We start from the raw sequence: 57671 nt of genomic DNA, 5'->3' as shown, positions 1-57671 counted from the left end.
GGTAGTCACCACCCTTTACAGTATCATAGAACAGACGGTATACTGAGTCGCCGTCATTCTGATAATTCTTTGCTGCGTTGATACCTCCCTGTGCGGCGATAGAGTGTGCGCGGCGGGGAGAATCCTGAATGCAGAAGTTCAATACGTTGAAGCCCATCTCACCAAGCGATGCGGCAGCACTTGCACCAGCAAGTCCGGTACCAACAACGATGACATCAAGCTTCAACTTGTTCTTGGGGTTCACCAGGCGCTGGTGAGCCTTATAGTTAGACCATTTCTCGGCCACGGGGCCTTCAGGTATTCTGGAATTTAATGTCTTAGCCATAATGTTATTTCTCTATTTGATTTCAAACAATAAATTAAGGATTATGCAGCGCAACAGCAGCAGCAAAGGCTCGGGGCGCAGCCAAAGAAGAACGCGAGAACTACCACGAGGAAGCAAACCATCAGGATAGTAACGTATGCTATGCCGATGACCTTCCAGCGGCAGAACCAAACCTTACCATTCCAACCGAGTGTTTGCATGGCGCTCCAGAAACCATGAGAAAGGTGGAACCAGATTGCAACGAGCCAGATGACATACAGCACCACAAAGACAGGGTTGCCGAATGTCTCTTTCATAAGACCAAAGCCATCAGAGGGTGAAAGAACAGTCTCCATGCCTACAAGCTCTGCAAACATCATGTTGTACCAGAAGTTGAACAGGTGAAGAAGCAGACCAAGCACAACGATGATACCCAGGACAAGCATGTTCTGAGATGCCCACTCTACCTTTGCAGGACGGTCGGTAACAGCGTAGCGCTCTGAACCACGAGCACGACGGTTCTGTGCTGTAAGAATGAATGCATAGACGATGTGACAAACTGCCAAAGCCGCAAGACCAAGGGTAGCTGCAACAGCATACCAGTTAGCACCAAGCAGTTCGCAAATCGTGTTATAAGCCTCTCCGGAAAAGAGTGCCGCAACGTTCATACAACAGTGGAACGTCATGAATAGAATAAGTGCGATACCAGTTACGGACATCACCACTTTTCTACCAATTGATGAATTGATTAACCACATAAATGATTGATTTTTAATTATTTAAATGTTAGAAAAATTAAATTTCCTCAAACAAACCACTTCAACATGTATCAGACTGACAGCCCAGTCCTCCCTTTTTGTAGGTAGAAGGAGCCTCTTTCTGACTGCAAAAATAATAAATAATGATGATAAATCAAAAAGTTTTTTAGAAAAATCCAATTTTATTTCCTACATTTGCAAACAAAATCAAAACATACAAAATTGTTGCCGCCAACAGAAGCGGCAACCAACAAAAACAAACAAATATGGTTTTCAACTATGATGTCATAGTAATCGGAGGAGGACACGCCGGATGCGAGGCTGCCACAGCTGCTGCCAACATGGGGGCAAAGACTTGCCTGATAACCATGGACATGAACAAAATCGGACAGATGAGCTGCAACCCCGCCATCGGAGGAATAGCAAAAGGACAAATAGTAAGAGAGATTGACGCTCTCGGCGGACAAATGGCTATGGTGACAGACAACACGGCCATACAGTTCAGGATGCTCAACAGAGGAAAAGGACCTGCCGTATGGTCACCAAGAGCGCAATGCGACCGAGGAAAGTTTATATGGGAATGGCGAAGGGTTCTTGACAACACGCCCAACCTTGACATATGGCAAGACCAAGTATGCGAGATTATTGTCAGCAACAACGAGACTGTTGGGGCGAAGACAGTATGGGGAGTAACCTTCTATGCCAAGGCAACAATACTGACCGCCGGAACTTTCCTCAACGGATTGCTGCATGTAGGCAAGCAACAGCTACCAGGAGGACGATGCGCCGAACCCGCCGTGGAGAGACTCACGGAAAGCATAACCAAGTGGGGTATCAGGTCGGCAAGAATGAAAACAGGCACACCTGTGAGAATAGACAAGCGGAGCGTACACTTCGAGGACATGGAGGTTCAGCCTGGCGAGAACGACTTCCACAAGTTCAGCTACATGGGACGTGAGAGGAAACTGCAGCAGCTTCCATGCTGGACATGCTATACCAACAAGGAGGTCCACGACACCCTGAAAGAAAGGATTGCTGACTCACCTCTATACAACGGACAGATACAAAGCATCGGTCCACGGTACTGCCCGTCCATCGAGACAAAACTCGTAACCTTCCCCGACAAGGAGCAGCACCCACTGTTTCTTGAACCTGAGGGCGAGGACACAAACGAGATGTACCTAAACGGTTTCTCCTCAAGTATGCCTATGGACGTTCAGATTGAGGCCTTAAGGAAGATACCGGCTCTTAGGGACGTAAAAGCCTACCGACCCGGGTACGCTATAGAATACGACTTCTTTGATCCTACACAACTAAACCACTCGCTCGAATCGAAGATTTTGAAAGGTTTGTTCTTCGCCGGACAGGTTAATGGAACAACAGGCTACGAGGAGGCAGGAGGCCAGGGAACGGTTGCTGGCATCAATGCCGCTATCTCGTGCGGTGGCGGCAGTCCGTTTGTCATGAACAGGGACGAGAGCTACATAGGCGTGCTAATCGATGACTTGGTAACAAAAGGTGTGGATGAGCCATACAGGATGTTCACTTCGAGAGCGGAATACAGGATATTGCTCCGTCAGGATGATGCTGACGCAAGACTTACGGAGAAGGCATATAATATTGGTATAGCAAAAAGGGACCGTATGGACTGGTGGATGGAAAAGAAGGCTGCTATCGGAAGATTGGAGAGTTTCTGCTACAACACATCGGTAAAACCTGTGGAAATAAATCCTGCATTGGAAGCCATCGGCACTACCCCACTCCGCATGGGTTGCAAGATTGCCGACCTCTTGGCACGTCCGCAAGTAAGCATGGACACTCTAAAGGAAATCATCCCGGCACTGAAGGAAGAAATCAATAAGGCCGACAACCGTAAGGAGGAAATAGCCGAAGCTACCGAGATAAGAATTAAATACAAGGGATATATAGAACGAGAGAAAGTTGTGGCCGACAAAATGCACCGTCTTGAGAACATAAAGATTCGTGGACATTTCGACTATTCAAAGCTCCACGAAATTTCAACCGAAGGGAGACAGAAGCTGGAGAAAATCAACCCCGAGACCCTTGCTCAAGCAAGCAGAATACCGGGAGTAAGCCCGAGCGACATCAATGTCCTGCTCGTACTCATGGGTAGATAAAGCAACAGGCCGGAACACTTCACTTCACGCTCCGTCACACAACGTTACACAACACACAACTCTTGTTTCACGTGAAACAAGAAACAACATAAAACATTGAAAACAAATAAATTAATAATTAAAGTATCACTTAAAAAATGAACAATCAGCTATTAGTGGACAACCTGCGCTGTATACAGGATTGGCCAATCAAGGGAGTTAACTTCAGGGATGTGACAACACTATTCAAGAACGCCGAATGCCTGAAGGTGATAACCGAAGAGATGTACAACATGTACAAGGATAAAGGTGTGACAAAAATTGTTGGCATAGAGAGCCGCGGATTTGTCATGTCAAGTGCAATAGCGCTAAAACTAAACGCAGGTATCGTTCTATGCCGCAAACCGGGAAAGCTGCCTTGTGAGACCGTACAGGAAAGCTACGCCAAGGAATACGGCATAGACACAATAGAAATACATAAGGACGCCATAAACGAAGAAGACGTGGTCCTACTTCACGACGATTTGCTCGCAACAGGCGGAACCATGAAGGCCGCATGCGATCTCGTACGTAAGTTTAACCCAAAGAAAATTTATTGTAACTTCATCATTGAACTGAATGAGGAGTTCCCGAATAGCAGAGACATATTCGACAAGGACGTTGAGATTACCTCATTATTAAAATTCTAAATTCAAAGCACAAGCGTAAGGATGTCGTTCCACGTGGAACAGCATCCTTAATAAATATTATTTGAAGACCTTAATTAATAATGAAGAGAGAGGAAGAGAACAAAAGGTTGGAACGGCTAAAGAACATAGTTCTGAATATGCCGGACAAGCCAGGAAGCTACCAATTTTACGACATAAACAACGAAATCATTTACGTAGGAAAGGCCAAGAGCCTGAAGAAGCGTGTATCAAGCTACTTCCACAAAGAGGTAGACAGATACAAAACACGTGTGCTGGTATCGAAGATTGAGAACATTACATATACGGTCGTAAACAGCGAAGAGGATGCCCTACTGCTCGAAAACTCTCTCATAAAGAAGTACAATCCCCGATACAACATATTACTAAAAGACGGAAAGACATATCCAAGTATTTGCATAACAAACGAAGAGTTTCCAAGGGTCTTCAAGACAAGAACGATAAACAAAAAGACAGGCACATTCTTTGGTCCGTACAGCAACATTGGCAGCATGTATACGGTTTTGGAACTTATAGCGAAAATCTTCAAGCCAAGGAAATGCAACATGCCGATGACCACGGAAGGCATAACTTCGGGAAAATACAAGCCATGCCTGGAATACCATATACACAACTGCTACGGACCTTGTATCGGAAAGATATCTATGGAAGAGTACAGGGAAAATACCAGGCAAGTGAAAGAGATTCTGAATGGCAACACCAGAGAGCTTGGTATGTGGCTATACAACGAGATGCTGAAGAAGGCAGAAGAAATGAAATTCGAAGAAGCTGAGGAACTCAAGAGAAAATATGTAATGCTTGAGAATTTCATGGCAAAAAGCGAGGTTGTCAGTTACACCATAAAGGATATTGACGTGTTCTCTATAGTCACCGAAGAGAACGACAATATGGTATTCATAAACTACATGCACGTTAAGAACGGAACCATAAACCAGAGTTTCACATTCGAATACCGGCGTAAGCTCTATGAGACCGAAGAGGAGCTTCTGCTGACCGCTATACAGGAGATAAGAGAGCGTTTTGACAGCCATGCCAAAGAGATAATAGTGCCGTTCGAGATAGACTGGAAAATGAAGGATGCAGACTTCTTCGTTCCTCAGCGAGGCGATAAAAAACATCTGTTAGAACTATCTGTAATGAACGGAAAGCAATACCGTTTTGACCGTCTTAAGCAGGCTGAGAAACTCAATCCTGAACAGAAATCTGTAAGACTAATGAAGCTGCTCCAGACGCTATTGGGATTGGAAAAAATGCCATACCATATAGAATGTTTTGACAACTCTAACATATCAGGAACCGATGCCGTAGCTGGCTGTGTGGTTTTCAAAGGTATGAAACCGAGCAAGAAAGACTACCGTAAATACATAATAAAGACGGTAGTTGGACCTGACGACTACGCATCCATGCAGGAGGTTGTCAGACGAAGATATACAAGAATGCGTGAAGAGGGTACAACTCTGCCAGACCTAATCATTACAGACGGCGGAAAGGGCCAAATGAGCTGTGTAAAAGAAGTTATATGGGACGAAATGAAGCTCAGCATACCAATAGCCGGTCTTGCAAAAGATAATCGCCACAGAACAAACGAATTGCTGTTTGGGTGGCCTCCTAAAACAATAGGAATAGATGTGAAGAGTGAGTTATTTAAGGTACTGACAAACATTCAGGACGAGGTTCACAGATATGCCATAACATTCCATAGAGACAAGCGTAGCAAGAGTGCACTGCATAGCGAGCTGGATGACATCAAAGGAATTGGCGAGAAGACCAAGGAACAGTTATTCCGCCACTTCAAAACAATAAAAAGGCTGAAGGAGGCTTCGTTAGAGGAAGTGGCTACTGTCATAGGACAGGCGAAGGCAAAGATATTAAAAGAGAATTTGTAAGCATATAGAGTTGTTCCTTTTAAATCCGAAGAACAAACCTTAATTTTGTATATAACTAATTAATACTCTGGTAGTTATACAATATAAAGGATATTGTAATACATTAAAAAAAACAATTGTAACAGGAACAAACAACTATTAATTATTATCTAAAAAGCCGTGTTTTGACTTGTTACGAAAATTCAATGGATTCCTAAATAAAAGGGCATTCACAAGTATACGTTTGCAAGGATAGTCACAATGTTTTGCATTGACGGTCATGAAATATATTATCCTAAATGAAGGCGCCTTTTCCAGCAAACGTTTGCATAGGCAGATGCAAAGCTTTGCGTGGGCGGATGCAAAGCTTTGCGTGGGCGATTGCAAAGCTTTGCGTGGGCGATTGCAAAGCTTTGCGTTGGCGATTGCAAAGCTTTGCGTGGGCGATTGCAAAGCTTTGCGTTTAAGATGGACAAAACTGGCAGAAAAGCGTCCGTCCTATTCGAGATAAGATAAAAGGGGAGAAAAGATTAACCATATAGGTCACTGTGGCTTCCCGGGAAGTTTCTGCAGTACTCAAGATTCACATATTTTTTGTGAACACAAAGTCTAAATGGAAAGGAAGAGAACATAAAATAAAAAAAAGGTTTCCTAGTCTCACGACCCGGAAACCATTATAAATTTTTGCAAATTAATAACGAAGTCATAATACTCTCACGAGCGGAATGATTCAACTCAAACTAATACTCAAGTGCTATAATTGCCGTTATCCACTCTTGGCGGCAATTGTATGTGTTATACGATTTTCGATAAAAGGGCTATTTGATACTCCAAAAAGGAAATATCTTAGCTTAACAGGTGCAAAGATAGAGAATAAAGCGGAAACTGCAAAGAAAAAAGGCAAAAAAAATTTGTATATATATAAAAAAAAGGTAACTTTGCAATAAAAAGGTACATGAGAACGGTAATTCAAAGGGTAAAACATGCCTCTGTGACAATAAACGACAATGTAAAATCAATTATAGGCGAAGGCTACCTGATTTTGCTCGGTGTTTGCGAGGAAGACAGCGAGGAAGACGTAGACTGGTTAGTAAAGAAGATTATAGGTCTTCGTGTGTTCGATGACGAGAACGGAGTAATGAACCGTTCAATAATGGACATCGGAGGTGAAATATTGGTCGTTAGCCAATTTACCTTATACGCAAGCTACAAGAAAGGCAACAGGCCATCATGGCTAAGAGCCGCCAGGCATGAGATATCTGTTCCGCTATACGAGTGCTTTTGCCGCAAACTGAGTGAAGCTCTCGGAAAGGAAGTTGGCACGGGAGAGTTTGGAGCATACATGCAAGTGGAACTGCTAAACGACGGACCTGTGACAATATGTATGGATACAAAAAATAAGGAATAGCAGAAATTAAATGACAATATGACAATAAGTGACGCTCAGAAATTGGTCGACGATTGGATAAAGACCTATGGGGTGAGGTACTTCTCCGAACTGACCAACATGGCCTGTCTGACAGAAGAGGTAGGAGAGCTCGCAAGGGTTATGGCCAGACAATATGGCGACCAGAGTTTCAAGGAGGGAGAGAAGGCAAATATCGGCGAAGAAATGGCAGATATTTTGTGGGTTCTGCTCTGTTTGGCCAACCAAACAGGGGTAGATCTTACTGAAGAGCTACAAAAAAGCATAGAAAAGAAAACTAAAAGAGATAAAAACAGACATCGAGAAAACCAAAAACTTAAATAAAGAACTAACAAAATGGAAGAGACAAAAAGCAAATACGACGAGGCTTTGGAGAAATACAACACCAGCCTCAACGACAGGGAAGTACGTGAAGCCGTTCAGAAGATTATTGCTGAGAAGGTTCACGAGAACGACACAGCCGATGTAAAGAAATTCCTATTTGGCAGCATAGAGTTGACTACCCTGAAGACTACTGACTCTGACGTTAGCGTGATGGCTTTTACCGAGAAGGTCAACCAGTTCGACCAGCAGTACCCAGACATCCCGCACGTGGCAACCATCTGCGTGTATCCATGCTTCGCTGAGGTTGTGAAGGAAACTCTGGAAGTGGAAGGTGTAAACATAGCCTGCGTTTCAGGCTCTTTTCCTTCTTCACAGGCCCTGCTTGAAGTAAAGACCATTGAGACGGCTCTGGCCATAAAGGACGGCGCAGACGAGATTGACATGGTGATGCCTGTAGGAAAATTCCTGCAAGGCGACTACGAGGGCGTTAGTGACGAGATACAGGAAATGAAGGCCGTCTGTGGCGACCACGCCTTGAAGGTCATCCTTGAAACAGGCGACCTTGTTACAGCAAGCAACATCAAGAAAGCCTCCATTCTTGCCATGTACGCCGGTGCGGACTATATAAAAACCTCTACTGGCAAGGAAAAAATCTCTGCTACCCCAGAGGCTGCATACGTTATGTGCCAGGCTATTAAGGAATACTACGATGAAACGGGCATACAGATAGGTTTTAAGCCAGCTGGAGGCATCAATACCGTCATGGATGCAATTACCTACTACACCATCGTAAAAGAGGTTCTGGGCGAAAAATGGCTTACCAACAAATGGCTGCGCCTTGGAACAAGCAGATTGGCAAACCTGCTGCTGAGTGAGATTGAGGGAAATGAGGTAAAATTCTTCTGAGGAAAAACAGGTCTGAGTGGCTGACATGAAGCCATTGACATAATTATATAGCCGTATCAAATCCATCTAAAGGGAAATGATACGGCTATAATATTGTCGTAAATAGCTATAAGTCAGCTAAAGATTCCTTTCAATCATAAAGTCAAGATAAGCCTGAAGAGCCTGCCTGACATCTTGTTTTTCCACGTATTTATCGATAAATTCTTGGGCTTGAGCATAGAATTCCCTCATTCGGCTGACCGCATACTCAATTCCCCCATGTTCCTTGGCGTAGGCAACAAGGGTAGCTATCTCGTCGGGTGTAACTGTCTGATCCTTGACCTTATATGCCAACTGTCTAATTACAGGGTCATCCGAATTTTTGACCGCATAGATTACAGGCAAGGTGAGCTTACCCTCTGCCATATCGTTTCCTGTGGGCTTTCCGATTTCGGTCGACTCGTAATAATCGAATATATCATCCCTTATCTGGAAAATCATACCTATATTAGAGCCAAACCGCTTTGCCTCCTCAACAACCTCGGGCGATGCTCCAACAGATAGTGTTCCTATGCCTGCGCAAGCCTCGAAAAGGGCAGCTGTCTTCTGACGTATAACATCATAATAAACCTGCTCGGAAATAACCTGGTTGGAAATATTTGTCAATTGCAAAATCTCACCATTTGACAAGGTCTGCCCCAAGCGTGCCAGATATGCCACAATATCCTTGGAGCCTGTCATGGCGACATTCAGTAGTGCGGTGGACAGAATATAGTCACCAACAAGCACGGCAACCTTATTATCGTAGGTGGCATTTACACTCGCCTGGCCGCGACGCTGACTGCTCTCATCCACAACGTCGTCGTGAACGAGACTTGCTGTATGAAGCAGCTCCAATCCGATGGCCGAACGGAGCGTAACATCGGTGACATCGCCAAAATTCTTTGCTATCAGCAATATCAGCATCGGACGCATCCGCTTCCCTCCCCTATTCTTGATATGCTCAAGAGCCTGGGACAAGAGACCGTTGGCATGGCTGAGCGTAGAATTGAACATACAGATGAAGTCATCAAGCTCGGTCGTTATAGGCTGGCGTATTTGTTTAATATAATCCATAAACTGAAATTTGATACAAAATTAGTGAAAAATCGGGAATTGTGGCAATTTTTTAGTAATTTTACGGCAAATATAAAGATTTTATGGATAAATTATTTCTTTTAGATGCCTACGCCCTCATCTATAGGGCCTATTACGCATTCATCCGCACGCCACGCATCAACTCCAAGGGGCTGAACACGTCGGCCATTCTTGGCTTTTGCAATACACTGAACGAAATCATCAACAAAGAACACCCTACGCATATCGGAGTAGCTTTCGACCATGGGAAGACATTCCGCCACGAAGCTTTTCCTGAATACAAGGCACAACGGGAAGAAACTCCCGAGGACATAAAACTCTCTGTACCTATTATAAAGGAACTGCTCGCCGCATTCAACATCCCCATATTCCAATGTGACGGCTTCGAGGCCGACGACGTTATTGGCACCCTCGCCACCAAAGCTGGAGCGATGGGGATAGAAACTTATATGCTCACACCAGACAAGGACTACGGCCAACTGGTCACGGAGAACGTGTTCATCTACCGGCCACGACATGGCGGAGGGTACGACATTATCGGCGCAGGACAGATAGAAGAGAAATACGGCATAAAGAGTCCCGCACAAGTAATAGACCTGCTGGCCTTGATGGGCGACAAGGCCGACAACTTTCCCGGATGCCCAGGTGTCGGTGAGAAGACAGCCGTAAAGCTTATCAACGACTTTAACTCCGTAGAGGAACTAATCAGCAGGTCTGAAGAGGTGAAAGGCAAACTAAGGGAAAAAATCGAGGCAGCTGCAGACGACATCCGAATGTCGAAGTTCCTCGCTACTATCCGAACGGACGTTCCCATAGAACTCAACCTCGACAGTCTGAGACTCGTAGAGCCTGACAAGGAAAAACTAAGCTCGCTGTTTGCAGAACTGGAGTTCAAGACACTTGCAGACAAGTTTCTTAATAAAGGTGAAAAGAAACAAAAAACAGATAACATCCAACTTTCTCTCTTTGAAGAATTTCCGACCAGCGGGAAGGATGAAAGCGAAAATTCAATTCTCGCAAGCCTAAAAAACAGCCCACACGACTACAAACTCGTTGATACACAAGAGAAACTAACGGAGTTATATGACTTTTTACGGACAAAAGAAATTTTAAGTTTAGACACAGAAACAACTTCAACGTCTGCTGTTGATGCAGAATTAGTTGGTCTGAGCTTCTCGGTCGAGGAAAATAAGGCTTTTTATGTTCCTATCCCAAGCAATCGTGAAGATGCGTTAAAAATCCTATCTTTTCTTAAACCACTCTACGAAAACCCAGCCACCCTCAAGGTCGGTCAGAACATCAAGTACGACTACGAGGTTCTGATGAACTATGGCATAAGGCTACAAGGCAGGATGTTCGACACGATGCTCGCACACTACATCATCCAACCAGAGCTTCGACACAACATGGACTACATGGCCGAAGTGTACCTGAAATACCAGACCATACACATCGAGGAGCTGATAGGTCCCAAAGGCAAAGGCCAGAAGTCCATGCGCGACCTTGACCCAAGCGAGGTGTATGAGTATGCCGCCGAGGATGCGGACATTACACTACGGCTCAAAAACGTGCTCGAACCAAAACTGAAAGAGATTGGCGGCGAGCATCTGTTCTGGGATATCGAGATGCCGCTGGTACCAGTATTGGCAGACATGGAAATGAACGGAGTGTGCTTAGACACCAAGGCGCTTGCCGACACGGCCAAAGTGTTCAACGAGAGAATGAGCACCCTGGAAGCCCGCATCTACGAGCAGGCAGGAGAGCAGTTCAATATCTCCTCGCCCAAGCAGGTTGGAGATATCCTTTTCGGCAAGATGCAGATAATGGATAAACCCAAGAAGACAAAGACCGGACAGTATGTCACCAATGAGGAAGTGCTGCAATCCCTGCGCTCGAAAGCTCCAATAATAGACGACATCCTGGCTTACCGTGGTTTGAAGAAGCTGCTTGGCACTTACGTAGAGGCATTACCAAAGCTGGTAAACAAACGGACTGGCCGCATCCACACATCGTTCAATCAGGCTGTTACGGCTACTGGACGTCTATCGTCGAGCGACCCAAACCTTCAGAACATACCCGTTAGGGATGACGACGGGAAGGAAATCAGGAAATGCTTCATTCCCGAGCCCGGATGCCTCTTCTTCTCTGCCGACTACAGCCAGATAGAGCTTCGCATAATGGCCCACCTGTCTGAAGACCAGAACATGATGGAGGCTTTCCGCAGCGGACACGACATTCACACGGCCACTGCAGCAAAGATTTATCATGAGGAACTGGCCGACGTGACACCAGCACAGAGAAAGAAAGCCAAGCAGGCCAACTTCGGCATCATCTATGGAATAACGACTTTCGGACTCGCACAACGCATGGGAATAGACAACAAGGAGGCCAGACAGCTCATAGACGACTATTTCCGTACCTTCCCAAAAGTTGGCGAATATATGGAGACGGCCAAGCGCATGGCCCGAGCAAAGGGATATGCCGAGACCCTCTTCAAGCGCAGACGTTATCTTCAGGACATAAACTCAAAGAACGCAACCGTGCGCGGATTTGCTGAGCGCAACGCCATCAACGCACCCATACAAGGCTCTGAAGCCGACATCATTAAGGTTGCCATGATACGCATACACAAGAGGTTTGCCGACGAGGGCATCCGCTCGAAGATGATACTACAGGTTCACGACGAGCTCAACTTCTCCGTCTACCCTGAGGAAAAGGAACAGGTGGAGAAGATTGTAAGGGAGGAAATGGAGAAGGCATACATCCTGAACGTACCCTTGGTGGCAGATGCCGGATGGGGAAGCAACTGGCTTGAGGCACACTGACAAACAGCAGGCATGGGAGGCCGGCCCCGATTGGGCTCGCTGCCCATGCATCAAGCATCAGGCAAATGTATGATTGCAATTTACGCAAAAAAATATTGTAGACTCAGTTATAATTAGTACCTTTGCAACAGAGTATGCGTATTTACGCAGAAACCACGTTATAACAAAAACAGAAAAACTATATAAAGACATGTCATTAAAATGTGGTATTGTGGGACTGCCCAACGTGGGCAAGTCCACACTTTTCAACTGTCTGTCGAGCGCAAAGGCTCAGGCAGCCAATTTCCCTTTCTGCACAATAGAGCCAAACCTTGGTGTGATAACAGTTCCCGACGAGCGACTTACCAAGCTCGCCGAGATTGTCCATCCGGGCAGAATAGTTCCCGCAACCTGCGAGATTGTCGACATAGCAGGCCTTGTAAAAGGTGCTTCGAAAGGCGAGGGATTGGGCAACAAGTTCCTTGGCAACATCCGCGAGTGCGATGCCATCATACATGTTGTACGTTGCTTCGAGGACGACAACATCGTTCGCGAGGGAGGTGCGCCCGTAGACCCGCTTGAGGACAAGAGCATCATAGACACGGAGCTGCAGCTCAAAGACCTTGAGACGGTGGAGGCACAGCTTGCCAAGAACCAGAAGATAGCCGCCATCGGCAACAACAAGGACGCCAAGGTGCTGGTAACGGTACTGGAGGCATACAAGGAAGTGCTTGAGCAGGGTAAGAACGCACGTTCGGTAACATTCGAGAGCAAGGAAGAGCAGCAGGCCGCACACGACCTGTTCCTGCTGACCACCAAGCCTGTACTGTATGTTGCCAACGTCGACGAGGCAAGCGCCAAGTCGGGCAACGACTTCTCACGAAAGGTAGAGGCCATAGCAGCCGAGGAGGGTGCCGAGTGCATGGTAATAGCCGCCAAGACCGAGGAGGACATAGCCTCGCTTGAGACCTACGAGGACAAACAGATGTTCCTGGAGGAGCTTGGGCTTGAGGAGAGTGGCGTCAACCGCCTCATCAAGAAGGCATACGCCCTGCTGAACCTTGAGACCTTCATCACAGCCGGCGAGATGGAGGTGAAGGCATGGACATATCACAAGGGATGGAAGGCGCCACAATGTGCCGGAGTAATACATACCGACTTCGAGAAAGGCTTCATCCGCGCAGAGGTCATCAAGTACGACGACTATATACAATACGGCTCTGAGGCTGCTGTCCGCGAGGCGGGCAAGCTCGGCATCGAGGGCAAGGAGTACGTTGTTCAGGATGGCGACATCATGCACTTCAGGTTTAATGTTTGATGACAGTATAATATTTTAATGTATAATTTCCGCTGACTACATGGAGCTACTGTCATACATATTCTGGAATCCCGACGACACCCTGCTGCGCATAGGCAGCTTTGGCATAAGGTATTACTCCCTGTGCTGGCTGGCAGGGCTTGCCGGAGCCTACTTCATGGTAAAATGGCTGTACCGTGACCAGCAGATTAAGGAGTCGCTCTTCGAGCCGCTGTTCCTATACTGCTTCGTAAGCATCCTCGTTGGTGCACGCCTCGGCCATTGCCTGTTCTACGACCCTGCCTACTACCTCTCGTCATGGGACCATTTCGTGGAGATGCTCATTCCTATGCGTCACCTTGCCGACGGCTCATGGAAGTTCACGGGGTATGAGGGACTGGCAAGCCACGGTGGTACCCTCGGCCTTATCATCGGCCTGTGGCTATATTGCCGCAACCTGAAGATGAACATCTGGACGGTTCTTGACAACATAGCCATAGCAACCCCCATTACCGCCTGTTTCATACGCCTGGGCAACCTCATGAACTCCGAGATTATAGGCAAGGTGACAGACGTGCCCTGGGCGTTCATCTTCACGAAGGTTGACCAATATCCTCGCCATCCTGGCCAGCTCTATGAGGCCATAGCCTACGCCCTGTTCTTCTTCGTGGGCTGGTTCTTATACAAGAAAGCCAAGACGCGCGTTGGCACGGGACTCTTCTTCGGGCTTTGCCTTACGCTAATATTCACTTTCCGCTTCTTTGTGGAGTTCACAAAGGACATACAAGTAGACTTCGAGGCCGGCATGCCTCTCGACATGGGACAGCTGCTCAGCATACCATTCGTCATACTTGGTGTAGCATGCATGAAAGGCGGAAAATGGATGGGCAGGCTGGGAGCAAAACAGTAATAAATCAAAAAACCAAGTTTATTATCAAAAAATAAAGGCAAAGATAATTGGATGATACAAATAATTCAATTATCTTTGCCACAAGATATATTGTCTACGGACAAAACACTACTTAAATAATCAAAAAAAAGAATACAATCAAACAACAAATTTGACCTAATCAACGAGATACAAGCATCACGCTAGATATACAAATTATCATAAACATATAAAAAACCTAAAACAATTCGAACATGAACAAGACGTTTACTTTAGCAGCACTCGGCCTGCTATTGGCCGTTAGTGCAAACGCTCAGAAGGTCCGCAAGACTTGGGACTTCAGAGAAGGCTTTAGCTCTGCAACTGTAGCCAACCTGTATGCCGACATGGAACAAAACGGTACGGCTGCACATTGGCGCGACTGGGAGAAAGATGCTACCCAATCAGGAAAATTCGGTTCCACATTCTGGTGTGCCGACAATGGTTCTACCGTCAATGCAGACAATGAAGCCGTAACTATTGTCAACGGTGAAGAAGTACCTATTCCGGAATTATCAGGATTGGACATGAAAGGCATCAAAGCCAAAGGTCTTATTCTTGCTACCGGCTATCCCCAGGCAGAAAACGAAGGTTCTCCCAACGGTATGTATCCAGCCTACGGAGGCTTCATCTGGCTCAACGGCAAGGGACTGACATTCAAAATCAAGCAGGTGCTGAAAGGCACAACTCTGCGCATAGGTGTTGAGTCACACAAGAACACAGAGGCCCGTGGTATCAACGTTGTTGTTGACGGAGTAACCCTGACCGCTACCGAGGGTAACCAGACACCAAAATTCTTCAACGAGGTGGTTTACGACATACCTGATGATACCCCCGACGTTGACGACTACACAGCAGTAACCATCAAGTCAACCAACGGCTGCCACATCTATTATATGATTGCAGGCGAGGGTGATGACCCCAACGACAGCAAGACAAAGATTGGCTACCTATATGGCGGTAGCGCAGATGCTGACAACGCTCTCACTCTCATTTCTGCCAACGAGGCATATCAAGTGACAGCCATTGATGTTACCGGCGATATTAGTGAAGTTACGGCCGACTCTCTGCAAGGCTTCGATGTTACAATTGCAAGCTCTACCATAGCCGCCGACAACAGCATCGTTGGCGTTCTCAAAGAGGCTATGCCATGGACACCCGTGCTCAACCTCAACCCCAGCCTGTACGCAGCTTGGGGCGAGCAGTATGGTGAGGCTGTACAGGCTGGCAGCTTCGGCAAGACCAACGTTCCAAATAACGACCTCTTCGACAACATCACCCTCATACCAAATACGGAAGCAGGACTGGAAGAAGGTTATTCTGGTATAGTATTGACCAATGGCACACCGGTAACAGGTGTAAATCTCGGCTCATATTTCGCTGACGATGACATTATTATTACCGACACGGAAAAAGACATTGTTATCTCACACGCCCACAACATCTATCACAACGGTTACCTGTACCTGCCATTGACACAGGAAGCACTCGCAGATGCTTACCAGGAGGCTGACGCCACCACTACCCTGCTTAACAACGCCATCAGCATGGTAGCAGACTCGAAGAGTGAGATTACAAAAGTTCCAACTCCTACTTTCAGCCTGGAATATAAGAATCTCAATACCAACGTAACCATCAAGTGCGCAAACACCAGCGCAAAGATCTACTACACCACCGACGGTACTGACCCAACAACAGAGAGCACTCTGTATGAAGGCCCATTCAACCTTACCGCCGAGACAACTGTCAAGGCTGCTGCCATAGCAGAGGGCTACAATCTCAGCGATGCTGCCGAGATACTCGTAGAAATGAAGAACCAGGCCGCAGCACCTGTCATCACATCCGAGTTGCTCGATGGCAAGACCGTCGTTACCATCAGCTGCGAGACTCCCGACGCTACCATCTGGTATAACTATTCTGCAAGCACAGACAGCACAAGCTGCTCCAAGTACACAGAACCCCTCACCTTCACCGACAGCAAGACCATCTCTGCATTCGCCATCAGCGAGGCATATGTCCAGAGTGAGCTGGCAACAGAGGACATCCTTATCCGTAATGCCCAACTGCGCATAGACGAAGTTGCACACATGGACGCCAACCCAACAGAATACAACGGTGGCTCTACATCTACAAAGTACTACTTCACATGGGGTAAGGACAAGTCTGCATATTCTTACTACGACGAATCGTCAGCTGAAGTCGTAACAGGTTCTGACGGTCAGGACTCTATCGTATATACTAAACTGAACCCAGAGGAGACCGTAGACTTCGGTAACGGTTGGAAGATAGTATCCCGCGGTCACGTTATGATATGGGAGAATATCAAGCCCGGCAAGGTTATCGGCGTAGGCACAGCATACAATCCCGCAACTGTTGACGACCTTGACACACTTGTCACAAACTACTACATCAACATTGGCGAATGGAACACCAACAATCCACGCAATGGCGTCATCGCCACAACCACAAAGCATGCTGGTCCATTCGACGTAGTTTCATTCATCTCCAACGGTAACAGCGGCGGCTCACCATTAATCGTTTTCGAGGTTTCCAAGGACAGCGTAGAGTGGGAGCAGATTGGCGACACCTGCGTGCTCGCAACCCAGCGTCTGTACAAGAAGTTCACCCGCAGCTATGAGGGCAGCGACGAGGTATACGTGCGCACACGCATCGCTGACGGCAACTCTAAGGCAGGCTTCTACGACATCTACATCATGAACCACGGCGAGAAGTCAGCAGCACGCGAGAACCAGCTTGCTACAGGTATCGAGGATATCAACAGCGAGGCTGCCGGACAGAAGGCTGTTCCTGCTGGCATCTACAGCATCAACGGTACACGCATCCAGAAGATGCAGCGTGGCATCAACATCGTCAAGATGGCCGACGGAAGCGTAAGGAAAGTACTCGTTAAATAAGACAAGACCATAATTATCCAATAACCAACACGGGCTGCAAGCATCGACTTGCAGCCCGTGTTAGTTACAGCGCACGTAGGTAAAATAAGCAACACACGTAGGTGAGATAGGCTACTCAAGCAGGTGAGACCGGTCACTCACCCGGGTGTATTTTGCCCTCTACCTGCCTGTCAGTATCTTCTTAATGTCATTAAGCTTGTTCAGCGCCTCAACGGGAGTGAGGTTATTGATGTCGGCGTGCAGTATCTCGTCCCTTATCTGGCTCAGCACGGGGTCGTCAAGCTGGAAGAAACTCAGCTGTACGCCCTCTCTTGTTTGGGCAATATTTCCCGTCGACGGCTTGCCAACGCTTCCCACCTGGGAGTTGTCGGCCTCAAGCTGCTGCAATATAACGTTCGCACGCTTGACGATACTTCTCGGCATACCGGCAATCTCGGCAACATGTATACCGAACGAGTGCTCAGACCCTCCCCTGACAAGCGTTCGCAGGAAGATAACCTTACCATCGACCTCCTTCACACTCACATTGTAGTTCTTTATCCTTGGGAAGTTCTTCTCCATCTCGTTAAGCTCATGATAGTGCGTGGCAAAGAGTGTCCTGGCCCGGGCTCTCGGTTGCTCGTGAAGATACTCTACTATGGCCCAGGCTATGGATATGCCGTCATAAGTAGACGTTCCGCGTCCCAGCTCATCGAACAGCACCAGCGAGCGGGGTGTGGCATTATTTAGAATGTCAGATGCCTCGGTCATCTCCACCATAAACGTAGATTCTCCGAGCGAGATATTGTCTGACGCTCCCACTCGTGTGAATATTTTGTCCACCAAGCCTATTCTCGCGCTCTCTGCGGGCACGAAGCACCCCATCTGCGCCATCAGTACCACGAGAGCCGTTTGACGCAACAGAGCGGACTTTCCTGCCATGTTTGGTCCTGTTATGATTATTATCTGCTGTTTCTCGCTGTCGAGCAATATGTCGTTGGGCACATACCTCTCCCCTACTGGCAATTGCATCTCGATGACGGGATGTCGTGCCTGCTTGAGGTCTATTACGTCCGACGAGTCAACCACCGGTCTGACATACCTGTGTTCCTCAGATGTCTTTGCAAAGCCCAGCAAAACGTCGAGATGAGCCACCACGTTGGCGTCAATCTGTATCTGCGGCATGAACTCCTGAATGTCTACCACAAGCTCGTTGAAGAGTTTTGTCTCAAGTGCCACTATCTTCTCGTCAGCACCGAGTATTTTCTCCTCGTATTCCTTCAGTTCCTGAGTGATATACCTCTCGGCCTGAGCCAAGGTCTGCTTTCTCACCCACTCTGCCGGTACCTTGTCCTTATACGTATTCCTAACCTCCAGATAGTAGCCGAAGACGTTGTTGTAGCCCACTTTTAGCGATGCTATTCCCGTAGCCTCGCTCTCTCGCTGCTGTATCTCGAGCAGATATCCTCTGCCGTTATGCGATATCTCCCTCAGCTCGTCCAGCTCCTTGCAGTAGCCTGTAGCTATGACATCACCCTTAGCGACAAGCTGCGGAGGGTCTGGCTGTATCTCCCTTTCTATCCTCTCCCTGATGCTCTCGCACAGGTTCAGTTGCTCACCCATCATGTTCAGTCCCTTGCTGTCGGCTTCCAAACAGGCCCTCTTTATAGGAGCCAAAGCTTCAAGGGCCGTCTTCAGCTGCACCACCTCCCTTGGTGACACCCTTCCCACGGCAATCTTCGAGATGATGCGCTCCAGGTCGCCTATGCGATGTAGTTGCTCATCTATCACCTCTCTTATATCTGGCTCGCGGTAGAAATGCTCAACCATGTCGAGCCTTTGTCTTATCGGAGACTCATCCTTGAGCGGAAACACAACCCATCGGCGAAGCAGTCGGCCTCCCATAGGCGTTACTGTCCTGTCGATGACATTGAGCAGACTCGCCCCATCATCCTGCATGGGCTGGAGCAATTCAAGCGAGCGTATGGTGAACTTATCGAGCCGGACATACTTGTCCTCTTCTATTCTTGATAGCGATGTTATATGCGAGATACTTGTGTGTTGCGTAATCTCCAGATATTGCATGATGGCTCCTGCTGCCACTATGCCGCTGTGCAGATGGTCGACACCGAAGCCCTTGAGCGACTTCGTTCCAAAATGCTTTAGCAGTTTCTGCCTTGCGTTCTGCTCCGTGAACACCCACTCGTCCATCTCAAAGACACAAAACTTGTTGCCGAAGTAGCGTTCGAAATCCTGCTTGCGTCCCCTTGTGTACAGCACCTCCTTTGGCGAGAAGTTGCCAAGCAGCTTCTCTATGTAGTCGTAGGTGCCCTGCCCTGTCAGGAACTCGCCTGTAGAGATGTCGAGGAAACTCACTCCGCATGCGCCCTTACCAAAATGCACAGCCGCAAGGAAATTGTTCTCCTTGTAGTTGAGGACGTTGTCGGACATGGCGACACCTGGCGTCACAAGCTCCGTGATGCCTCTCTTGACAAGTTTCTTGGTAAGCTTCGGGTCCTCAAGCTGGTCACAGATGGCCACTCGCTTGCCTGCCCTAATAAGTTTCGGCAGATAGGTATCGAGGGCATGATAGGGAAATCCTGCCATGGGAGTGTCCTTCTGTCCGTTGCCGTTGCTCCTTCTCGTGAGCGTTATGCCAAGAATGCCCGATGCCTCGATAGCATCGTCGCAATAAGTCTCGTAAAAGTCCCCACACCTGAACAGCAGCAGGGCATCTGGATGTTTGGACTTTAAGTTAAGGAACTGCTGCATCATCGGCGTCAGTCCCTTCTCTGTCTTTGCCATATTATCTGAAGATAAGTTTCCTAATTTTCGAACGTAGCGGCAAAGTTACGAATTTAAAATGATATTTACAAATATTCCATCAAAATGTCCCATACGGCAATGATATGGCACAGACTACCGAGCAGAACGAAAAAGTGGAAGACGGTATGCATGAACCGCTTCTTATTCAGGCTGTAGAAGACAGCTCCCGTGATATAGGCTATCCCCTCCCCTATTATCCACATAACGGCAGCTGGCGATACGCTGTCGACAAGTGGCTTGAAGGCCACCAGCACGCTCATTCCCATGCCTACGAAGCATAGTGTCTCGAGATTGCTGTGGTCCTTTAGCTTTACGAAGCTCATCACCGTTCCCACAATGGCCGCCGTCCATACAAATATAAACAACGCCCATCCCCAATACCCCTGATCGCGCAGGGCAATCAGGGTTATCGGCGAGTAGCTGCCAGCAATATTCCAGTATATTGCCGCATGATCCCATTTGCGCAACCTTTCCTTCCACTTGCTCCAGGCAGACAACGCATGGTAAACTGTAGATGCGAGATACGACATGAGCATGCCGAAGAGGTAGAGTATTATGCCCGCCGTTGCCCATCCGTTCTCGCCCTGCACACACCACACAAGGAAGACGATACCCACTATTGCGCCCATGGCTATGCCTCCGGCGTGCGACCATGAGTTCCAGAGTTCTTCCTTATGGTTGAAATGTATCTTCATGTCCTGTTAGTCGGATATTAAAAAGCCTCACTGCAATCCTATTTCTTGCTCGCCGCCAAGACAAAGTCGAGCTGCTTCTTCTCCACATTGGCTGATGCCACCTTAATCCTTATCTTGTCACCAAGCTGGTATTTGTGGTGACGGCGGCGGCCAACAAGACAGAAGTTGCGCTCGTCGAAGTCGTAGTAGTCGTCATCAAGGTCGCGCATGGGCACCATGCCCTCACAATGGTTCTCGTCAATCTCGGCATATATGCCGTAGCTTGTTATTCCGCTGATATGCGCGTCGTAAGTCTCGCCTATCTTGTCGGCCATGAACTCAACCATCTTGTACTTTATCGAGTCACGCTCTGCGTTCTGTGCTATCTGCTCCATGTCAGAGCTATGCTTGCACAGTTCCTCGTAATGCTTCTCGTTGGCCGAGCGTCCACCAGCCTGATACTTGGTCAGAAGCCTGTGAACCATGGTGTCGGGATAGCGTCTGATGGGTGAGGTGAAATGGGTATAATAGTCGAAGGCGAGACCGAAGTGTCCGATGTTGTGTACGGAATATTTAGCCTTCATCATAGCCCTTAGTGCCACCCTCTGTATAACCTTCTGCTCTGGCTTGCCGTCGGAGTCGTCCATAAGCTTGTTAAGGCTCTTGGCCATAGCCCCGCGTGTACCCTCTGTCTTCACCTTATAGCCAAACTTTACGATAAACTGCCTGAGCGTCTCCAGCTTCTGTGGGTCAGGATTGTCGTGTATACGATATGGCAATGTCTTTGCCTTCTTGCCCTTGGCAACCTTGCCTATGCTCTCGGCAACGGTACGGTTGGCAAGCAGCATGAACTCCTCGATGAGCTTGTTGGCATCTTTCGAACGCTTGTAGTAGCAGCGTATGGGCTTTCCCTTTTCGTCGACATCAAAGTGCAGTTCCTCTGAATCAAACTTCACCGCACCATTCCTGAACCTTGCCGCCCTGAGCTTCTTGGCCAGCTCGTCAAGCTTGATGAGCAAGGCTGCATTCTCTCCACGGTACGGCTTGTCGGGAGTAGCGGGTGGAGCGGGCTGCCCAGTGCCGTCAACGACTCCGTTGTCCTCAAGTATCTGCTGCACCTCCTCATAGGCATACCTTCTGTCACTCTTTATTACGGTATGCCTTATGCGGTAGTTCTTGACATTGGCATCATCGTCAAGGTCAAAAATCGCACTGTAGCACAGCTTCTCCTCGTCGGGACGCAACGAGCATACAAAGTTGCAAAGGTGTTCTGGCAACATAGGAATAGTACGGTCGACGAGATATACCGACGTGGCCCTCTTTACGGCCTCCTTGTCGATGATGCTTCCCTCGGTAACGTAATGCGACACGTCGGCAATATGCACGCCAACCTCCCACAGTCCGCTGTCGAGTTTCCTTATTGAAAGCGCATCATCGAAGTCCTTGGCATCACGCGGGTCAATAGTGCATGTGAAAACATCCCTAAAGTCCTCTCGCTCGGCAAGGTCCTCGGGAGTAATCTCTCCGGTAATCTTGGCTGCGGCATCCTCTACGGCCTTCGGATATTTGTACGGCAGTCCGTACTGAGCAAGGATGGTGTTCATCTCTACATCGTTGTCACCACTCTGTCCGAGCACGTCTATAACCTCTCCAACAGGACTCTTCCGTTCCTCGTCAGGCCATTGTACAATTCTTACCAGAGCCTTGTCGTCTGTCTTTCCCCCCTTAATCTTTTTCTTGGGGATGATTATATTGTGCGAGAACACATCGTTCTGCGGTACGAGATATGCTATATCGCTGTCTACCATCAATCTTCCGACAAATGTGTCCTTGGCTCTCTCAAGAACCTCTATTACCTGCGCTTCCTTGATATGGTTGGTGCGGCGGGCCATGAAGCTTACCCTCACCTTGTCGCCATTGAGCGCACCCATGGAGTTGCGCTCAGCCACAAAGATGGGCTTGCCACCATCTGCCGGTAAGAAGGAGTTCTTGCCGTTGAGCTTCCTCACGAACGTTCCCTCCTGCACCTGCCCATTGGTATTGAGCTTGTATGAGTTATCGGATGTCTTGACTAGATAATCGTCCCAAGCCATCTCCTCCATAGTATCCATGGCAAGCATCTTTAGCGGATGCGTAACCAGTTTAAGTGCCTTGAATATATCTTTAAAGGATAGTGACTTACCCGGCTGTGACGAGAACAACTCCGACAATTTCTCCACTATTTGCTTCTTGCCCATGCGCTTGGCCATTCTTTTAGCTTTTCCCATGATTTATAGATATTAGTTGAATACAAAGTAACGAAATAAAACTGATAAATTGTTATTTCGTTTGGAATATTTTGCAATTAAACGGGATTTTATTACCTTTGTAACATTTATATTACCATCGCATTTCATTTTGATGAAGATATTAGTTACAGGTGCCAGTGGTTTCATTGGCAGCTTCATAGTAAAGGAAGCTATCGACAGAGGTATGGAAGTGTGGGCAGCAGTACGAAAGAGCAGCAGCCGCGAATACCTCTCAGACAAGAGAATAAACTTTATCGAGCTTGACCTGAGCTCGGAGGACAGACTGCGAGAACAACTCACAGGGCACGTGTTTGATTATGTCGTTCATGCAGCGGGAGTTACCAAATGCAGCAACCCTGCCGATTTCCGGAAGGTCAACACCGAGGGTACACGCCATCTTGTCAACACCATCATCAACATGGGCATACCAATAAAGAGAATGGTATTCATAAGTTCGTTAAGCGTCTTCGGAGCCATCAGGGAGAAGATGCCGTATGCGGAGATAAGCAATCAGGACACACCACAGCCAAACACAGAATACGGACGCAGCAAGCTTGAGGCGGAGAAATACATAGACAGCCTGGAGTCATTCCCTTGTGTGACGCTCAGACCGACTGGTGTCTATGGCCCAAGGGAGAAAGACTACTTCCTCATGGCACAGAGCATAAGCCGGCACATGGACTTCGCCGTGGGCTACAAGCGCCAGGACATAACGTTCGTGTATGTCATGGATGTGGTGCAGGCGGTATTCCTCGCACTGGAGAAGGGACGCGACGGACACAAATATTTCCTTTCCGACGGCAATGTATACCACTCTACCGATTTCAGCAACTACATACACGAAGAGCTGGGCAAGCCATGGTGGATACGCATAACAGCACCCATCTGGGTTCTGAAGGCCGTTACAACCATAGCAGAGCGAATAAGCAAGGCAACAGGCAAGGTGTCGGCCCTCAACCGCGACAAGTTCAACATTCTTAAGCAACGCAACTGGCGGTGCGACATAAAGCCTGCCATTACCGAACTGGGCTATCGTCCGCAATACGACCTGCAGCGTGGCACACACGAGACCATCAAATGGTATAAGGAAAACAAATGGCTATGATTAGGACTAAAGACATAACCGGCCTGTTCAGTCTGGAAAAGAAACCGCACAAGGGACTGTTCGCCATAGAGTGGGTAATAGTAGCATATACCATGCTCACCATGCTCACCGTACTATTCATATCTACCAAACTGCAGCATCCCGACGCCATGATATGGGGAAGGCTTCGCGTGCTGGCATGCACACTTGCCGTATGGCTTGTGTACAGGCTGCTTCCATGCAAGGCCACAAGACTGGTAAGAGTGATTGTGCAGCTCATACTCCTCGGATGGTGGTATCCAGACACATTCGAGATAAACAGGGTGTTCCCCAACCTCGACCATATATTTGCGACAGCCGAGCAGAGCGTCTTCGGGTGTCAGCCTGCACTACTGTTCCATCAGTCCATGCCTCAATACTGGTTCAGCGAGCTTATGGACCTTGGCTATGCCAGCTATTATCCCCTTATAGTTCTGGTTACGCTGTATTATTTCTTCTACCGCTACGGTGAGTTCGAGCGTGCATCGTTCGTCATACTAGCATCCTTCTTCGCATATTACGTGATATTCATCTACCTGCCTGTTACAGGCCCGCAATACTACTATCATGCAGTAGGACTTGAAGACATAGCAAAAGGCATATTCCCAAACCTCAACGACTATTTCAGCACTCATGCAGAGAGAATGATAAGCCCTGGCTGGACAGACGGTCCGTTCTATCATCTTGTGGAGCAGGCACACGATGCCGGAGAGCGCCCAACAGCAGCATTCCCAAGCTCGCACGTTGGCATAACCACCGTGCTCATGCTGCTTGCGTGGCACAGCGGGAACCGCAAGATGTTCTTCTTCATGTTGCCGTTTTTCCTGCTCATGTGTCTCGCCACGGTTTACATCATGGCGCATTATGCCATTGATGCCATTGCCGGACTGTTCACTGGTGTGGCATTCTACTTCCTCTTCATGCATCTGTCTGCCAACATGCTCACAGGGAAGGCACGGCGATAGGCAATGGAGAAGCTATAAGCATGGTTGTTTGGAGGATTGAACAAAAATAACTAACTTTGCACCGCTATTAATACGAGTTTGAGTGATGAAGAAATTATTTATTGAGACATACGGATGTCAGATGAACGTAGCCGACTCGGAGGTCGTTGCCTCCATAATGAAGATGGCCGGTTACGACATCTGCGAGAACGAGGACGAGGCCGACGCCATCTTCCTCAACACATGCTCCATACGCGAGAATGCCGAGAACAGGGTCTACAACCGCCTCGACATTCTGCATGCCATGGCACGCAAGAAGACGTCGCCAACCATTATCGGCGTACTCGGATGTATGGCCGAGAGGGTAAAGGACGACCTCATTGCCAACCATCATGCCAACCTGGTATGCGGACCAGACTCTTACCTGAACCTCCCCGACATGATAGCCCAATGTGAGAACGGCAACAACGCCGTAGACATAAAGCTGTCGCTGACCGAGACATATCGTGACGTAGTGCCACAACGACTTGGAGGCAATCATGTTGGCGGCTTCGTAACCATTATGAGGGGATGCAACAATTTCTGCCACTACTGCATCGTTCCCTACACAAGAGGAAGGGAGCGAAGCCGTGACGTGGAGAGCATACTGGCTGAGGTCAGAGACCTGCACGCCAAAGGCTTCAAGGAGGTGACGCTTCTCGGACAGAATGTCAACTCATACGGACTGCTTCCCAACGGCTCAAGACCAGAGAATGGAACATCATTCGCACAACTCCTGAGGACTGTTGCACACGAGGTTCCTGACATGAGGGTAAGATTTACAACGTCAAACCCCGAGGACATGACCGAGGACATTCTTCACGCCATAGCCGAAGAGCCCAATATCTGCAAGCACATACACTTCCCCGCACAGAGTGGAAGCGACAAGATACTCAGGCTGATGAACCGCAAATACACACGACAGGAATACCTCGACAAGGTAGAGGCCATCAGGAGGATTATCCCAGGCTGCGGACTAACTACGGATATATTCGTGGGTTATCACGACGAGACACCCGAGGACCATCAGCAGACCCTTGACCTCGTCAGGGAGGTTGGCTTCGACTCCGCATTCATGTTCAAGTATTCCGAGCGTCCTGGAACGTATGCGGCAAAGCATCTGCCCGACAACGTGCCGGAGGAAACAAAGATTGAACGCCTCAACGAACTCATACAGCTACAGACACAGATTAGCGCAGAGCGCAACAAGCAGGACGAGGGCAAGGAGTTCGACATACTCATAGAGTCGTATGCAAAGCGTAGCCGTGAGCAACTAATGGGACGTACAGAGCAGAACAAGGCCGTCATCATAGCACGTGGAAGCCACAAGCCTGGAGACATCGTAAAGGTACGTATCACCAGCTCTACATCAGCTACACTATTCGCAGAGGAGGTATAGGCCATGAAAGAGTTCCTACAGGTTCTGCGGAGGTTTGTACCGCCATACAAGAAATATCTTGCCTTGAGCGTGGCATTCAACATTCTGTCGGCCATTCTCAACATCTTCTCGTTTGCAGCCCTCATACCAATACTTAACATACTGTTCAACACAGGTGATGCCGAAACAGCAACGCAATATATTGCCTGGGGCAGTGCATCGGCACGCGAGGTGGTTACAAACAATGCCAACTTCTTCGTGCAGCAGCTCATCGGCGAGATGGGTGCCACCACTACCCTACTCGTCATCGGACTGTTCCTGGCTTTCATGACATTCCTCAAGACCTCAGCCTACTTCCTGTCGTCAGCAACAATAATACCTGTCAGGACTGGTGTGGTACGTGATATACGCAACCAACTGTACCGCAAGATAACCTCACTGCCACTCGGATTTTTCTCAGAAGAGCGCAAGGGCGACATAATAGCACGAATGAGCGGTGATGTTCAGGAAATCGAGAACAGCATAATGTCGAGCCTCGACATGCTGTTCAAGAACCCTATCCTTATCATCGCCTACTTCTCGACACTCATCATCATATCGTGGCAGCTCACACTCTTCACCATCATCTTTGTACCCATCTTCGGATGGTTTATGGGATTTGTAGGACGAAAGCTCAAAGCCCGCAGCATCACGGCACAGAGCCTGTGGAGCGACACCATGAGCCAGGTTGAGGAGACACTCGGCGGCCTGCGCATCATAAAGGCTTTCTGCGCTGAGGAAAAGATGAACTCACGCTTCGACCGCATCAACAGCGAATACCGCAACCATATAAAACGGGTGAACATACGGCAGCAGATGGCACACCCAATGAGCGAGTTCCTCGGCACGGTAATGATTGTTATTGTATTGTGGTTCGGTGGTGTACTTGTACTCAACAACCAGACAATAGAGGCTCCGACATTCATCTATTATCTCATCATCCTCTACTCTATCATACAGCCACTGAAAGACTTCTCCAAGGCTGGGTACAACATTCCCAAGGGGCTTGCCTCCATGGAGCGTGTCGACAAGATTCTCCTTGCAGAGAACGACATCAGGGAACCTGCGAAGCCTGTACACATAAGCAGCTTCGAACACCAGATTGAGTTCCGCCACGTAAGTTTCAAGTACGACCAGCAATGGGTGCTCAAGGATATAAATATAGTTATTCCAAAAGGAAAGACAATAGCACTCGTAGGACAGAGTGGCTCAGGCAAGTCCACTCTCGTTGACCTCATACCACGATACTATGACGTGCAGGAGGGCGAGGTACTCATAGATGGAGTCAACGTCAAGGACCTTGGCATACACGACCTCCGACTGCTTATAGGCAATGTCAACCAGGAGGCGATACTCTTCAACGACTCTTTCTTCAACAATATATCTTTCGGGGTAGAGAACGCCACAATGAAACAGGTAGAAGAGGCTGCACGCATAGCCAACGCACACGACTTCATAATGCAGACGGAAGAAGGGTATAATACCAACATTGGAGACCGCGGCGGACGACTTTCCGGAGGACAAAGACAGAGGGTCAGCATAGCACGCGCCATACTGAAGAACCCGCCTATATTGATACTTGACGAGGCTACATCGGCTCTTGATACAGAAAGCGAGAGACTTGTCCAGGATGCTCTCGAACGCCTTATGAAGACACGCACAACTGTTGCCATAGCACACCGCCTGTCGACTATAAAGAACGCCGATGAGATATACGTACTGCACGAAGGACACATAGTGGAACAAGGCAGTCATGATAAGCTGATGTCTGCCAACGGATATTACAGGAAACTGCATGACATGCAGCAATAGGAACTTTATCAACAGTTGTAAAACATAAGGTTTGGAGATACGGAAAACAATTAAAGAACAAGATATGAAAAAAATCATCAATGATATACTATATGGCATTACGTATGCACTGTTTTACAGTCTGTCATTACTGCCATTACGCATCTCATATTGTATATCCGACTTCTTTTACCTTATAGTATATAAAGTTGTAGGTTACAGGAAAAAAGTGGTTAGGCGCAATCTATCTACATCATTCCCAAATAAAACAGACAAAGAGTTAAAAGAAATAGAGGTAAAATTCTACCATTGGGTGTGCGACTATGTCGTTGAGTCTGTGAAACTATTAAGTATAAGCGAAAGCGAACTGCGTAGAAGGTTCACAATAACAAACAACGATGAGATTGTCGAATGCTTCCGTAATGGGCAATCTGTTGGTGCCATTTTAGGCCATTATTGCAATTGGGAATGGCTGTCATGTGTTGGTCTTGACCTACCAGAAAGAAGTAAAGTGGGACTGGTGTATCACCCAATATACAATAATGTCGTTGACAGACTATGGAGAAAGATACGTTCATGTCTGCCCAATGGTGTACCTGTACCTAAGAAGGACATTCTCAGATACCTCGTAGCATACAAGCGTGATGGTATCAACTCTATATTCGGATATATAGCCGACCAATCTCCAAAATGGGAGAACATACACCTTTGGCTCTCTTTTCTCAATCATGACACACCGGTATTCACAGGCTCTGAACGGCTTATGAGGAAAATGAATAACGCTGTATATTACGTGGAGATGTCACGACCAAAAAGAGGTTATTATACGTGTACATATCACCTCATAACTAAAGAGCCTCAGTCAATGCCTGAGCACGAGATTACAAAACGATTCTTTGCTATGCTTGAAGAGACTATACGCAAAGAACCAGCATACTACCTATGGACCCACAACAGATGGAAACGCACAAAGAAAGAGTTTGACAAACATTTTGATGTCGTTAATGGCAAGGTGATACCAAAAAGTTAACTAATTATGAATTACGAGTTCCTAATTCCTAATTCTTAATCGCAGCGAAGCGAGAATAATTTGTAATTCATAATTCAAAACTCATAATTCTTAATTGCAGCAAAGTGAGAATACAATTCAACATTCGTAATTCAAAACTTACATAGCCAAATTGCCGAACGAAACTCAGCCAAATTGCCGAACGAAACTCAGCCAAATTGCCGAACAGATATAAAATAGCCAAAAGAAAACTTGTGGTTCTCAATTATTTATGCTATTTTTGCAGCATAAATCAAAAAATATGATAAACAGGTATAAGAAACGCATTGTAGACACCTTGCTCAACAGGAAGCTTGAAGGCATAGGAGCCGTACTGATAGAAGGACCTAAATGGTGCGGCAAGACAACCTGTGCAGAGCAGAAAGCAAAGAGCATCGTTTATATGAACGACCCCAAGAAGAGCAGCATGTATATGCAACTGGCAAAGATGAGTCCGCAAACCCTTCTTGAAGGCGAGACACCGAAACTGATAGACGAATGGCAACTTGCTCCAAGCCTGTGGGACACCATACGCTTTGAAGTAGACCACCGTGACGGCGAAGGGTTCTTTATTCTTACAGGATCTGCCGTACCTGCAAAGACCGATGATATATGGCATACAGGCACAGGACGCTTCGCAAGAATAAAAATGCGCACCATGAGTCTGTGGGAGTCGGAAGACTCAACCGGCATTATCAGTCTTGGAGCTTTGTTCAATGGTAACGCACAGACTGCCATTACGGATGAGAAGAGCCTTGAAGACATGGCGTTTCTCGTGTGCCGTGGTGGTTGGCCAAAGGCTACCATGCAAAAGAAGGATGTTGCACTCGAAAGGGTCTTCGACTACTATGATGCCGTTGTCAATGCAGACATAAGCAGAGTTGACAATGTGGAGAGAGATGCGGAACGTACAAAAAGGCTTATGCGCTCATACGCACGGTTCCAAGGTTCACAGACTTCCATCAGCAAGATAAAGGACGATGTGAAAGCCAACGATGCCATGACCGTCAACGATGACACTATAGGGGCATACATCAAGGCTCTGGAGAAGATATTCGTCATAGAGGATATGCCTGCATGGAATCCGAACCTGCGCTCCAAGACGGCCATACGGACATCAGACACAAGATACTTCGTTGACCCTTCAATAGCTGTAGCGGCATTGGGATTAGGCCCCAAAGACCTGATAAACGACCTTAATACATTCGGACTCCTTTTCGAGACCATGTGCGTGAGAGACCTGAGAGTATATGCCGACGCACTGGGCGGCACGGTTTATCATTACCGTGACAAGAACGGACTGGAATGCGATGCAGTCGTTCATCTTCGCAACGGATCATACGGACTTATTGAAATAAAGCTCGGGGGTGACAGCCTCATAGAAGAAGGTGCTTCCACCCTCAAGGAATTGGCTGGCAAGATAGACACGACAAAGATGAAGACACCTTCATTCTTAATGGTAATGACAGGCTTGGGAGACTATGCCTACCAACGTGATGACGGGGTATGGGTAGTACCTGTAGGAAGCCTGAAAGATTAAAGCTTGTCAACAAAGAAACATGAACAATGAAAAGAAAAATCACAATAAAGAAGGAATACAATAACATCAGGAGCTTCATAAAGTTGCTGCCTGGAGTTATGGATACCGAGGGCACATATATCTATGGTGGCAGGCGAAACCTCATAAAGAAGTTCACAGCCCCCGATGGTACTGTAGTAAACGTAAAAAGATACAAGATACCACAAGGCATCAACAAACTCGTGTATTCACTTGGTATCAGAAGGCCTAAAGGAGAAAGGGCATACGAATATGCAACAAGGCTGCAGCAGCTTGGCATACCAACACCCGAGGCTATAGCATATATTGAGCAGCGGCATATGGGACTGCTTGCAGAGAGCTTTCTCATAACACGCCAATGCCCATACACGCACCTGCTCTACGAGATGGGCAATGCAAGCAAAGAGCAGTACATGCCCATGGCCAAGGCACTTGCTCACTTCGCCTACGACATGCACAGCAAGGGAGTATTGCACCTTGACTTCTCACCCGGGAATATTCTTTGGGACTACGACCATGACGGAAACATCATTTTCTCCATTGTTGACATCAACCGTATGCACTTTGGCACCATAACCCAAAAGCAGGCTTGCTGTAGTTTCTCACGCCTGTGGGGACCGAAAGAATTCATAGTAAGCATAGTCAGTGAATATGCACAACTTGCAGGATACGACATCTCGTCGAGCATGAATATATGCCTTGAAGAACGCAGACGTTTTTGGACAAGATATCAAAGGAAAAGAGAAATAGAATTTAATCTTGAGTTGTAATCTCACAACTTCCCATTATCAAACGACCAACTATCAGCTAAAGAATGAACATTCTCGTAATACGTTTCCGCCAGATGGGCGACATGATACTGGCAACAGCCATGACAAATGCCCTACGGCAGGCATTTCCCGATGCCTGCATAGATGTTGTGCTCAACAAGCGCATAGCGCCTCTCTTCGAGGGACACAGAAGCATAGACAACATCATCACCTTTACCGATGAAGAACGGCACAACTTCCGCCGTTACCTTATAAAGGTATGGAAAACAGTCCATACCAAACGCTATGATGCCATCATAGACATGCGCTCTACCATCAACACCCTACCCTTCACACTTTTCAGCCTGCGCACACCATTCAGGGCGGGAATCAGGAAGCCATACACAAGGCTACTGTTCAATCACATGCCAAAAGGATGCAAACACGACGAGCCCATGATGGAACACAACTTCAAGCTGATACTGCCATTGCTGCCTGAGGGTGGAAAAGGAATAAAGCACAACAGGTTCACACTCGACATAACAGATTCTGAAAAGGAGGAATTCAGAACAATGATGCTTGAGAAAGGCATAGACTTCTCACGTCCGATAATGATAGCCGGTGTTACAGCAAAGCTCGAAAACAAGACGTGGGACAAACAGCGCATGGCAGAAACTCTAAAGATGTTGCACAGGGAGTTCCCTCAATGCCAGATGATATTCAACTACGCTCCGGGAAAAGAGGAAGAGAACGCACGAGAGATATGGCATATGCTCGGTGCAGACAAGGACATCCATATGGACATACAAGCCAAAAGCCCGCGTCAGCTTGCCGCCATGGCTTCGCTCTCTACATTCTACTTCGGCAACGAGGGTGGTGCGCGTCACATCGTGCATGCCATGCAACGCCCCTCGTTCGTCATCTGCTCGCCCATAGCAAGCAAGAGGACATGGCTGCCAGAAGATGATGAAATACCGACAGAAGGTATATCTCCTGCCGACATCATCGATGCTGCCTCACTAAGAGATATGGATGCTGCGGCACGCTACGATGCCATAACCGTCGGCATAGTCTATCCTCGCCTACTTGCCTTCTGCAAGAAGCTTGGTATATAGTTCCACATACTGCCTTGTATATTCGTCGTAAGAGAACCCGCGACTATATTCGTAGGCCTCATCCGCTTCTTTCCCGTCACGTTGCCATGTCGCTATACCGTCGGCAACAACCTTTGCCATGCTCTCCGGATTGTAGTCGTCCCAGTAAGTGGCATGCGAGGAACAAACCTCCGGCAGGCTGCTGTACCTTGACGAGAACACCTTGCAGCGAAGGCGCATCGCCTCTAAGACCGGTATGCCGAACCCTTCAAGACGACTCGGGAACAGGAATGCCTCGGCATGGGCATACATCCAGTTTTTCTCCTCGTCGCTTATCTTGCCCGTCAGAACAACTCTGCCACAACCCTCTGCATCAACAAGAGCCTGCAACGATTTGACATACTTGAAATGCGGGTCACCGCAGATATAGAGCTTCATGTCGGGGAAATACTTCATCATGGGCACAAGAGTGTGGAAATTCTTCTTTTCCCTCACCTGCCCTATTGTAAAGAAGAACTTCTCTCCTTCCGCTACAAAAGCAGGTCTGCTCTGCTTCTGCTTCTCTATGTCTTGAATGCCGTTGTATATCACCTGCAGACCCTTGCCCTTGGGATTTATATTTTTCACTATTTCGTCCTTGACATAATTTGATATACAGGTGATATAATCCGAACAATGGCTGCGCCATCTGGTCTTAAAGATATGCTTTATCCTGTGCACACCCTTCTTTTCCTTAAGATAGTTGAGGTCGTGTATCGTAAGGAGCGATATGATGCCATCACCCCTCATCCTGTATTTGAAAAGCTGGTCTGTAGCGTGCCAAAGGTCTATTTTTCCTTTCCACTTCTTCATTTCCTCCTCCTTGTTCTCACGCGACACATAGTCTATATGGTCACCGAACTTACCGAAGAAAGCTCTCGGCACAATAAAAATAAAATGAATGCCTGGCACCTTGGCGGCTGCAAGACGTGGACAATAATTGCGCGATATTTCTCCAAAACCGCACATGGCTCCTATGTGGGAGAAGTCTACAACAACATTCTTCATTATTTTCTATAACTAAGCTTTTTAAATTCAGATTTTCTGCAAAGGTAACAAAAAAATATGAATTGCTTTGCCATTATCTTTGGCTTTATTATCTTTGCAAATAAAATACCATACGATATGCCACTACATCTCACCATAGGCTACGATGCCAAACGTGCCGTAAGCAACGGCACCGGACTGGGAAACTACTGCCGCACGCTGCTCAACGACCTGGGAACAATAGACACAACCGACTCTTTCAGGCTCTACGTTCCCGACCTCGGGCGTGACGACCTGCGTTCACAGCTTGACATGCCCCGTAACATGAGCTTCGTCACACCGGCAAACAAGCTTGTCAAACCGCTGCGCTCGCTCTGGAGAATTAAAGGTATCGTTAACGACCTGAAGCGCGACGGTGTCGACATCTATCACGGACTTACAGGCGAACTGCCGCTCGGACTTTCTGAAGCAGGAATAAAGAGCGTGGTGACCATTCACGACCTCATCTTCATGCGCTGTCCGGAATACTACAACCCTGTTGATGTGGCTATATATAAATGGAAATTCCGTAACACGTGCAAGCAGGCAGACCGCATAATAGCCATAAGCGAATGTACACGTCGCGACATAATGGAGCTGGGAGAGATTGACGACAGCCGCATCAACGTGGTATACCAGAGCTGCGGCACACGCTTCTGCCAGCAGGTTGGCGAAGCACAGAAAGCCGAGGTACGCTCACGCTACTCACTGCCTCAACGCTACATCCTCTTCGTCGGAACGATAGAGGAACGCAAGAATGCACTTCTTGCAGCACAGGCACTACCCTATCTGTCCGACGAGATACACCTCGTTCTCGTTGGCAGACAGACAGCCTATGCCAAGACCATTACCTCCTTTGCACGGCAAAACGGACTGGCCAACCGTATACACATGCTGTCGGGCGTACCAACCTCCGACCTCTATGCCATCTACCAGCAGGCAGAATGCTTCGTCTATCCGTCGCGTTACGAGGGCTTCGGCATACCGGTTATAGAAGCCATACAGAGCCGTCTGCCCGTAATAGCCTGCACAGGTAGCTGTCTTGAAGAAGCTGGAGGCCCCGACAACGTATACGTAGACCCTGACGAACCGCAGGAAATGGCAATGGCCATAAAGAGCATCACCGACAATCCCGATGCGGCCAGGCAGATCGTGACACGCAGCCTTGACTACATCCGACGTTTCGAAAACGGAAATGTGGCGCAGGAAATGCTAAACGTCTACAGGTCATTATGATGGTCCACGACTCTCTTTTCCGCAAGCAACACACGCTCGCCAAGTCTGTCGTGCCTCATATACAATAATCTTCTTGCTCTTCTAACACGCCTCCACACAGGGACGTGGTCTCACCCTAATATTTCAATCAGCCTTCTCATTCCCGCGCTGGCTCCTTCCTTTATGTGCGTGATATTCCTGTAACCACCCCTCATAACCTCATTAGGGTCAATAAGGTAGATAGGAATACCGGGCTTGGTATATTGTACCAGACCAGCAGCCGGATAGACGTTAAGGCTTGTACCTATGATGACGAATATGTCAGCACTCTGAGCCTCCACAGCAGCAGGCTCTATCATCGGTACGCTCTCGCCGAAGAATACTATGAACGGCCTGAGCAGACTGCCATCGCCAGCCTTGGTTCCGGGTGTCACCTCGCAGTTGTCAGCAGGCAAGTCTATGATGTAACGCTCATCGTATGGCTCGTTGCTTGAGCATACCTTGGTAAGCTCGCCATGCAGGTGGATAACCTTTGTTGAGCCAGCCCTCTCATGCAGGTTGTCGACATTCTGTGTGATGACGCAAACATCGTACTTTTCCTCAAGGCTCTTTATGAGCTTATGGCCGTCATTAGGCTCAGCGGCATAGAGCTTCTTGCGTAGCATATTGTAAAAATTAGTAACAAGGGTTGGATCATTGAGCCATCCCTCATGCGATGCCACCTGGTCAACAGGATAGTTCTCCCACAATCCGTCGTTGCCGCGGAATGTTTTGAAGCCGCTCTCAACAGACATTCCTGCCCCGGTAAGAAAAACAATTTTCTTCTTCATACACCTATTGTTATTATCTGTCGGTTAAGACGAAAAGTGTCTTAACATTGCACAAAAATACTAATTTTTTGGAAATATAGATGTTTAAGAGAGATAAAAATAGTATCTTTGCACGATTTTTAATATAAAAGGTTATAAACAAGTAAACTATTTATGGATAAAGTAAGTTACGCTTTGGGAATAGGCATTGGCCGTCAGCTTGCTGACATGGGAGCCAACGACATCGTTACAGAAGATTTCGCAGCAGCAATGAAAGACGTGCTCACAGGTGCTCAGCTGCAGATTGACGAGACCGAAGCGCAGGCAATGGTGCAGGAATACCTGCAGAGGAAAGGTGAGGAAAGACTGAAGAATGTCAAGGCTGAGGGAGAGGCTTTCCTTGCTGACAACGCCAAGAAGGAAGGCATAGTAACCCTGCCAAGCGGACTGCAATATCAGGTGCTGCAGGAAGGAAACGGCAAGAGCCCGAAGGCTACCGACCAGGTAAAGTGCCACTATGAGGGTACACTTATCAACGGAAAGGTTTTCGACAGCTCATACCGCCGCGGCGAGCCTGCTACATTCCCGCTCAACGGTGTGATAGCAGGATGGACCGAAGGTCTGCAGCTGATGAAGGAAGGCGCAAAGTATCGTTTCTTCATCCCATTCAATCTCGCATACGGCACACGTGGCGCTGGTCAGGATATTCCTCCATACGCTACCCTGATATTCGACGTAGAGCTTATTGAGGTGAAATAAAGCGTCTGTTAAGGTTGAACGCAAAATCACCTACACCACCATACCTCAACAAAAAAGCAAAAAACAACAAAACAAATAAACAAGATGAAAAAACTTACATTTGTAGCCTCTTTGGCTATTGCAGCCGCAACGCTCACTTCTTGCGGCAACTCTACACCCAAGGCAGACATGAAGAACGATGTAGACTCCATGAGTTACGCCATTGGTCTCGTACAGTCTCAGTATATCCGTCAGGCTATCGAGCAGGGACAGGTTATTGATACCGTATACATCGACGAGTTCATCAAGGGTATCAACGAAGGTGTCAACGCAGGTGACGACAAGAAGAAATCCGCTTACTATACAGGTCTGCAGATTGGTCAGCAGCTCGCCAACCAGCTCGTTAAGGGTGTAAACCATGAGGTGTTCGGCACAGACTCTACCAAGACCATCTCTCTGAAGAACCTCCTCGCAGGTTTCGTAACAGGCGCTGCTGGCAAGAAGGGCATTATGACTGTTGACGAGGCTCAGATGACAGCACAGGCAAAGATGAAGAAGATAAAGGCTGTCACCATGGAGAAGGAGTACGGACCAAACAAGAAAGCTGGCGAGAAGTGGCTGGCTGAGAACAAGAAGAAGGCGGGCGTGGTTACCTTGCCAAGCGGACTGCAGTACAAGGTCATAAAGGAGGGCAACGGAGTCATTCCTGCTGACACCAGCATGGTAAAGGTTCACTACGAGGGCCGCACCATCGACGGAAAGGTATTCGAAAGCTCTTATAAGAACGGTCAGCCTGTAGAAATCCGTCCAAAGCAGTTCATCCCTGGCTGGACAGAGGCACTTACACACATGCCTGCCGGTAGTGTATGGGAGGTATACATTCCTCAGGAACTGGGCTACGGCGAGCGTCAGGCTGGCGATATCAAGCCGTTCTCAACTCTTATCTTCAAGATAGAACTTATTTCTGTAGGAAAATAATAATATAAAAATGAATAAGACAGTATTATTATCACTTATCCTTCTGGCTGGTTCGGCCAACATGGCCTTTGCCGGCAAGAAGGACAAGAAGAAGTCAAAGGAGGCAGCTCCCGTAGAGCAGCTCACCATCGTGACATCAAGCGACTCTGTAAGCTACATGGCCGGCAAAGCCGCCACACAGGGACTGATGCCTTATCTTACAGGCCGCATGAACGTAGACACCGTCTTCATGGCCGACTTCATCAAAGGCTACGAGGATGCCATCAGCAAGGCCAACGACCCACAGTTTGTAGCCTACAACGCTGGTGCTACCATCGCTAAGCAGGTTGTTGACGGTATTCTGCCACAGATGAGGTCACAGCTCGAAGGCAGCAGCGACTCCGTGACAACAAAGTTATTCCATGCAGGATTTATAGCATCGCTCAACAAGGACAACAGCGTATATACAGACTCTGCCGCCGAGAAGATGTTCCGAGATAGGGTAGAGGCATACCAGACCAAGAAGACAGAGGCATACAAGAAAGAAAATGCTGATTGGTTGGTAGAGAATGCCAAGAAGCCCGGAGTGAACACCTTGCCAAGCGGACTGCAGTATAAGGTCATCACAGCCGGACAGGGAGAGACTCCTGTAGCTACCGACCGCGTAGAAGTTGTCTATGAAGGCAAGATGATTGACGGCACCGTCTTCGATGCCACATCACGCCATCAGGGCAAGAAGAGCGATACGTTTGCTTGCAACCAGGTCATCAAGGGATGGACAGAAGCTCTCACACGCATGCCTGTAGGCAGCAAGTGGGAGATATACATTCCACAAGACCTTGCTTACGGACAGCGTCAGGCTGGTCAGATTAAGCCATATTCCACACTCATCTTCACAGTTGAGCTTAAGGGTATAGAGAAACCTGCTGAGACAAAGGCGGAAACAAATACAAAGCCAGAGGCAAAGACTGCCGCCAAACCAAAAACAACTGCTACAGCCAAGAAAAAGACTGCCAAGAAATAAGCAGGATGAAAATACACACACCGTAACATATACGGATGTAAATACCACTTGCAGGCTGAACCTACGGTCAATGACCACTGGTTCAGCCTGCTTATATATATATGATTAGATAAGCAAACGTTTGTGGGAGCGGATGCAAAGCTTTGCGTAGGCACATGCAAAGCTTTGCGTGGACGGTTGCAAAGCTTTGCGTGGGCAGATGCAATGCTTTGCGTCTGAGATGGACAAAACTGGCACTGAAATCATCTGTCATATTCTGGATATAAGTATCATTGCGACTCATTGTCTCAAAAAGGGTGATTCATGTGTCCAAAAAGCCACGTATGACTGTCAAAATGCGAGGCAAACAAAATATTTTTGCGCAAAATGTTGCCTGATAAAATAAAAATTACTATTTTTGCTCAATAATATAAACTATTTGATATTAACAATTGACAAAATGGAAAAGATTGATAATCTCGATCGTAAGATTCTGAGCATTCTCTCAAAGAACGCCAGGATACCTTTCAAGGACGTGGCTGCTGAATGTGGAGTATCAAGGGCTGCCATCCATCAGAGAGTACAGCACCTCATAGAAAATGGCATCATTACAGGTAGCGGCTTCGACGTTAATCCTAAATGTCTTGGCTACAGCACCTGCACATACGTAGGGCTTAACCTTGAGAGGGGCTCCATGTACAAGGATGTCGTTCAGAGGTTGCTAAACATTCCAGAGATTGTGGAATGTCATTTCACTACCGGCCCATACACCATGCTTGTAAAGCTCTATGCACGCGACAACGAGCAGCTTATGGACTTGCTCAACAACAAGATGCAGGGCATACCAGGAGTTGTGTCTACAGAGACTCTTATCTCACTCGAGCAGAGCATCAAGCGTGAGATACCCGTACACTTGGAAGAACAACTTTAGCATAGTAAGCTCAAGAGCATAAACAATGCAGGATTTCGATTTATCGTCGCATCTTGACAATATCTATGCGACATTCCCTCAGGCTAATCACCGACCGGTGATTGGCCTTACAGCCAATTATACCTCACCAGATGCCTCGTTGCGCGACTTTTATTACCGTCAGGTAGTAAGGGCCGGAGGCGTGCCTATCATCATTCCGCCTGTTGCCGACAAACATGTCATCATTAACACTCTCGACAGTCTCGACGGAATAATCCTCACAGGTGGCGCAGACTACAATCCTCTTTGGGCTGGCGAGGAACCTTCTGAACATCTGCATGGTATAAACGCAGAACGGGACTTGCCGGAGTTGCTGCTCACACGACTGGCATACGACCGACAAATACCCATGCTCGGCATCTGCCGTGGCATGCAGACCCTCGCCATGGCTCTTGGCGGAAAGGTGATGCAGGACATAGGCGAGAATGTCAGCAAACCAATCAGGCATAGCCAGGATGCCGCACGCGAAGAGTGTACACACTCGGTAATCCTCGACGAAGGTTCCATTATACGCTCCATCTATGGCAAGGAGAAAATCTTCGTAAACTCATTCCATCATCAGGCCGTTGCCGATGGCGGCACCATGCTCACCATAACGGCAAGGGCTGCCGATGGGGTAGCGGAGGCTCTTCAGAGCAGCTGTCATAAAAGCATACTCGGAGTACAATGGCATCCAGAATGTCTTGGTGAGGACGGACTGCCAATATTCAAATGGATAGTCAGGGAAGCCACCAACTTCTCTGTTGCCAAAAGGCTTCACGACCGTATACTCACCCTCGACACACATTGCGATACCCCAATGTTCTTTCCACAGGGAATCACCTTCGACCAGCGTGATCCACGCATACTCGTAGACCTGCACAAAATGACGGAGGGAAGGCTTGATGCCGTCACTATGGTTGCATATCTTCCACAGCCGAAGATTGGCGAGACTTTCAGCAGCAAGGTTGCCTTCGACGTTACAGGTCCTGCCGCATACGCCGACCTTATATTCGACAAGATAGAGACCATCGTCAACAACAACAGCCGCTACCTGAGCATAGCGCGCACACCAGCCGACCTGTATGGTGACAAGCGCAAGGGACGCAAGTCCATAATGCTCGGAATAGAGAACGGTCTGGCACTGGAGGGACATTTGGCCAACGTCAAGCATTTCGCACAGCGGGGTGTGGTCTATATAACGCTTTGTCACAACGGCGACAACGATATCTGTGACTCGGCAAGAGGATGCAACACACATAACGGTGTATCGTCGTTTGGAGAGAAAGTGATAAGGGAAATGAATGCTAACGGCATAATGGTTGACCTCAGCCATGCTGCCGAGAAGAGCTTCTACGATGCGCTGGACATCAGCGACACGCCAATCGTTTGCAGCCACTCCAACTGCCGTGCGCTTTGCGACCATCCGCGTAATCTCACAGATGACCAGCTGCGTGCTCTCGCTGCCAAAGGAGGTGTAGCGCACATAACTCTTTATAATGGTTTTCTCAAGCTGCAGGGCGAGGCCGACATCTACGATGCTATGGCACATCTGGAGCATGCAATAGAAATAATGGGAATAGACCACGTGGGCATAGGAACCGATTTCGATGGTGACGGAGGCATACGTGGACTTGCCGACTCATCAGAGCTCATCAACTTCACCCTGCAACTGTTGCGCAACAAATACGACGAGCAGGACATAGCAAAGATATGGGGAGGCAATTGGCTAAGAGTTATGGCACAAGTTCAGAGTAGGGGACAGCAATAGCAAGCTAACAAGTACCGGAAACAGATAATAGGAGATAAACGACTATACAACAACGATGAAAAGAAAATATATGTATGGATTATTGGCTCTAATCATAGCTTCCATCATAGGATGGAATGTGTGGCCATCACCAGCAAACAGCTATTCAGAAGAGGAAGAGACGGAGAACGTACAGCCAGCAGGCCCCGACTTCAATGCCGACTCAGCCTATGCCTTCGTGCAAAGCCAATGTGACTTCGGTCCACGCTATATGAACAGCGAGGGACACGAGAAGTGCGCGCAATGGATAATGGATAAGTTTAAGGAGTATGGCTGCAAGGTGACAAGCCAGAAGGCTGACTTACGTGGATATGACGGAACCATACTGAAAAGCACCAACATAATGGCAAGCTACAACCCGGAGGCAACAACAAGGGTCATGCTATGCGCACACTGGGACAGCAGGCCATGGGCTGACAACGACCCCGACAGCAACAACTGGAAGAAGCCCATCATTGCAGCCAACGACGCAGCAAGTGGGGTAGGGGTGATGATAGAGCTTGCCCGTATCATCAAGGACAGCAAACTGCCTTTAGGTGTCGACTTTGTATGCTTCGATGCCGAGGACTGGGGAATACCACAATGGTCGGAACAGGAAGACCCTGGAGATACATGGGCTCTTGGCGCGCAATATTTTTCAACTAACCTTCCTGACGGATATGCTCCCCGCTATGGCATATTGCTTGACATGGTTGGAGGCATAGGCTCCAAATTCTACAAAGAGGGCATGTCGATGCAGTATGCCCCGGAGATAGTAAAGAAGGTATGGAAGGCTGCAAGACAGATAGGCTATGGCAGCTTCTTCCCAGACATGGAGGGAGGAATGATAACCGACGACCATATACCCGTAAACCAGAATGCCAATATCCCCTGCATAGACATCATTCCCTATTTCCCTGACTGCGAGCAGAGCAGCTTCGGACCTACATGGCACACCTTGGCAGACAACATGGACAACATAGACAGAAACACTCTGAAGGCCGTGGGACAGACCATGGTACAGGTGTTGTTTACAGAATAGAAAATTATCCTGAGGCGGGTTCTATCGGAACTCGCCTTATAATTGTCCTGACTCCACCTGCAGGACAATTCTTTCCGTAAGCCTGTCCACCCCCTGCGCATCATAGTCTTTCTTCAGGCTTGCTCCGAAACACCATGCAAACGCCTGATAGAATCCTGCCTTCACGGGACCCAGGAACGCCTGGATAAGATTATATGAGTTGCTGTTGCACTCACGGTATATAAGCTTTATGAGCAGTTTTCCCTGCGAGTAGCTGAGCTTCTTCATTCTTGGCGTATACTCTTTCTTTATGCTATTCTCCACAAGTTTCATATGCTCGTCCTTGGCTTTCTTGTTAGGCAGTGTCTCAAGATACTCGTATGTCTCAATGATAATCTTGTTCACCTCCTTGGCTATGGGCAGCACTTTCTTGACATTGTATACAAGCCTGTTGTACGCAGCACGCTGTTTGGCATTCTGAAACGTTGGGGTAGGGTATACATATACATTGTTCAACTCAACATACTGTATGGAGTCGTTGTCTACAAAAGCCTTTCCCATCCTCACCATCGGCACAAACGTAGGGTTGTCCATGTCAACAATCCTGTCCTCAGGATTGACACGGATGCTGTTCTTCACCTGTGCTGATGCCATAACAGACAAAGACGTAAGCAACGATAATATGTATAAGCGTATATAGGACATTCTGAACAGCAAAATTACACCTTTTCATAAAACCAGCAAAATAATAATGTAAAATAACTTGTTTTTTTCGTTCTTTTATATTATGTTTGCAGCACAATTATTATCATGGGCTATGAAAACACCGATTTTCATCATCATACTGTTAATGGTTGCCACACGGGCGTATGCGCAGGGAACGCATGATACGCTTGATGACCCGTTCCTGAAATTGGAGGACCTTGACGGAGCGGAGTCGGAAGACTGGACAATAACTTATGAGGAACTGAGCGACCTTGCCGAGAACAAGATAGACATCAATAATGCCAGTGAAGACGACCTCTTGCGGCTGCCATTCCTTAGCGGACAGCAAGTGATGGACATACAGGAATATCTTTACCGCTACGGTGCCATACGCTCGGCTGCCGAGCTGATGATGATACCATCCATAGACTACAACACCCGTCAGATGCTTGTGCGGTGTATTTACTTCGGAGACAACAGCAGTCGGAAACGCTTTCCCTCGGTCGACTCCATAATAAGGAAAGGACGCAATGAGATAATGGCCACTGCCCACATACCGCTTTACGAGCGGGAGGGTGACAAGAACGGCTATCTGGGTTATCAGTACAAACATTGGATTAGATACCAGTTCACATACGGCAAGTGGATAAAGGCAGGCATCATGGCATCGCAGGATGCAGGCGAGCCGTTCTTTGCCGGGAAAAACAAGTGGGGCTACGACTATGTGTCGCCATATTTCCTCATGCGCGACTGCGGCAAGCTCAAGGCACTTGCCTTGGGTCGCTACCGCCTGAGGTTCGGTATGGGAATAGTGATGAACAGCAGTTTCTCCCTTGGCAAGCAGGCATCCATCAGCTCTCTCGGCCATTCGTCACAAGGCATTTTCGCCCATTCCTCACGTCAGGAATACAACTATATGCAGGGTGCGGCGGCAACGGTGGAGGCTGTCAGGCATCTTGACCTGACGGGATTTGTATCGTACAGGAAAATCGACGCTACGCTGAACAATGATGACAACAGCATATCAACAATCCTGAAGACAGGCTACCACAGAACCATCAGCGAGATGTCAAGAAGAAGAAATGCCTCACAGACCATTGCTGGAGGAAATGTCCGATACCATAACAACGGTTTCCATCTTGGTGCAACAGGCTACTACACAACGTTTGACAAGATGCTGCGACCTGACACTTCAAGGCTGTACAAACGCTACTCTCCACAAGGCAGGCAATTTTGGAATATAGGAATAGACTATGGATATACGAGCAGAAGGCTGACCATAAGAGGAGAAACGGCAACCGGTGACTGTGGTGCAATAGCGACTATCAACAGCGCAAGCCTGATGTTGGGAAACAGACTCTCCGTAATGGCCATACAGAGGTTCTACTCATATAAATACTACTCCCTGATGTCATCCAGCTTTTGCGAAGGTTCATCTGTACAGAACGAGAGCGGAATATGCGTGGGAATGAACTGGGCGGTACTGCGGCTGCTGTCGTTGTCAAGCTATTTGGACTATGCCTACTTCCCATGGCCACGCTATCTCATAACAGGAACCTCACGCACTTTCGACATGCAGCACACAGCAACGTGGACTAAAGGCTCATGGGACATTACTGCACGCTACAGACTGAAAACATGGAATAGGGACAACAGCGAGACCCATAGTCTTGACAGAGTGACTCAGCACAGGGCAAGGCTCGCCATTACCAACAACAACAAACTTTGGCTGTCAAGAACGCAATGTGACATAAGTCTATACAACCAGAATGGAACGAGCAAGGGATATATGATTAGCCAGCAAGCAGGCATACGGACGAAAACATTGCAACTGTATGCCTCTGTGGCATATTTCAACACTGACGACTACAACTCCAGGGTATACGCCTACGAGCGTTCAACCCTCTATACGCTTTCCTTCCCCATGCTCCATGGCAACGGACTAAGGGCCATGGCGTCACTAAGGGCAGACATAGGAAAAAACCTTATGATAATAGCCAAAGCCGGAACAACTCATTATTTCGACAGGGACGTGGTAGGCTCAGGACTGCAGGCCATAAACAGCAATACCATAACCGACATAGATATACAAGTGAGATGGAGACTATGAACATTGCTCAAGCTTCTGTCATGAGCAAGTAGCCATTGATGCACAACAGCGACACTACCGTCAGCAGATATGCGCCCAATACCATCCATGGAGTACGGTCGGTAGTGAACAATATGTTCCTGCCTGAAAGCAGGGCTATGGCAATACGTGCAAGGGTATATCCGAGAATGGAGCCACAGATGATGTCACCAGGAAAATGCACACCAAGATATATTCTTGAATAGCACAGCGTCACGGCAAATATTATGAATACAGCCCTTGCTATCCTTGAGCGGAATATATGGCACAGCCATGTCGCTATGCCCACGATGTTTGTGGCATGTCCGGACACAAAGCCGTAACGGCCACCACGATAACCGTTTACATAGTTGAGAGACTCGGAAATAGTGCTGTCGTGTGACGGGCGCAGCCTTTCCACAAATGGTTTTATCAATCCCGATGACGTCTGGTCAAGAACAAGTATCAACAAGACTATAGACACCATAAGCAGCAGCCTGTGACGATTGTCGGAAGGATGCCATATCCATAGGGTGAACAGCAGAATAGTTATGAGGGGTATCCAGCACGACAGATTGGTGTAATAGTACCAGAACATATCAAATGACGTATGCTCACGGAACGTCAACGTCAGCATCAACGCCTTATCTGTATTCACAAGAAAAGCCGTTAGGGTGGTGCTCATGGCAACGCTGCAAACAAGTATTATGACAGCAGATATCAACAGGTATTGTGTTCTTGAAAACTTCATTTATGGTCCCATCTTCACATTTCGGATGCAAATATATGGATAATTTTTGATATTTTTAATTAAATGAGGAGTTTATATCATATATTTTGTGTAAGTTTGCAGAAAATAACTAATAATAATAGTAAATATATGGCTAACTACAATATACGGGAACTTCAAGTGAGAATACTCGGAATATTATTGGAATTCGACAAGGTATGCAAGGAACATGGACTTCGCTATTGCATATGCGGAGGAACAATGATTGGCGCAGTACGTCACAAAGGATTTATCCCATGGGATGATGACCTCGATGTGTCCATGCCACGTCCAGACTATGAGAAGCTTATTGCCCACTGTCATGAATGGCTGCCCAAGCAGTTTGAGTTTGTGTGTGCAGAGAATGACCCAAACTACCCACTTCCATTCGGAAAGATACAGGATGCCTCCACAACGCTCATCGAGCGCAAGCACCTTTACTACCTTGGCGGATGCTATATAGACATATTCCCATACGACGCATACCCAGACAATGCTTTGGCACGGCGCTGGCAATGCATAAAATACCACTATCTGAAACAATGCCTGTATCTTGTCCATCGTGATCCTTTCCGCCATGGGCATGGCCCAAGCTGCTGGATTCCATTACTGGTTCGGAAGATACACTCCATGGCAGGACTGCAGAAGAGCATAAGGAAGGTGCTGAATGCCTACGACTACAACACGTGCAACCTGGCGGCAAGCTATACCGACGGGTACAAGAAAATTCTTCCAAAACATATCGTTGACGAATACTGTCCCTATACTTTCGAGGGACATACCGTTATGGGTATCAAGAATTATGATACCTATCTCAAATGCATGTACGGAGACTATATGACCATACCTCCCATAGAGAAGCGCATTCAACACAACTTCTACTATCTCGACCTGCATACTCCATATAGGGAATATAAGAAAGCTAATAAAGACTAAAAGTATTTTTTTTATAGGAGATGTCATCAAAATACATTATCTTTGCAAAATAAATCATTATATATAAATAGGTATAAGTACAAATGGAATACAATTTCAGAGACATTGAGAAGAAATGGCAAAAACGATGGGTGGAGAACAAGACCTATCGTGTAACAGAGGACAAGGACAAGGAGAAATTCTACGTGCTCAACATGTTCCCTTATCCATCGGGAGCAGGACTGCACGTTGGCCATCCTCTCGGATATATTACCAGCGACATATACGCACGCTACAAGAGACTGCAGGGCTTCAACGTGCTCAACCCTATGGGCTACGATGCCTACGGACTGCCTGCCGAGCAATATGCCATACAGACAGGACAGCATCCGGAGAAGACTACCGTCACAAACATCAACCGCTACCGCGAGCAGCTCGACAAGATAGGCTTCTCATTCGACTGGGACCGTGAGGTACGCACATGCGACCCGACATACTACAAGTGGACGCAATGGGCTTTCCAGAAGATGTTCAACTCCTACTATTGCACATCATGCCAGAAGGCTAAGCCTATAGAGCGACTGATAAACTATTTCGCAGAGAATGGATCAAAAGACCTGCATGTGGCTCAGAGCGAGGAACTGAACTTCACAGCTGAGGAATGGAACGCCATGAGCGAGAAGGAGCAGCAGCAGGTGTTGATGAACTACCGTATTGCTTACCTTGGCGAGACCATGGTTAACTGGTGTCCAGGACTTGGCACTGTGCTTGCCAACGACGAGGTTGTTGATGGTGTGAGCGAGCGTGGCGGCTTCCCTGTGGTTCAGAAGAAGATGAAACAATGGTGCCTGCGTGTGAGCGCATACTCACAGCGACTTCTCGACGGTCTGGAGACTGTTGAATGGACAGACTCCATCAAAGAGACACAGCGCAACTGGATAGGCCGATCTGAGGGTACGGAGATGCAGTTCCGCATAGATGGTACAGACGAGACTTTCACCATCTTCACCACACGTGCAGATACCATATTTGGTGTGACATTCATGGTCCTTGCTCCCGAGAGCGAACTGGTACAGAAACTTACAACTGAGGAACAGAAGGCTGAGGTTGACGAATACCTTGCATACGTTAAGAAGCGTACCGAGCTCGACCGCATGAGCGACCGCAAGGTTACGGGTGTCTTCTCTGGCTCGTATGCCATCAATCCCTTCACAGGCGACAAAATACCGGTATGGATTTCCGAATATGTTCTTGCCGGATATGGTACAGGTGCCATCATGGCTGTTCCTGCCCACGACTCTCGCGACTATGCCTTTGCCAAGCATTTCGGCCTGCCTGTCATTCCTCTTATCGAGGGTGCTGACGTGAGCGAGGAGAGCTTCGATGCCAAGGAAGGCACCGTATGCAACTCACCTGTGGCAGGCAAGGAGTCGCTCAACGGCTTCTCATTGAACGGCCTGAGCGTAAAGGAGGCTATCGCTGCCACAAAGAAGTTTGTCACCGAGCACAACCTCGGACGCGTAAAGGTGAACTACCGCCTGCGCGATGCCATATTCTCACGTCAGCGTTACTGGGGAGAGCCGTTCCCGGTATATTACAAGGACGGCATGCCTTACATGATACCTGAGGAGTGTCTGCCTCTTGAGCTTCCCGAGATAGACAAGTATGAGCCTACAGAGACTGGCGAGCCACCGTTGGGAAGGGCAAAGGTATGGGCTTGGGACACTAAGGAGAACAAGGTTGTTGACAAGCAGCTCATAGACAACGATACTGTATTCCCATTGGAACTGTTCACCATGCCTGGCTTTGCAGGTAGCTCCGCATACTACCTGCGATATATGGATCCTAAGGACAACGAGGCTCTCGTGGCTAAGGACATAGACGAATACTGGCAGAACGTTGACCTCTACGTAGGTGGTACCGAGCATGCCACTGGTCACCTTATATACTCCCGCTTCTGGAACAAGTTCCTCTTCGACTACGGAGTGAGCTGCAAGGAAGAGCCATTCCAGAAACTCGTAAACCAGGGTATGATACAGGGCCGCTCCAACTTTGTATATCGCATAAACAGCGACGACCACTCAAAGGCTCCCGTATTCGTGTCGGCAGGTCTGAAAGACCAGTACGAGACTACTCCAATACACGTTGATGTCAACATCGTGCAGAACGACATTCTCGACATCGATACCTTCAAGGCATGGCGACCGGAATACAACAATGCCGAATTTATACTGGAAGACGGAAAGTATGTATGCGGATGGGCCGTTGAGAAGATGTCGAAGTCGATGTTCAACGTTGTCAATCCCGACATGATAGTAGAGAAATACGGTGCTGACACACTGCGTCTGTACGAGATGTTCCTCGGTCCGGTAGAACAGTCGAAGCCATGGGACACCAACGGCATTGACGGCTGTCACCGTTTCCTCAAGAAACTGTGGGGACTCTACTTCGGCAGGGCAGAGGGCGAGGTTCTGATAAACGACGATGAGCCTTCAAAGGAAAGTCTGAAGAGCCTTCACAAGCTCATAAAGAAGGTTAGCCACGACATAGAGCATTTCTCATACAACACATCCATCTCGGCATTCATGATAGCCGTAGGCGAGTTCTCTCAGCAGAAATGTCATTGCCGTGAGGTTCTGAAGCCTCTCGCCATACTGCTTGCCCCATTTGCTCCACACATAGCTGAGGAGTTGTGGGAGACCCTTGGCGGCGAGGGCAGCATCTGCGATGCCTCATGGCCACAGTACGACGAGCAGATGCTTGTAGAGAATGAGATGCAGCTTACAATAAGCTTCAACGGCAAGGCACGCTACCAGATGACATCCCCCGCCGATGCCTCAAACGATGATGTACAGAAGGCTGTGCTCGCAGATGAGAGAGCAGCCAAATACATCGACGGCAAGCAGGTTGTCAAGGTCATCGTTGTGCCGAAGAAGATTGTTAATGTGGTAATCAAGTGATAGTATAGGGGATAGATGAGATAGAGAAGATAGACGAGATAGATATTTTAGAAAATAATCTATCTTCTCTATCTCATCTATCTTCTCTATCTAGTCTATCTCATCTATCTCATCTATCTGCTCTATCTCGTCTAATTCCTCTATAACATCTAAAAAACAAAAAAGTATGACCAGGCAAGATATCATCTATGAAATAAAGGACTATTTCTACATTACTTTAGGACTACTCCTTTACACATTCGGTTTCACAGTATTCCTGCTACCATACGAGATTGTAACCGGAGGAATAGCAGGTATTGGCGCAATAGTATTCTACAGTACAGGATTTCCTGTACAGTACACTTTCTTTATCATCAATGCCGTACTTATCATATTGGCACTGAAAACTCTTGGCTGGAAATTTCTTACCAAGACCATCTATGCCACCATTATGCTCACCATAATGCTTGAGGTGGCACAGACTTTCACAATACAAGCCGATGGTACTTTCCATAAACTGCTTGGCGAGAACAACGACTTCATGTCGCTTGTCATTGGATGTACCATCACCGGAACGGCACTCGCCACAGTATTCCTAAACAACGGCAGTACTGGCGGTACCGACATTGTTGCGGCTGTCCTCAACAAGTTCCACAACATTTCACTTGGCAAGGCACTTATCATCGTTGACTTCTGTATCATCGGAAGCTGTATCTTCGTAGACTCTTTCGGAACAGTCGACTTGCGCTTCCGCAAGGTGGTATTTGGTTTATGTACTATGCTCATAGAATGTCTGATGCTCGACTACGTAATGTATTGGCAGAGACAGTCTGTACAGTTTCTTATTTTTTCCAAGAAATATCAGGAAATAGCATACGCCATTAGTCGCACTACCGACCATACATTGACCATCCTCGACGGGCATGGTTTTTGGACAGGAAAGCCCACAAAGGTTCTTTGCCTATTGGCAAAAAAGCGTGAGAGCGTACATATATTCCGCCTGATTAAGCAGATAGACCCCAACGCCTTCGTAAGCCAAAGCTCTGTAATAGGTGTATATGGAGAAGGTTTCGACGAAATGAAAGTAAAAATTAAACCTTCAAATAAAGAAACAATAACAACTGTCAACAATGAAAATAATATTAGCAACAAACAACGAGCATAAACTCTCAGAGATACGCTCAATATTCGACAAGGACATAGAGGTGTTGTCAATGAAAGATGTAGGCATTGACACAGACATAGAGGAAAATGGAGAAACTATTTTTGAAAATTCCAGAATTAAGGCAGTATACGTAACAACAGAGCTGAAAAAGAAGAATTTTCCATTTCCCTATACTGTTATATCCGATGATACGGGACTCATGGTAGAGGCACTTAATGGTGAGCCGGGCGTATATTCTGCAAGATATGCTGGAGGAGAAGGCCACGACAGCGAGGCAAACATGCAGTTGCTGCTCAAGAAATTAAACGGATGTGAGAACCGTAAGGCACATTTCAGCACAATAATAACACTAATAGAGGAAAAAGCCAGTTTTCTCTCACACATGATGTTTTTCGAGGGAAGAGTTGATGGAACCATCCTCAAGGAGAAACATGGTACCGAAGGCTTCGGTTACGACCCGATATTCCAGCCGGATGGCTACGACTGTTCATTTGCTGAGCTGGGAATAGATCTAAAAAACAAAATATCCCATAGGGCAATAGCCATTGGCAAGGTGGCAGAATATCTTGCTAAAAAGTAAATATAAAATCCATAAAATAATATTTCAATATATGATGACGGGTAGTAGAAAACTTGGCAAGAACATACTAATGGCACTCATAATGATGTTGTTTCCCTATACCTATACCAATGCTGCTGGCATAGGTACATGGAGAAACTATCTGTCATATCATGATGTGACACAGATTGAGAAGGCCAACAATAATATGCTGTACGTACTTGCATCAAATGGACTTTACTCGTACAATACCAACGACCACAGCCTTCAGACCTTTGACAAGACAAACGTACTGTCCGACTGCGAAATATTATTCATAAAATGGAATACGAGCGCAAAGAGACTCTTAATAGTTTATTCCAACGGAAACATTGATATTATGGATAATAGTGCCAATGTAATAAACATTTCCGACTATTATACAAAATCAATGACAGAAGACAAGACTGTCAATGATATATATATGTATGGCAAATATGCCATGATGGCAACAGGATTTGGCATTGTACAGATAAATATTTCCGACTGTGAGATTAGCAATACATACAATCTGGGCTTCAATGTCAACTACTGCTACGTACAGAACAATACTCTCTATGCGGCGTCTAAGACTAAGGGCATCTACAAGTGTCCTATGACTGACAATCTGCTGGATCCAAACAACTGGAAATGGCACTCTGCATACGTTGCTAAACAAACAGAGGAAAACAACGAACTTAAAGAACTCGTATCTGCCCTGCTGCCTGGAGGACCGAAAAACAATAATTTCGGAGACATGAAGTTCTCCAATGGCAAGCTCTACACTTGCGGAGGCAACATTACTGACCGAACGCCAGGCTGCATTCAGGTATGGGACGGCAACGAATGGCAAATCTATCAGGATGACGATATACAGGACATCACGGGATTGCCATATATAGACCTTGTAAGCATAGCCGTTGACCCAACCAACAATAGGCATGTTGCCGTATCGGGACGTATGGGGGTATACGAATTCATGGATGGGAAATTCCATAAACACCATACCGAAGGCAATAGTCCTCTCGTACATGCCGGTACTGTCAAAGACAGCGACCCTAACAAACTATTATATATAATGGCTCAGGCAGTTAACTTTGACAATTCTGGCAACTTATGGACACTAAACAGTATAAGTACTAATAATATAATACTTAAGCTTTCAAATGACTATGAATGGACCACATGGAAGCCCCAGTCGCTTATGTACAACAACAACTACGGACTGGAGAACCTTACCGACATAATGTTTGACAGCCGTGGCCTGATGTGGTTTGTAAACGATTTCTACCGTGTACCTTCCGTTCATTGTTTCCAACCGTCTACTGGTGGCATCAACAGCATTAAGTCATTCGTCAACCAGGATGGCACATCATTGACTATTACTCAGGTAAGATGCGTAGCAGAAGACAAGAATGGCGATATATGGATAGGAACAAACATAGGTCCGCTGCTGCTCAGCCAGAACAGCATAAGCGAGGAAAATCCTATTTTTACCCAAGTAAAGGTTCCAAGAAACGATGGCACCAACTATGCAGACTATCTGCTCTCTGGCGTTGACATATCATGCATGGCTGTGGATGGTGGAAACAGAAAATGGTTCGGTACATACAACAATGGCGTTTACCTCATCAGCGATGACAACATAGAGCAGGTTCAGCATTTCACGGCCGAGAACAGCGAACTGCTATCAAACAATATACTCTCGATGGCCATCAACGACGTCTCTGGTGAAGTGTTCTTCGGCACAGACAAGGGTCTATGCTCCTATATGAGTGACGCCACTGCCGCAGCCGGGGAAATGGAAAAAGACAACGTATATGCTTACCCTAATCCTGTTAAACCTGATTATGCTGGACTGATAACAGTTGTTGGCCTTTCCATGAATGCTGATGTGAAGATCACCACATCCAGTGGAGCACTCGTGGCACAAGGCAAGAGCAATGGTGGTACATTCACTTGGGATGGCAACGACGCAAGCGGCAATCGGGTGGCAAGCGGCGTATATATGGTCATGACAGCCAAGGAGGATGGCAGCAAGGGATGTGTATGCAAAATTGCCATTGTAAACTGATATTCCCAAATATGCAGAAAAAAATCAATCCATACATATTGGCCATAGCGGCAAGCAGCCCTTTCGTGCTTGTGGCCGTATCGCTGATATTGCCGACATTCGATGACTGGAACACTCTGTCGTCTCCCAACTACGACAGCAACTTCATGAAATACTTGCTGCCTTACGGTACAACATGGAGACCCGGAGATGCTATGTTCGGCTACATAAACGCCATCAACAGCAGGCTCTATCCTCTGATTAACCATATTATTATATTCCTCGGGCACCTGGCAAGTACTGCTCTCGTATACAAGATTACGGGAATAGCCGGAATGAGACCTATGGCAAGGAATATGGCAATGGTGTTTTTCTATATCTCACCATGTGTTTGCGGAACTATATTCAGCTGCGACGCACTTAACCAGACATACTCACATCTCTGGGGAATGTTGGCGGTGTACTCATACCTGGTATGTGAAGGCAAAAGGAAATATCTTCTGTGGACGTTGTGCGTTATGCTTGCCGCCCTATCCAAGGATAATGGAATAGCCTGGTCTATTGTACCTCCGATAGTAGCTTTCGCCTTCGGCAAGGAGAACAAGCGTTCAATGGCAAGGAACATCGGCATAGGAATATTGATATTCATAAGCTACGTTCTTATAAGACTGTCTGTTCCTCATACAGTAATTCATAATGGAAGCCATATTGAGCAGATGCTCAGCTTCGGAAGCAAGATAAAGGGTTTGGCAACATGGATAGGCTACACGTGGATAGCAGCAGACTATATATGCCTGATGCATGAGCCAAGCCGGAATATCCTTTATTTCCTGCTGACAGCACTCATGTCCACGCCTTTCGTTGCAGCATGCTTCCTCGGCAAGCCAAAACTGCTTGTCAGCAAGTCATTCCTGAGCTTGTCAGTGGCAATGATCGTCACGGCATCTGCCAATCTGCTTATAAGCATGAGCATCATGAATGCCTACTGCTCACTTGGAATAGCAGCCATCATTATAGGCTACCTCGTAGACGGAAACCAAAAAAGAGAGAATATATTCAGGAAACTATTCTACCTATATATTATAGCCGCAATAGCCGTAGACGCACATCATTGGTACAAGTCATGGAAGACATCGTTGCCCGCCAAAACTATTGCCGAAGAGATAATAGCCAAGACAGGAAAGAAAGCTGATAATATATACTGTATTCTAGTACACAACGAAAGAAACAAGTTTTCTTCCTTCTGTGTACCTGTCGATGAGGCAGTAGGGTGGGGTGGTGCAATGGTGCATTATAATGGTTACAAATGGCCTAAAATAATTAAGGACACAACCATAAACAGCTCTGACGCTACAAAGGATGTCATACGCAATATAGCCGATAGGGCATTACGCGCGGATTACGAATGTGTATGGGTAATAGGCGAGAACGGAAATATGGTAATAAGAAATACAGGGCAGAAATGAAAAGCATATCAATAATAGTTCCATGCTTTAACGAAGAGGGCAATATAGAACAGCTTTGTAAGAGAATTACAGAGATGACATCGCAGCATACGCAATACTCATGGAAGACAGTATTCGTAGATGATGGCAGCTCCGACCATACAATAGAAAAAATTAAAGCCGAAAGAGAGAAAAACAGCATGTTCGCTCTTATAGCCCTTTCACGTAACTTCGGGAAAGAGGCTGCCATATTGGCTGGGATAGATAACGTATGCTGCGATTGTGCGATAATTATGGACGCAGACCTGCAGCACCCCGTAGACGCTATCCCGCTGATGATTGAGCAATGGGAGAAGGGGTACGACGATGTCTACGCCAAGAGACTATACAGGGGAAAAGAAAGTTGGCTGAGAAAAAAACTCTCGATGGCATACTACAGCATTCTGCAGAAAATGGCTGACATAGACATCCTACCCAATGTTGGCGACTTCCGGCTGCTTGACCGTAAGTGTATAGATGCCCTGAAAGCCATGAGGGAAACACAAAGGTATACGAAAGGATTATATTGCTGGATAGGATACAGAAAAAAAGAAATTATAGTCAACCAGGAAGACCGGACGGAAGGCAAGTCATCGTTCAACTACGTTAGACTCGTCAATCTCGCCATTGAGGGAATAACATCATATACTACTACTCCACTTAGAATGTCAACCTTGTTCGGACTGCTTTCCTCTATAAGTGCATTCATATACATGATATTTGTCTTCGTCAAAACATTACTATTCGGAGAAGCCGTACAGGGGTTCCCCACCATTATAATTATAATACTTTTTCTCGGGGGCATTCAGCTTATTTCCCTTGGAGTAATAGGCGAGTATCTTGCAAGAATATTCCACGAAACAAAACGCAGGCCTAATTATTTCATAAAAGAGATTATGAAATAGTATAAAATAAGACTGGTATTTATATTTAAAAGAAATAAAAATACCAGTCTTAAAAAAAATTCTACTTACTTAGCTCAAGCATCTTTATTATTGGCTTTACGGCCTCTGTAGCTATGTCGGGGTCTACGTTCACTTCTGGCCAGCCGTACTTGAGGGTATTGTATATTTTTTCCAGAGTGTTCATCTTCATGTACTGACACTCATTGCATGAGCACCCGAGCCCACCCTCGCTTATTTCAGGCGGTACGGGATAGAATATAGCATCTGGACATGAGCGTTGCATCTCATGGAGTATTCCAGCCTCAGTGGCAACTATAAATTCTTTCTTAGGATTTGCCTTTGCATATTCAAGCATGGTGGCCGTGCTGCCAACAACGTCGGCCAGTGCAAGAACAGGGCCCTTGCATTCCAAGTGTGCCATAACTACGGCTTCGGGATGCTCTTTCTTAAGTTGCGCTATCGCATCCACAGAGAAACGCTCGTGCACGTGACATCCTCCGTTCCACAGCAGCATCTTCCTTCCTGTCACCTCATTTATATAGCTGCCGAGATTATAGTCCGGACCGAATATATAGTTGTCACCTTCAGGAAGTCTGTCTACAACCTTCTTGGCATTGCCGCTTGTCACTACAACGTCTGTCAATGCCTTCACAGCAGCCGTAGTGTTCACATAGCTTATAACCTTATATCCCGGGTGCTCATCCTTGAATTTCTTCAGGTCTTCAGCCTTGCATGAGTCAGCAAGCGAGCAGCCAGCATTGAGGTCTGGACACAAAACTATCTTGTCTGGTGATAGCAGCTTGCATGTCTCTGCCATGAAGTGTACGCCGCACATCACCATAACCTTCGCGTCTGTCTCGGCAGCTTTGCGGGCAAGGGCGAGCGAGTCGCCTACAAAGTCGGCAACGTCCTGAACATCACCAACGGTATAATAGTGTGCAAGGATGATGGCGTCTTTCTCCTTGCACATCTTCCTTATCTCCGCCTTCAAGTCGAGCGACTTGTCCACTATCTCATCTACGTAGCCTTTGTTTTCCCAATCCTTATTCATATTCCTTTGTTTTCAACAACTGTTTTATTTTTATATTCAATATTCAAAATTTTAAAATGAACAAACAATAAAAAGAAATGCCGTTGATAAGTTGGAAACTTTCTATCCAAAATATTGCATATTTGGTTATCAACATCTACATTTCATTTATTACTATCTTTCATTAATATCTTTATGCTGATTATCATCCATATTACAGAGTTATCAACATTTTCCACTTTCGGTGCAAAGTTAATAAGTTTATATCTTTTTTGGCCAATAATTTGTTGAAAAGTTGGTTAAAACGCCTGTAAAAGCATGTTGATATCCCTATTCTCATTCCACATAAACTGTCTTGTGTTGATAGCTTAAACTTATTAACACCATTTTCCACAACTTTATCCACAACTATACTTTCATAACTTCTTTATCTTATTAACTCTAAACACATTAAGAATTACATAAACTTAAATAAATTA

45 protein-coding genes (1 of these 45 running past the window's edge) are annotated in these 57671 nt (G+C 47.1%); 34 read left to right on the top strand and 11 right to left on the bottom strand.

From position 1 onward, the window contains the following. Positions 1 to 325, bottom strand: partial view of a fumarate reductase/succinate dehydrogenase flavoprotein subunit gene (locus CIL02_RS00820; RefSeq protein WP_094398594.1) — the beginning only. Its footprint begins 1658 nt before the window's first position; 325 of the gene's 1983 nt are visible here — the first part of the coding sequence; its start codon is at positions 323 to 325; the stop codon falls past the left edge of the window. 41 nt (positions 326 to 366) lie between these two features. Then, positions 367 to 1062: a succinate dehydrogenase cytochrome b subunit gene (locus CIL02_RS00815; RefSeq protein ID WP_094398593.1), complete on the bottom strand. Its 696-nt coding sequence runs from the start codon at positions 1060 to 1062 to the stop codon at positions 367 to 369. A gap of 266 nt (positions 1063 to 1328) precedes the next feature. Here CIL02_RS00815 and mnmG point away from each other — a divergent pair, with 266 nt between their 5' ends. The 7 genes from mnmG (at position 1329) to deoC (ending at position 8407) form a co-directional block, all read left to right on the top strand. Next, positions 1329 to 3200, top strand: coding sequence for a tRNA uridine-5-carboxymethylaminomethyl(34) synthesis enzyme MnmG (gene mnmG, locus CIL02_RS00810; RefSeq protein ID WP_094398592.1), 1872 nt, complete (start codon positions 1329 to 1331; stop codon positions 3198 to 3200). Between the two features lie 137 nt (positions 3201 to 3337). Further along, entirely contained in the window at positions 3338 to 3868 is a 531-nt protein-coding gene (locus tag CIL02_RS00805) for an adenine phosphoribosyltransferase (RefSeq protein ID WP_094398591.1), read from the top strand. Between the two features lie 80 nt (positions 3869 to 3948). Beyond that, on the top strand, positions 3949 to 5772 hold the full coding sequence (uvrC, locus tag CIL02_RS00800) for an excinuclease ABC subunit UvrC (RefSeq protein ID WP_094398590.1): 1824 nt from the start codon (positions 3949 to 3951) through the stop codon (positions 5770 to 5772). Positions 5773 to 6031: 259 nt separating this feature from the next. Beyond that, positions 6032 to 6262 (top strand): hypothetical protein, encoded by a 231-nt coding sequence (locus CIL02_RS00795; protein WP_094398589.1) that lies wholly within the window; start codon positions 6032 to 6034, stop codon positions 6260 to 6262. Positions 6263 to 6706: 444 nt separating this feature from the next. Further along, positions 6707 to 7159: a D-aminoacyl-tRNA deacylase gene (gene dtd, locus CIL02_RS00785; protein ID WP_094398587.1), complete on the top strand. Its 453-nt coding sequence runs from the start codon at positions 6707 to 6709 to the stop codon at positions 7157 to 7159. A gap of 18 nt (positions 7160 to 7177) precedes the next feature. Then, positions 7178 to 7501: a nucleotide pyrophosphohydrolase gene (locus CIL02_RS00780; protein ID WP_094398586.1), complete on the top strand. Its 324-nt coding sequence runs from the start codon at positions 7178 to 7180 to the stop codon at positions 7499 to 7501. Between the two features lie 12 nt (positions 7502 to 7513). Further along, positions 7514 to 8407 carry a deoxyribose-phosphate aldolase gene (deoC, locus tag CIL02_RS00775; RefSeq protein WP_094398585.1) on the top strand — a complete coding sequence of 298 codons (894 nt, stop codon included), beginning with the start codon at positions 7514 to 7516 and terminating at the stop codon, positions 8405 to 8407. Between the two features lie 117 nt (positions 8408 to 8524). Here the strand turns inward: deoC and CIL02_RS00770 are convergent, their stop codons facing one another. Further along, complete coding sequence (locus tag CIL02_RS00770) at positions 8525 to 9502, bottom strand: polyprenyl synthetase family protein (protein WP_094398584.1); 978 nt, start codon at positions 9500 to 9502, stop codon at positions 8525 to 8527. An 83-nt stretch (positions 9503 to 9585) separates the two neighbouring features. Here CIL02_RS00770 and polA point away from each other — a divergent pair, with 83 nt between their 5' ends. The 4 genes from polA to CIL02_RS00750 all read left to right on the top strand — a co-directional run bounded on the left by polA (position 9586) and on the right by CIL02_RS00750 (position 17467). After that, positions 9586 to 12348 carry a DNA polymerase I gene (gene polA, locus CIL02_RS00765; RefSeq protein ID WP_094398583.1) on the top strand — a complete coding sequence of 921 codons (2763 nt, stop codon included), beginning with the start codon at positions 9586 to 9588 and terminating at the stop codon, positions 12346 to 12348. A 190-nt stretch (positions 12349 to 12538) separates the two neighbouring features. Then, positions 12539 to 13645, top strand: a complete 1107-nt coding sequence (gene ychF / locus CIL02_RS00760) for a redox-regulated ATPase YchF (RefSeq protein ID WP_094398582.1) — start codon at positions 12539 to 12541, stop codon at positions 13643 to 13645. Between the two features lie 40 nt (positions 13646 to 13685). Further along, positions 13686 to 14534 (top strand): prolipoprotein diacylglyceryl transferase, encoded by an 849-nt coding sequence (gene lgt / locus CIL02_RS00755; protein WP_094398581.1) that lies wholly within the window; start codon positions 13686 to 13688, stop codon positions 14532 to 14534. A gap of 233 nt (positions 14535 to 14767) precedes the next feature. Continuing rightward, entirely contained in the window at positions 14768 to 17467 is a 2700-nt protein-coding gene (locus tag CIL02_RS00750) for a chitobiase/beta-hexosaminidase C-terminal domain-containing protein (protein ID WP_094398580.1), read from the top strand. Positions 17468 to 17626: 159 nt separating this feature from the next. Here the strand turns inward: CIL02_RS00750 and mutS are convergent, their stop codons facing one another. The 3 genes from mutS to rnr all read right to left on the bottom strand — a co-directional run bounded on the left by mutS (position 17627) and on the right by rnr (position 23213). Next, positions 17627 to 20251 carry a DNA mismatch repair protein MutS gene (mutS, locus tag CIL02_RS00745; RefSeq protein ID WP_094398579.1) on the bottom strand — a complete coding sequence of 875 codons (2625 nt, stop codon included), beginning with the start codon at positions 20249 to 20251 and terminating at the stop codon, positions 17627 to 17629. Between the two features lie 65 nt (positions 20252 to 20316). Further along, entirely contained in the window at positions 20317 to 20967 is a 651-nt protein-coding gene (locus tag CIL02_RS00740) for a hemolysin III family protein (protein ID WP_094398578.1), read from the bottom strand. Positions 20968 to 21005: 38 nt separating this feature from the next. Then, positions 21006 to 23213, bottom strand: coding sequence for a ribonuclease R (gene rnr / locus CIL02_RS00735; protein WP_094398577.1), 2208 nt, complete (start codon positions 23211 to 23213; stop codon positions 21006 to 21008). A gap of 133 nt (positions 23214 to 23346) precedes the next feature. On the opposite strand from rnr, the gene CIL02_RS00730 reads away from it, so the two are divergent. From CIL02_RS00730 to CIL02_RS00695, 8 genes are all read left to right on the top strand, one after another. Continuing rightward, a complete protein-coding gene (locus CIL02_RS00730; protein WP_094398576.1) occupies positions 23347 to 24339 on the top strand; it encodes an NAD(P)-dependent oxidoreductase in 993 nt (330 codons plus the stop codon). Continuing rightward, positions 24336 to 25322 carry a phosphatase PAP2 family protein gene (locus CIL02_RS00725; protein ID WP_094398605.1) on the top strand — a complete coding sequence of 329 codons (987 nt, stop codon included), beginning with the start codon at positions 24336 to 24338 and terminating at the stop codon, positions 25320 to 25322. Before CIL02_RS00730 ends, CIL02_RS00725 begins: the two co-directional genes overlap by 4 nt. Positions 25323 to 25407: 85 nt before the next feature. Continuing rightward, positions 25408 to 26739, top strand: a complete 1332-nt coding sequence (gene miaB / locus CIL02_RS00720) for a tRNA (N6-isopentenyl adenosine(37)-C2)-methylthiotransferase MiaB (protein WP_094398575.1) — start codon at positions 25408 to 25410, stop codon at positions 26737 to 26739. A 3-nt stretch (positions 26740 to 26742) separates the two neighbouring features. Then, entirely contained in the window at positions 26743 to 28569 is a 1827-nt protein-coding gene (locus tag CIL02_RS00715) for an ABC transporter ATP-binding protein (protein ID WP_094398574.1), read from the top strand. A gap of 64 nt (positions 28570 to 28633) precedes the next feature. Further along, entirely contained in the window at positions 28634 to 29578 is a 945-nt protein-coding gene (locus CIL02_RS00710) for a lysophospholipid acyltransferase family protein (protein ID WP_094398604.1), read from the top strand. Between the two features lie 280 nt (positions 29579 to 29858). Then, a complete protein-coding gene (locus tag CIL02_RS00705; protein ID WP_094398573.1) occupies positions 29859 to 31136 on the top strand; it encodes an ATP-binding protein in 1278 nt (425 codons plus the stop codon). Between the two features lie 26 nt (positions 31137 to 31162). After that, the gene (locus tag CIL02_RS00700; RefSeq protein WP_094398572.1) at positions 31163 to 31924 is read left to right on the top strand and encodes a lipopolysaccharide kinase InaA family protein; all 762 of its coding nucleotides are present in this window, start codon (positions 31163 to 31165) and stop codon (positions 31922 to 31924) included. A 44-nt stretch (positions 31925 to 31968) separates the two neighbouring features. Continuing rightward, complete coding sequence (locus CIL02_RS00695) at positions 31969 to 33018, top strand: glycosyltransferase family 9 protein (RefSeq protein WP_094398571.1); 1050 nt, start codon at positions 31969 to 31971, stop codon at positions 33016 to 33018. Here the strand turns inward: CIL02_RS00695 and CIL02_RS00690 are convergent. After that, positions 32986 to 34044 carry a glycosyltransferase family 1 protein gene (locus tag CIL02_RS00690; protein ID WP_240513479.1) on the bottom strand — a complete coding sequence of 353 codons (1059 nt, stop codon included), beginning with the start codon at positions 34042 to 34044 and terminating at the stop codon, positions 32986 to 32988. The genes CIL02_RS00695 and CIL02_RS00690 overlap by 33 nt on opposite strands. A 117-nt stretch (positions 34045 to 34161) precedes the next feature. Between CIL02_RS00690 and CIL02_RS00685 the strand changes: the two genes are divergently transcribed. Beyond that, a complete protein-coding gene (locus CIL02_RS00685; RefSeq protein WP_094398603.1) occupies positions 34162 to 35298 on the top strand; it encodes a glycosyltransferase family 1 protein in 1137 nt (378 codons plus the stop codon). 110 nt (positions 35299 to 35408) lie between these two features. Here the strand turns inward: CIL02_RS00685 and CIL02_RS00680 are convergent, their stop codons facing one another. Continuing rightward, positions 35409 to 36107: an NAD-dependent deacylase gene (locus CIL02_RS00680; RefSeq protein ID WP_094398569.1), complete on the bottom strand. Its 699-nt coding sequence runs from the start codon at positions 36105 to 36107 to the stop codon at positions 35409 to 35411. A gap of 153 nt (positions 36108 to 36260) precedes the next feature. Between CIL02_RS00680 and CIL02_RS00675 the strand changes: the two genes are divergently transcribed. The 6 genes from CIL02_RS00675 to CIL02_RS00650 all read left to right on the top strand — a co-directional run bounded on the left by CIL02_RS00675 (position 36261) and on the right by CIL02_RS00650 (position 42564). After that, positions 36261 to 36845 (top strand): FKBP-type peptidyl-prolyl cis-trans isomerase, encoded by a 585-nt coding sequence (locus tag CIL02_RS00675; protein WP_094398568.1) that lies wholly within the window; start codon positions 36261 to 36263, stop codon positions 36843 to 36845. An 84-nt stretch (positions 36846 to 36929) separates the two neighbouring features. Beyond that, on the top strand, positions 36930 to 37802 hold the full coding sequence (locus CIL02_RS00670) for an FKBP-type peptidyl-prolyl cis-trans isomerase (protein ID WP_094398567.1): 873 nt from the start codon (positions 36930 to 36932) through the stop codon (positions 37800 to 37802). A 10-nt stretch (positions 37803 to 37812) separates the two neighbouring features. Next, on the top strand, positions 37813 to 38805 hold the full coding sequence (locus CIL02_RS00665; RefSeq protein ID WP_094398566.1) for an FKBP-type peptidyl-prolyl cis-trans isomerase: 993 nt from the start codon (positions 37813 to 37815) through the stop codon (positions 38803 to 38805). Between the two features lie 439 nt (positions 38806 to 39244). Then, positions 39245 to 39715 carry an Lrp/AsnC family transcriptional regulator gene (locus CIL02_RS00660; protein ID WP_094398565.1) on the top strand — a complete coding sequence of 157 codons (471 nt, stop codon included), beginning with the start codon at positions 39245 to 39247 and terminating at the stop codon, positions 39713 to 39715. A gap of 25 nt (positions 39716 to 39740) precedes the next feature. Next, positions 39741 to 41504 carry a membrane dipeptidase gene (locus CIL02_RS00655; protein WP_094398564.1) on the top strand — a complete coding sequence of 588 codons (1764 nt, stop codon included), beginning with the start codon at positions 39741 to 39743 and terminating at the stop codon, positions 41502 to 41504. Positions 41505 to 41559: 55 nt separating this feature from the next. After that, positions 41560 to 42564: a M28 family peptidase gene (locus tag CIL02_RS00650; protein WP_240513478.1), complete on the top strand. Its 1005-nt coding sequence runs from the start codon at positions 41560 to 41562 to the stop codon at positions 42562 to 42564. Between the two features lie 36 nt (positions 42565 to 42600). Here CIL02_RS00650 and CIL02_RS00645 read toward each other — a convergent pair whose 3' ends face one another. Further along, a complete protein-coding gene (locus CIL02_RS00645) occupies positions 42601 to 43197 on the bottom strand; it encodes a DUF4294 domain-containing protein (RefSeq protein ID WP_240513477.1) in 597 nt (198 codons plus the stop codon). Positions 43198 to 43360: 163 nt separating this feature from the next. Between CIL02_RS00645 and CIL02_RS00640 the strand changes: the two genes are divergently transcribed. Then, the gene (locus tag CIL02_RS00640) at positions 43361 to 45358 is read left to right on the top strand and encodes a helix-hairpin-helix domain-containing protein (protein ID WP_170934968.1); all 1998 of its coding nucleotides are present in this window, start codon (positions 43361 to 43363) and stop codon (positions 45356 to 45358) included. 7 nt (positions 45359 to 45365) lie between these two features. Here CIL02_RS00640 and CIL02_RS00635 read toward each other — a convergent pair whose 3' ends face one another. Further along, positions 45366 to 46106 carry a phosphatase PAP2 family protein gene (locus CIL02_RS00635; protein WP_094398560.1) on the bottom strand — a complete coding sequence of 247 codons (741 nt, stop codon included), beginning with the start codon at positions 46104 to 46106 and terminating at the stop codon, positions 45366 to 45368. 129 nt (positions 46107 to 46235) lie between these two features. Here CIL02_RS00635 and CIL02_RS00630 point away from each other — a divergent pair, with 129 nt between their 5' ends. The 7 genes from CIL02_RS00630 to CIL02_RS00600 all read left to right on the top strand — a co-directional run bounded on the left by CIL02_RS00630 (position 46236) and on the right by CIL02_RS00600 (position 56162). Continuing rightward, positions 46236 to 47060 (top strand): phosphorylcholine transferase LicD, encoded by an 825-nt coding sequence (locus CIL02_RS00630; RefSeq protein WP_094398559.1) that lies wholly within the window; start codon positions 46236 to 46238, stop codon positions 47058 to 47060. 83 nt (positions 47061 to 47143) lie between these two features. Beyond that, complete coding sequence (gene leuS / locus CIL02_RS00625) at positions 47144 to 49999, top strand: leucine--tRNA ligase (protein ID WP_094398558.1); 2856 nt, start codon at positions 47144 to 47146, stop codon at positions 49997 to 49999. A gap of 166 nt (positions 50000 to 50165) precedes the next feature. Further along, a complete protein-coding gene (locus CIL02_RS00620; RefSeq protein ID WP_094398557.1) occupies positions 50166 to 51143 on the top strand; it encodes a YitT family protein in 978 nt (325 codons plus the stop codon). Further along, positions 51109 to 51723: an RdgB/HAM1 family non-canonical purine NTP pyrophosphatase gene (rdgB, locus tag CIL02_RS00615; RefSeq protein WP_094398556.1), complete on the top strand. Its 615-nt coding sequence runs from the start codon at positions 51109 to 51111 to the stop codon at positions 51721 to 51723. The genes CIL02_RS00620 and rdgB overlap by 35 nt, the downstream gene beginning before the upstream one ends. A gap of 31 nt (positions 51724 to 51754) precedes the next feature. Next, a complete protein-coding gene (locus CIL02_RS00610; protein WP_240513476.1) occupies positions 51755 to 53794 on the top strand; it encodes a two-component regulator propeller domain-containing protein in 2040 nt (679 codons plus the stop codon). A gap of 11 nt (positions 53795 to 53805) precedes the next feature. Then, positions 53806 to 55239: a hypothetical protein gene (locus CIL02_RS00605; RefSeq protein WP_094398554.1), complete on the top strand. Its 1434-nt coding sequence runs from the start codon at positions 53806 to 53808 to the stop codon at positions 55237 to 55239. Next, the gene (locus CIL02_RS00600) at positions 55236 to 56162 is read left to right on the top strand and encodes a glycosyltransferase family 2 protein (RefSeq protein WP_094398553.1); all 927 of its coding nucleotides are present in this window, start codon (positions 55236 to 55238) and stop codon (positions 56160 to 56162) included. The genes CIL02_RS00605 and CIL02_RS00600 overlap by 4 nt, the downstream gene beginning before the upstream one ends. A 61-nt stretch (positions 56163 to 56223) precedes the next feature. Here the strand turns inward: CIL02_RS00600 and nadA are convergent, their stop codons facing one another. Further along, positions 56224 to 57213 carry a quinolinate synthase NadA gene (nadA, locus tag CIL02_RS00595; protein WP_094398552.1) on the bottom strand — a complete coding sequence of 330 codons (990 nt, stop codon included), beginning with the start codon at positions 57211 to 57213 and terminating at the stop codon, positions 56224 to 56226. Between the last annotated feature and the right edge of the window lie 458 nt (positions 57214 to 57671).

Origin of the sequence: Prevotella sp. P3-122 (genome assembly GCF_002251365.1) — a bacterium.
In the GTDB taxonomy this organism is placed as follows: domain Bacteria; phylum Bacteroidota; class Bacteroidia; order Bacteroidales; family Bacteroidaceae; genus Prevotella.
Note: the sequence above shows the minus strand (reverse complement) of the source record. Positions and strands in the feature narration are given on the sequence as shown.

Excerpts from the sequence above, each read along its gene's own strand:
- CIL02_RS00815 (WP_094398593.1), bottom strand. The coding sequence starts at position 1,062 with ATGTGGTTAATCAATTCATCAATTGGTAGAAAAGTGGTGATGTCCGTA.
- mnmG (WP_094398592.1), top strand. The coding sequence starts at position 1,329 with ATGGTTTTCAACTATGATGTCATAGTAATCGGAGGAGGACACGCCGGA.
- CIL02_RS00805 (WP_094398591.1), top strand. The coding sequence starts at position 3,338 with ATGAACAATCAGCTATTAGTGGACAACCTGCGCTGTATACAGGATTGG.
- uvrC (WP_094398590.1), top strand. The coding sequence starts at position 3,949 with ATGAAGAGAGAGGAAGAGAACAAAAGGTTGGAACGGCTAAAGAACATA.
- CIL02_RS00795 (WP_094398589.1), top strand. The coding sequence starts at position 6,032 with ATGAAATATATTATCCTAAATGAAGGCGCCTTTTCCAGCAAACGTTTG.
- dtd (WP_094398587.1), top strand. The coding sequence starts at position 6,707 with ATGAGAACGGTAATTCAAAGGGTAAAACATGCCTCTGTGACAATAAAC.
- CIL02_RS00780 (WP_094398586.1), top strand. The coding sequence starts at position 7,178 with ATGACAATAAGTGACGCTCAGAAATTGGTCGACGATTGGATAAAGACC.
- deoC (WP_094398585.1), top strand. The coding sequence starts at position 7,514 with ATGGAAGAGACAAAAAGCAAATACGACGAGGCTTTGGAGAAATACAAC.
- CIL02_RS00770 (WP_094398584.1), bottom strand. The coding sequence starts at position 9,502 with ATGGATTATATTAAACAAATACGCCAGCCTATAACGACCGAGCTTGAT.
- polA (WP_094398583.1), top strand. The coding sequence starts at position 9,586 with ATGGATAAATTATTTCTTTTAGATGCCTACGCCCTCATCTATAGGGCC.
- ychF (WP_094398582.1), top strand. The coding sequence starts at position 12,539 with ATGTCATTAAAATGTGGTATTGTGGGACTGCCCAACGTGGGCAAGTCC.
- lgt (WP_094398581.1), top strand. The coding sequence starts at position 13,686 with ATGGAGCTACTGTCATACATATTCTGGAATCCCGACGACACCCTGCTG.
- CIL02_RS00750 (WP_094398580.1), top strand. The coding sequence starts at position 14,768 with ATGAACAAGACGTTTACTTTAGCAGCACTCGGCCTGCTATTGGCCGTT.
- mutS (WP_094398579.1), bottom strand. The coding sequence starts at position 20,251 with ATGGCAAAGACAGAGAAGGGACTGACGCCGATGATGCAGCAGTTCCTT.
- CIL02_RS00740 (WP_094398578.1), bottom strand. The coding sequence starts at position 20,967 with ATGAAGATACATTTCAACCATAAGGAAGAACTCTGGAACTCATGGTCG.
- rnr (WP_094398577.1), bottom strand. The coding sequence starts at position 23,213 with ATGGGAAAAGCTAAAAGAATGGCCAAGCGCATGGGCAAGAAGCAAATA.
- CIL02_RS00730 (WP_094398576.1), top strand. The coding sequence starts at position 23,347 with ATGAAGATATTAGTTACAGGTGCCAGTGGTTTCATTGGCAGCTTCATA.
- CIL02_RS00725 (WP_094398605.1), top strand. The coding sequence starts at position 24,336 with ATGATTAGGACTAAAGACATAACCGGCCTGTTCAGTCTGGAAAAGAAA.
- miaB (WP_094398575.1), top strand. The coding sequence starts at position 25,408 with ATGAAGAAATTATTTATTGAGACATACGGATGTCAGATGAACGTAGCC.
- CIL02_RS00715 (WP_094398574.1), top strand. The coding sequence starts at position 26,743 with ATGAAAGAGTTCCTACAGGTTCTGCGGAGGTTTGTACCGCCATACAAG.
- CIL02_RS00710 (WP_094398604.1), top strand. The coding sequence starts at position 28,634 with ATGAAAAAAATCATCAATGATATACTATATGGCATTACGTATGCACTG.
- CIL02_RS00705 (WP_094398573.1), top strand. The coding sequence starts at position 29,859 with ATGATAAACAGGTATAAGAAACGCATTGTAGACACCTTGCTCAACAGG.
- CIL02_RS00700 (WP_094398572.1), top strand. The coding sequence starts at position 31,163 with ATGAAAAGAAAAATCACAATAAAGAAGGAATACAATAACATCAGGAGC.
- CIL02_RS00695 (WP_094398571.1), top strand. The coding sequence starts at position 31,969 with ATGAACATTCTCGTAATACGTTTCCGCCAGATGGGCGACATGATACTG.
- CIL02_RS00690 (WP_240513479.1), bottom strand. The coding sequence starts at position 34,044 with ATGAAGAATGTTGTTGTAGACTTCTCCCACATAGGAGCCATGTGCGGT.
- CIL02_RS00685 (WP_094398603.1), top strand. The coding sequence starts at position 34,162 with ATGCCACTACATCTCACCATAGGCTACGATGCCAAACGTGCCGTAAGC.
- CIL02_RS00680 (WP_094398569.1), bottom strand. The coding sequence starts at position 36,107 with ATGAAGAAGAAAATTGTTTTTCTTACCGGGGCAGGAATGTCTGTTGAG.
- CIL02_RS00675 (WP_094398568.1), top strand. The coding sequence starts at position 36,261 with ATGGATAAAGTAAGTTACGCTTTGGGAATAGGCATTGGCCGTCAGCTT.
- CIL02_RS00670 (WP_094398567.1), top strand. The coding sequence starts at position 36,930 with ATGAAAAAACTTACATTTGTAGCCTCTTTGGCTATTGCAGCCGCAACG.
- CIL02_RS00665 (WP_094398566.1), top strand. The coding sequence starts at position 37,813 with ATGAATAAGACAGTATTATTATCACTTATCCTTCTGGCTGGTTCGGCC.
- CIL02_RS00660 (WP_094398565.1), top strand. The coding sequence starts at position 39,245 with ATGGAAAAGATTGATAATCTCGATCGTAAGATTCTGAGCATTCTCTCA.
- CIL02_RS00655 (WP_094398564.1), top strand. The coding sequence starts at position 39,741 with ATGCAGGATTTCGATTTATCGTCGCATCTTGACAATATCTATGCGACA.
- CIL02_RS00650 (WP_240513478.1), top strand. The coding sequence starts at position 41,560 with ATGAAAAGAAAATATATGTATGGATTATTGGCTCTAATCATAGCTTCC.
- CIL02_RS00645 (WP_240513477.1), bottom strand. The coding sequence starts at position 43,197 with ATGGCATCAGCACAGGTGAAGAACAGCATCCGTGTCAATCCTGAGGAC.
- CIL02_RS00640 (WP_170934968.1), top strand. The coding sequence starts at position 43,361 with ATGAAAACACCGATTTTCATCATCATACTGTTAATGGTTGCCACACGG.
- CIL02_RS00635 (WP_094398560.1), bottom strand. The coding sequence starts at position 46,106 with ATGAAGTTTTCAAGAACACAATACCTGTTGATATCTGCTGTCATAATA.
- CIL02_RS00630 (WP_094398559.1), top strand. The coding sequence starts at position 46,236 with ATGGCTAACTACAATATACGGGAACTTCAAGTGAGAATACTCGGAATA.
- leuS (WP_094398558.1), top strand. The coding sequence starts at position 47,144 with ATGGAATACAATTTCAGAGACATTGAGAAGAAATGGCAAAAACGATGG.
- CIL02_RS00620 (WP_094398557.1), top strand. The coding sequence starts at position 50,166 with ATGACCAGGCAAGATATCATCTATGAAATAAAGGACTATTTCTACATT.
- rdgB (WP_094398556.1), top strand. The coding sequence starts at position 51,109 with ATGAAAATAATATTAGCAACAAACAACGAGCATAAACTCTCAGAGATA.
- CIL02_RS00610 (WP_240513476.1), top strand. The coding sequence starts at position 51,755 with ATGATGACGGGTAGTAGAAAACTTGGCAAGAACATACTAATGGCACTC.
- CIL02_RS00605 (WP_094398554.1), top strand. The coding sequence starts at position 53,806 with ATGCAGAAAAAAATCAATCCATACATATTGGCCATAGCGGCAAGCAGC.
- CIL02_RS00600 (WP_094398553.1), top strand. The coding sequence starts at position 55,236 with ATGAAAAGCATATCAATAATAGTTCCATGCTTTAACGAAGAGGGCAAT.
- nadA (WP_094398552.1), bottom strand. The coding sequence starts at position 57,213 with ATGAATAAGGATTGGGAAAACAAAGGCTACGTAGATGAGATAGTGGAC.